Source organism: Streptomyces sp. HD, assembly GCF_028369295.1.
In the GTDB taxonomy this organism is placed as follows: Bacteria; Actinomycetota; Actinomycetes; order Streptomycetales; family Streptomycetaceae; genus Streptomyces.
This window is the reverse complement of record NZ_JAQMYP010000006.1, coordinates 228,389-282,935: the sequence shown is the minus strand read 5'-3', so window position 1 is coordinate 282,935 and position 54,547 is coordinate 228,389. Positions and strand designations below refer to the sequence as shown.

Sequence of the window (54,547 nt, the reverse complement as noted above, 5' to 3'; positions counted from 1 at the left end):
GTCCCGCATGCCCGAGGACACCATCGCGTCGGCGGCCTCGCGGACCTGCGCCTCGGTGATGCCGCAGCCGAAGCTGTTCCAGCTGTTCCAACCCATCGGTGGGGTCAGCGCCGGGCTGCCCGGTGCGGCCTCGGCGGTCGTGCCGGCGGAGGCGGTGACGCAGGCGGTGAGCGTCAGTGCGGTGGCCGCGAGGAGACGGAGCAGCCGTCTGTGCAGGGGAACCATGGAGGGGTTCCTTCCCGGCCCGCAAAGCGCAAGCTGCTTTGCGGGCCTGGTCGGCGGGGTCATGAGCTTGTGATCATGTGCGCGCGGGTCAGCGCTGCAGGGTGAGCAGGGCCGGCCGGTACGGCAGCAACAGGTAGTCGGTGCCGTCCGATGCGGGGTTCCTGCCCTGGTAGAGGAACTGCAGGTTGCAGGGGTCGATGGTCTTGGTCTGGTCGGGGTTGTTGCGGACCAGGTCACCGTGGCTGATGTCGTTGGTCCACGTCGCGTTGGCGTTGGCCTTGCCCGCGAAGGGGTTGCTCTCGGTGCCGGCCTGCTCTGTCCACGTACCGGTCAGGCTGGTGGCGGTGAAGGAGCGGAAGTAGCGCCCGTTCCTGCCCTTCGCCTCAACGATCATGAGGTACTGGTTCTGGCCCTGGACCTTGTAGACCTCGGGGGCCTCGAACAGCCTGTCCTCGGTGTCGCTCATGACCGTCGTGTACGAGGAGCCGAAGCTGCTGGGGAAGTTCCCGAGCGGCATGGTCGACCTGAAGATGCTGCCCTTGTCGTTGGCGAAGAACAGGTGGATGTTCTGGCCGTCGGCGATCAGGGTCGGGTCGATCGGGCCGCCGACGGGGAGGCTGCCGGTGAACAGCGGCTGCGGCGCGGACCAGCTGTTGGGGTTGGTCGGGTCGGTGGACGTGCGGTAGGTGAAGGCCCAGCCGGTGTCCCACCCGTTCGCGGCCATCACCCAGATGTTCTTGGTCGCCAAGTAGAACAGCATGGGCGCAATGGGGGCCCCGCTCACTGCGGTCTGGGGGGCCGTCGCCATGTCCGACCAGTTGGTGAAGGGACGGAACCCCGTCGCGCGCCACCCGGATGCGCTCGCGGTGGTCGCGTAGACCAGGTTCTGGCCGTTGTACTTCACGGCGGTGAAGTCCTTCAACGAGGCCGCCCCGTTCGCCGGCTCCGCCAGCGGCCCCGTCGAGGTCCACCGGTACGTCGACGGAAGAGGACACGAGTTGGACGTCCCGGTCAGACCGGTCCACTTCTGGTTGTTGCCCCCGTTGCAGTTCCACAGCTGCACCGCCGTGCCGTTGGCCGTGGCGCCGCCCGAGACGTCCAGGCACAGCCCGGACTCCACGGCGACGACCGTGCCGTCGGAGTTCACCCGCCACTGCTGGTTCGTACCGCCGTTGCAGGACCAGATCACCGGCCGGGTACCGGCCGTGGTGGCGTGGCCCGGGACGTCGAGGCACTTGTTGCCGTACACGGTCAGCTGGTTGTTGTCCGTCAGCGTCCACTGCTGGTTGGTCCCGCCCGTGCAGTCCCAGATCTGCACGTTCGTGCCGTCGGTCTGGCTGGCGCCGGGCACATCGAGACACCGGCCGGAGCCGACGCCGCGCAAGGCGCCACTGGTGGCCGCCTCGGCCGGGTTGGCGACGAGCGTCGCCGCCGAAGCGACCAGGGCCGCGAGTATCACGGTCAGATGCCTGCGGCTGAAACTACGTTTCTGCATGGGGTCTCGTTTCTTGAGTGAGCATTTCCGGTTGGCTCCGTCAGGGGCTGTCCGGACTGTTGATGCGCTCTGATCTCTACCTCGTCGTTCGTGATATCGAACGACGGTCGAAGTGTCGAGCAAGTGGAAGGGCGGAGAGGAACCACGATCCGCTTCCGGAGCGGATCTCAGTTGCGCACGATGCGCCACCGGTTGTCGGTGGTGCCGTCGTCCGAGTCCTGAACCGCGAACGCGCCTACAGCGGTGGAGTTGTTCGCGATGGCGAGCAACTTGCCGCTGTTCTCGTTGCGGATCTTGTAGGTCCCGTCTCCCTGGTCGAGCAGCGTCCATCTGTAGTCGGCGGTCCCGTTGTCCGACCACTGCAGGACGGTCGCGTTGTCTGCCGTCGACATGTTCAGGACGCCGAGCACCTTGTCGCTGTTGGCATTGCGGAAGCGGACCGCGTTTCCGTCGGTGATCATGTACCAGTCGTGGTCGGCGGTGCCGTTGTCCGACCACTGCAGTGCACGGCCACCGTCTGCCGTGGACATGTTCTGGATGCCCAGCAGGAGACCGCTGCCCACGTTGACCAGACGGACGGTGCCGGTGGTGTTCCAGTAGACGGTGTAGTTGTGGCCGTGCGCGTCGTGGAACGGGCCCAGGTTGACGGTGGAGCCGTTGGCGGTGGCGGTGAAGGCGAGCGAACTGCTGCTGGTCCGTTTGATCGAGGACGTGTTCAGCGTCGGGAGGGAACTGAGCGCGGAGTCGCCGTAGTTGCCGGACAGGACCACCGGGCCGTAGGTGATCGCGGCGACGTTCGCGTTGTCGTTGGCGGCTCGCATGACGATCCGCATGGGCAGGCGGACGGTGACGGTGTCGCCGGAGGTCCACGAGCGGCTCAGGGTGGCGTAACTGCCGGGGGTGGTGGCGATGTTCTGCGCCGTGCCGTTGACGCTGATGGTGGCCCCGGTGGTCCAGCCCGGGATGCGGATGCGCATCGCCCAGGTTCCGCTGACGTTGCCGGTGACCTGCAGGGTCGTGGTGTCGCCGGCGGGGTATGTCGTGGTCTGCGTGACCGTGATTCCGCGCTCCGACCAGTTGAGCACCGAGGGCACGAACAGGTTCACGATCAGCGTGTCGTCACTGTGGAAGTAGATGGAGTCCATCAGCCTGGTGTGCATCTCCAGGCCCGTGCCCTGGCAGCACCAGAAGGTGCCGTAATCGGTGCTCCAGGTGCCGCCGCCCCACGCCGGGCCCACACCTCGGCGGCCTCCCGGGTTGAGCGGGGTGAAGTAGGTGACGTGGCCGTGGTCGTCGGCCGGGTTCTGCTGGCCGATCATCTGGTTCAGCCATGCCCGCTCGTAGTAGTCGAACAGCGCGGCCCGGTTCGGGTCCAGCGCGAACAACTCCCGCGTGAGAGAGAGCATGTTGAAGGTGTTGCAGCTTTCGCAGGTGTCCTTGTTCAGGAAGCCGGCGATGGCGTTCGGGGCGCGGAAGTGCTCCGCCTGGCTGTTGCCGCCGATGGCGTAGGTGTGCGCGTTGACGGTGATGTTCCAGGCGTTGGTGGCGATGTCCCGGTAGCGGGTGGTGCCGGTGGCCTTGTACTCCCGGGCGGCCCCGATCCACTTGGGTACCTGGGTGTTGGCGTGAATTCCGCTGAGCTGGTCCTGGTTGGCCGCCAGGGGGTCGAACACCGCGGCGTGGTCGAACCGCCGGGCGACGGTGAGCCATCGCGCGTCGCCTGTCTGCTGGTAGAGATCGGTCAGCACGGTGTTCATGCCGCCGAACTCGGTCTGCAGCATGGTCTGCATCTGCTGGCTGCTCAGCCTGCCGGTGCGCCAGTCGACCCATCCCGCCAGGGCGAGCAGCACGTCCCGGGCCTGGGTGCTGCCGATGTGGCGCCATACGTCCAGCAGGCCGGCCAGGGTCTTGTGGATGGTGTAGTACGGCACGTTGCCGTTGGTCAGGGTCCGCTGTTCAAGAGCGGTGAAGTCGGACTCGGGATAGCCGGAGAGGTATCCGGCGCTGAAACCGGCGGCGCTGTTGTTGGCCTGGCATTTGGCCAACTCCGCGACCATGTGGGTGGCCTTGTCCCGGCAGGTGGTGTCCCCGGTAATGGCGTACAGCTGTGCCCATGCCGTGAGGAAGTGTCCTTGGACGTGGGTGCGGAAGGGGAAGTCCGGTGCGTCCCAGCCGCCGGTGGCGGCCGCGCCGTTGGTGGACAGCCGGTGGTTGGCGCGGAAGTTGTACAGCAGCCGGTCGACATCGACGAACCGCAGGTAGTTCTGCGTACGGTTCTGGTTGTCCAGCCACCGGCTTCCGGTGAGCCGGACCCGGCCGAGTTCGAAGGGGTGCGCCAAGACCCCGATGTCGGCCCTTGCGGGAGGAACGGCCGCCGCGTGGGCGGGAGATGCCCCGACGAAGGATCCGGTGGCAGAGGCGGCTGCGGTGGCCCCGGCTATTTGCAGCAGGCGCCGTCTGCTGACGGAGGAAGACATCTTGACCCTTTCGGTGAGGGGAGAGCGACTGCTTGGTCGTCGGTGCGTTCGCTCGCATGTCCCAGAGTCGGGTGCGGCATGTCGCGGGCTTGTCTGTTGCCGATGTGGCGCCACACGTAGCAGGCCGACGACATCACAGCGGGAGCCGCTGGTGGCGGTCACCGTCCCGGCCGCCATGCCGGCGAGAACCGATGCGCGTGAGACTCCACCGGCACTGCGGTTGGGCCTGTTCGCTCGTCGGAACTCCGTCCGGAGCCAGCGGCTGGGAGCCAGGCGGCAGCCCTGCTGGGCAACGATGCCCGGGATTCATAGGCTTCTCGGTCCGAGCAGCCCTCTCCACTGATACATGGGATGGATTAACGGACATGAACGTTGCCTCTGTCTAGTCTTGCGACACGAAAGACTTGTTACCTGCGAGTATGTGTTCGGCTCGCGTCCTGACGCCGAGTCAGACATTGGAGTGCGGGACGGAGTGTGAGGAGCGCGAGAGCTGGATAACGTCAGCTCGTACTGTCGACGGGGCGCCCGCCCCGCCTGCGCCGCTTCAGATGAAACGCGCGGATACCGACATGAGCCCGTGCCCGCACGACTCATGTGCCCGGGCACATGAGTCGAACCGAGGAATCTCCCTTGTCCTACAGTGTCCGTGAAGGCGTCCTGGAACGGCGCACCGCCCAAGAGATCCTCCGCATCGAGCCCTGGGGACCGGACGCCGTCCGGGTCCGGGCCTCATCGGGGACCGTCGGCCCCACCGCCCCGGGCGCGCTGGAGAGCCCCTCGCCCTCCCCACAGGCCGAATTGTCCGTATCGGACGACGGCAGTGCCCGCCTGCTCAACGGCCGCCTCGCTGTCGAGGCGTCGGCCGACGGTCGGCTGAGGTTCTGCCACGCCGTCTCGGGCCGTGAACTCCTCGCAGACAAGGACCCCTACACGCATCACGCCGGCCCGCGCGTCCACGCGGCGGGCGGCCGGACGGAGCAGCACTTCGAGGCCTACGACGGGGAACGGCTGCACGGCCTCGGGCAGCATCTGCACGGTCGCCTGGACCAGAAGGGCTGTGTGATCGACCTCGTCCAGGGCAACACGGTTGCCTCCATCCCTTTCCTGCATTCCTCGCGCGGCTACGGACTGCTGTGGAACAACCCCGCCACCGGCCGTGTCGAACTGGGCGCCGACACCACCCGGTGGACCGCCGACGCCGGCGGGCGCGTCGACTACTGGATCACCGCCGGCGACACCCCGGCCCAGATCCTCGACGCCTACACCCGGGCCACCGGACGCCCGCCCCTCCTCCCCGAGTGGGCCTCCGGTTTCTGGCAGTCGAAGCTGCGCTACCGCACCCAGGACGAACTCCTCGCGGTGGCACGGGAGTACAGGGAGCGCGGGCTGCCGCTGGCCGTCATCGTCTGCGACTTCTTCCACTGGCCGAAGATGGGTGACTGGCGTTTCGAGGAGAGCGAGTGGCCCGACCCCGCCGCCATGGTCGAGGAGTTGACCGGCCTCGGGGTGAAGCTCGCCGTCTCGGTGTGGCCGACCGTCGAACCTGGCAGTGACACCTACGACGAGCTGCGCACGTCCGGGCACCTGGTCCGGGACGCGAACGGCGGTCTGCTCACCTTCGCGTGGCCGTCCCGGGAGGCCGGTGAGGCGCTGACGCTCCCGATGGCGTACTACGACGCCACCCACCCCGGCGCACGCGCCGCGCTGTGGCAGCGGCTGAACGGCAACTACCGTGCGCTGGGTGTGGGCTGCTTCTGGCTGGACGCGTGCGAACCCGACCTGCCCTGGTCCGTCGCGGAGCGCGCCGTCTACGCGGCCGGACCGGCCGCCGAGGCCGCGAACCTCTACCCCGTGCTGCACACCCGCGCGGTGGCCGACGGGCTGCGTGCGGCGGGCGAGGACCGGCCGCTGTCGTTGGTCCGCTCCGCGTGGGCGGGCAGCCAGCGTCACGGGGCTCTGCTGTGGTCCGGGGACATCCCCACCACCTTCGACTCCCTCGCCCGCCAGATCAGGGCCGGGCTGAACGTCGCGATGAGCGGTATCCCCTGGTGGAACACCGACATCGGAGGCTTCGGCGGCGGCGACCCGGACGACCCCGCGTACCGCGAGCTGCTGATCAGGTGGTTCCAGTACGGCACCTTCAGCCCCGTCATGCGGCTGCACGGGGACCGAAAGCCCAACCACCCCACGTTCTCCGTGGACATCACCGGCGGCCCGAACGAAATCTGGTCCTACGGGGAGGAGGCGTACGGCATCCTCCGCGACCACCTGATGCTCCGCGAGCGGCTGCGCCCGTACCTGATGCGCCTGTCCGAGGAGGCCCACCGCACCGGCGCCCCGGTGATGCGCCCGCTGTTCTTCGACTTCCCCGAGGACGAGCACGCCTGGGACGTGGACGACCAGTTCCTGCTCGGCCCCGACGTGCTGGTGGCACCCGTGTACGAGGCGGGCGCGCGGGCCCGCCAGGTGTATCTGCCGGCCGGCGCGCGGTGGCTCGACGCGCTCACCGGACGCGTACTGGAGGGTGGTACGCGGCTGGAAGCGGAGGCCCCACTGGAACGGATCCCCGCGTTCATACGGGAAGGGGCCGACGTCACAGCCTGGCTCGGCTGACCTCCTTCGAGTACGGGCGAGCAGAGCTTGTCCTCTGCCGCGGTGGACACGTCGGTGTGGCGATATGTGAGAACGCAGTGAGCGCGCCGGGATGTTGAAGGGCGTTGATGCCGCGGATGGCTCCCGCGAAACAGCGCCTCATCTCAATGGCAGCCTGGCGATTCTCGCCGGAGAACTCTCGGCCCTCAGCCGCCTCATCACATCGACGAGGGCCAACTCGTAGGGGGTGTCCGCCGGGGGCGCCCGGTAGCCGGGTGATTCCATCAACCGCATGGCCCTGCCGGCCTGTTCGATGATCCCCCGAGCCCACCGGTGACATGTCCTGGGCATCGTGAATTCGTGCCTGTGTTTCGGGTTGTCGCAGAATCCGTAGGAAGCCAGCTACTTAAAGGCGTGAATTCCGGCACGGGACTCAAGGGTGGGCGTATCCCCGTGCCGCGCAGTGGCGTGCCACCTGCGGGCCGTCGGGCCGGCCGTCGTCCGGTGCCGCCCGGCTGTGGGTGGGGGGCGCGGGGTGGCCCTGGAGGCGGGACAGTTCGCTCGCGCAGCGCTGCAGAGCGACTTCCAGGACTTCGGGCATGGTCAGCGTGCCGCTGCCGTCCGGCGGGACGAGCCAGCGCAGTGCGCCCCAGCGGCAGTGCGGGGCGGGCGCGGTGATCCACGTGCCCGCGCCGAGCAGGCGCATGCCGGTGCCGATCCACATGGTCTGCGGTTCCGGGGGCAGTAAGAAGCCCACGTGGCGGCGTCGGGTGTCCAGCAGGCACGGGCCCGGTTCGATCAGCGGCAGCTCTTCCAGGAGGTCGGCGACGCGCAGCCCGAGCTGTTCCGGCACGATCAGCACGTCCCAGAACCGTCCGGCCGCGAGAAGAGCGACCCCGGTGATGCCGTTCTGCCACTCCTCCTTGCACGCGCCGGGGTCCTCCGACGCGGCGGCCAGCCACTCCATTGACTTCGTCCACTCCATGAGTGCCATGAAAAGCCTCCCGACGACCGGTGGAGCCTTGGTGCGATGACCGGTGGAGCCTTAGTGCATCGGGTGCCGGGTGACGCGGCCATACGTCCGGAGTCCAATTCCCCGTATGGGGCGAGCGCCCGCGCGCCAAACAGGCAGATAGCAGGACGTGCGCCCCCGTACGCTCTCTGTGCCCGTGCTTCGCGCGCCCCTCGGAGGCTGCCGGGTGCCGGGCGATCTGAGTGGCACCTGTGAAGGTTTGTCCCCGTTCTAGGGTGTTTGTTGTGGTGCGCTGGTTTCAGTCGTTTCATCGGTCGGTGACGGTGGCCCCCGTCGCCTCGCGCGGTGTTCCCGAGGAGGACCTCGCAGCACCGTCCCGGCTGACCGCCCTGCGCGCGGCGGTGGCCCGGATCGGCACCACGCTGGACGAGGACGCCACCTGCGCGGAGCTGGCCCGGGAGGCGGTCCGGCAGGTCGGCGGTACGGCGGCGGTGCTACGGATCGCGGTCGACGCCGGGACCGGGTACGAGGCCGTCCACGGCGACCCCGCGCTGCTGCCGGACGTCCGGTGGGCCATCGCCGCGGCACGGGAGACGAGCGCCCTGGGGGAGGCCGCCGACCCCATCCCGTACGTCGCGCCCGACGGTGGCCGACCCGCGCTCAGCGTTCCGCTGGCCACCTACGGGCAGTCCTACGGCGCGCTGGTCTGCGCCCGCGACCGGGCGGCGTTCACGCCGGCGGAGGCCGCCCTCATCACCGTCCTCGCCGAACGCGCCGCCTCCCACATCCGGCAGGCCCGCGAGCACGACCGGATCAGGGGCATCGTCGGCAACCTCCAGCGTGCCCTGCTCGCCGAACCCGGCCGACCGCACCCCAACCTGGACGTCGCCATCCGCTATCTGCCCGTCGGGCAGAGCGCCCTGGTCGGCGGCGACTGGTGCGAGACCGTACGCCTGCACTTCGGCCGGACGCTGCTCGTCGTCGGCGACGTCATGGGACACGGTCTGGAAGCCGCCGTGGACATGACCGCCTACCGCTCCGCACTGCGCTACATCGCCTCCGCCGACCTGCCGCCGCACCGGGTGCTGCGCCAGCTCGACGACATCGCCTCCGCGGAGCCGGAGCGCCGCCCGGCCACCTGCCTCATCGCGCGCGTCGACCCCAACCGCGGCCAGGTGACCCTGGCGAGCGCCGGCCATCTGCCCCCGGCCGTGATCGACGCGGAGGGCCGCACCTCACTGCTGCCGGTACCGGTCGGCCCGCCCCTGGGCACGGGCCTCGGCGGCTACGAGCCGGCCACCTACCGGCTGGATCCCGCCCAGACGCTGGTGCTGTTCACCGACGGGCTGGTCGAGCACCGCGGCGAGGACATCGACCACTCACTGGACCGGCTGGCCGGCGTCGGCTTCGCGGCCACCGCGGGCGTCGAGGACGTCATCGACACGATGCTGGCCCGCCTGGACGCCCGGCACGCCGAGGACGACGTCGCCGTACTCGCGGCCCAGTTGCACCAGCGCTCCCCGTAGATCCAGGACACACGGCGGTGAGCGGTCCCGGCCGTCACCAGTCCTCGTACTGGGCGCCGGAGACATACGGGTCGTGCCGTCGCCCCGACGGTCCGGGCCGCTGTGCGGTCGGTGCCGGGCCCGGCTCGCGCAGTGCGGCGCACCACGGGCAGTCGGGGATGTCGTCGGCGTCGTCGTGGACGCCGGAGAAGAACGGAATGTGCGGTAGCCCGTCGATGGAAGCGGCTCCTGTCTCGATCGTGGGCGAACATCAACGTCGAACGGTGGGTCGAACAGGCCATGGCGCCATCCGGGGGACACGCTCACCCGAGTGGGTGGTAGCGAGGGCGGTCCGCGTACCACCGGCGCACATCTCGGCGTTGCCCCGGCATGGACAGCAGTGAGACGGTGCGGCGCGTCCTCGGAGGCGATGCCGCACCCGTGACGTACGTGGTACCGGTCACCGGTGTTCGGGACCGGCCGTCGATCTATGCGGAGCTGGTGGCGGAGTGGCAGGCCAACGGCCGTGCCGTGCCGCGCCACCGCGACACCTGGTGGGATGCCGCGACCGACAGTCACGGTCAGGCCGTCACCTCCTGGGCCGTCGGCCGCTGGACGGGCCTGGCCAGGGCCCTTGAGGCCGCACCGGCGGGTGACGGGCACATCGACACGGCCGAGCACGTCCCGGCCGTCGTCGTCCCCCGGGGTCTTCCCGGGCCGATGCAACTGTGGGAGTGGAACGGCAACGGCGGGCGCGTCAGTGTCTTCGCCCCGCCTACGGCCGACTGACGCGCACCCGAGCGCCGACCGCACCGCCGGCCTCGCGCAACGCCAACTCCACGACGCGGGGGCTGTACAGCGCGCCGGTCCCGTCGGGCGGCAGCAGCCACTCCAGCCGTCGGCCGACGGAACGATGGGGCGGCGGTACGGCGACCCAGGAACCCCGGCCGACATGGCGTACGCCGGGACCGACCCAGTCGGCGGCCGGGTCGGGCGGGAGGAAGAAGCCGACTCTGCGTGCCCCGCAGTTCACCAGCACGGGCCCGGTCGCCCGCGACCGGGCATGTCTCAGCAGTTCCAGGGCGCGCAGGCCCAGGTGCTCGGGGACGCTGACCACGTCCCAGAGCCGGCCGCCCTCCAGCAGCACCGCGTCCGCCCCCAGGTCCCACTGCTCTTTGCACGTCCGAGGATCCGCGGCCGCCGCGGCGAGCCACTCGACGGCCTGCTTCCCCATGGTGCGCTGCATGTCCCTACCCCCAGCACTCTCGGCCCCGCCGTCCCGTTCGGGGCCCTTCATGCTGGTGGATATTTCTATGTGCCGGAAGGGGTGGCGCGGTCTGGCGAGGTCTGGCGCTTCCGACCGAGCTGTTCGAGAACCGCATGGCCGTTCCCCTCTGCCGTTTGCGTGTGTGGGGCAGGTGTGACGAGGGGGCGTTTTACGGTGTCCGGATGCGATATGTCCCTGGATGGGCCTTGCTGTCGTCGGTATGTGCGCCGGCCGTGCTGATCGGCGGCTGGATCATCGCGGCACTGCTCGAAGGGCCCGCCTACGATCCCGCCACAGAGACGATCAGTGTCCTGGCGGCCGACGGCGCCCCGGGATTCTGGGTCATGAACGTGGCGCTGGCCGGTCTGGGCGTCTGCCACATGATCACCGCACTGGGGCTGCGCCCGGCCGCGTTCGCCGGACGTGTGACCCTGGGCGCGGGCGGAGCCGCAGCACTCGTGGTGGCGCTGCTCCCACCGCCGAGCAGCGGGGGTTCACTGCGCCACGGTTCGGCGGTCGTGGTCGGTTTCTCCCTCCTGGCGGTGTGGCCGGTGCTGGCCGCCGACCGCCGTGGCACCGGACCCTGGGCACTCAGAACGGTGCCGTCCCTCACGGCGACCACCGTGATGCTCGCCAGCGCCACCTGGTTCGTGATCGAGCTGCACTACGGCGGCCCCGCCGGAGCCGCCGAACGCCTGGTGACGACCCTTCAGTCCTTCTGGCCCTTCGTGGTCGTCGCCTCCTGCCTCCGCCGCCCCGACCGGACCGGGTACCCCTCGCGTCGATGAACCCGCCTGCGCTTGAATGCAGCGACCACATCACCGGTACGAGGGAGTCACACGTGCCCCGCCCCACCCTGACCCGCACTCTGCACCGCACCGGCGCCCTCACCGCGGCCGCGCTCGCGACCGCCGTAGCCTTCGCGGGACCGGCCGCGGCACACACCGAGGTCGAGGCGGAGGGCGCCCGGGCGCTCGACCAGAACGTCGCGCTGACCTTCACCGCCGAGTCGGAGTCCGGCTCCGCCGGGATCAGCAAGCTGGAGGTGATCCTGCCCGAGGGCATCACCCCGGCCGACATCACCTACAAGGAAGGCCCCGCCGGCTGGAAGCTCGCCCCCACGTCCCGCGGCTACACCGTCTCCGGTCCGAAGCTCGCGGTCGGCAAGGACGCCGAGTACGTCGTCACCGTACGGCAGTTGCCCGACACCAAGTCGCTCGTCTTCAAGACCCTGCAGACCTACAGCGACGGCCAGGTGGACCGCTGGATCGAACTGGACGAGGAGAGCGGGGGCGACGACCACGGGCACGGCCACCCCGCACCGAGGCTGGACCTGAAGGCCGCCGCACCCGGCGCGAAGCCGGTGAGCCCCACGCCCACCGAGGAGCCCACGCCGGCGTCGCCCTCGCCTACGTCCTCGGCCGAGCCGACGACCGGTGCGCCGTCGAGCCCGTCGGCGCAGGCCGCCGCGGACGACACGGACGGCGACGACGGCATCCCCGTGGGCGTGCCGATCGGCATCGGGGCGGCCGTCGTCGTACTCGGCGTCGGCGCGTGGTGGTTGAGGAGCCGTCGCGGCGGGGCTGCCTGAGGCGGGGGCTGCCTGAGACGGGGCCGTCTGAGGCGAGGGCTGCTTGAGACGGGGCCGTCTGAGGCGAGGGCTGCTTGAGACGGCGGGTGGGGCATCCCCACGGGAACTTTCCGAGGGGCCTCTCCACGGGACCTCCCCACGGGAACTTCCCGCCCTCCCCGCCCGACTCCTGAAGCGGTACGTGCGTCAGGAGGCCGTCGATGAAACAACCCCAACTTGTGCCGCCCGCCCTCTGCGGGTTTCTGCTGTTGCTCGCCCTGATCTTCACGGTGTCGTACGCCGTCGGAGCCGCCTCCGGTCCCGTCGCGCCCGGCATGCACCGCTCCGGAACGAGCGGTGCCGGGGGCGGCATGGACATGGGGGACCCCGGGGACATGGACATGCGGCACGGGGGCGGCCGCTGATGGCCATCGAACCGGCACCCCCGATGACCACCACGGACCTCACCGTCGGCGGGATGACCTGCGCGGCCTGTGTGAGCCGGGTGGAGAAGAAGCTCGCGAAACTGGAGGGCGTGACCGCGACGGTCAACCTGGCCACCGGGCGCGCCAGGGTGAGCCACCCGCCGGACGTCCGACCCGAGGAACTCGTGGCCACGGTCGAACGGGCCGGGTTCACCGCCGCGTTGCCCGAGCCGCCGAAGAGGCGGCAGCGCCGGGACGGAGGGGACCGCCCGGACGGAGGGCAGCCGTCGGGCGAACCGGTGTCCGAGGACGCCCGTCAAGAGCGGGTCCGCCTGCTGGTCACCGCGCTGCTCGCGGTGCCGGTGCTCGTGCTGTCGATGGTGCCCGCCTGGCAGTTCCGCAACTGGCAGTGGCTGTGCTTCGTGCTGTCTGCGCCGGTCGCCGTGTGGAGTGCCTGGCCGTTCCATGTGCGGGCCCTGCGCGGACTGCGTCACTCGACGGCGACCATGGACACGCTGGTCTCCCTGGGCGTGGTGGCGTCCTTCGCCTGGTCGTCGTACGCCCTGTTCCTCGGCGGCGCGGGCGCGCCCGGGATGCGGATGCCGTTCACCCTGCTGGCCTCGGCCGGAGGCGACGCGCACCTGTATCTCGAAGCGGCCGTCGGCGTCCCGCTGTTCGTGCTGGCCGGGCGCTTCCTGGAGGCACGGGCCCGGCACGGCACCGGTGCGGCGCTGCGCTCACTCGCCCGGCTGGGCGCCAAGGAGGTCTCGGTACGCGAGGCCGACGGCACCGAACGTCCCATCCCCATCGAGGAGTTGATGCTCGGGCAGGACTTCCTCGTACGGCCCGGCGAGCGGGTGGCGACCGACGGTGAGGTGGTGGAGGGCAACTCCGCCGTGGACCTGTCGCTCGTCACCGGCGAGAGCGAACCCGTCGAGGTCGGGCCTGGAGCGGCGGTCGTCGGCGGCGCCGTCAATGCGGGCGGGCTGCTGCTCGTGCGAGCCACGGCGGTGGGTGCGGACACCCAACTCGCCAGGATCACCCGGCTGGTGACGGATGCTCAGGCCGGGAAGGCGCGTGCGCAACGGCTGGCCGACGCCGTGGCCGGCGTGTTCGTACCCGTGGTGCTCGCGCTGGCCGTCACCGTGCTCGGGTTCTGGCTCGGGGCCGGGGCGGACCCGCAAGCGGCGATCACCGCGTGTGTGGCGGTGCTGGTCGTGGCGTGCCCCTGTGCGCTGGGCCTGGCGACCCCGACCGCGCTGATGGCCGCCACCGGACGCGGCGCCCAGCTCGGCGTCCTCGTCCGGGGCCCGCAGGCCCTGGAGGGACTCCGGCACATCGACACCGTCGTCCTCGACAAGACCGGCACGCTCACCTCCGGGCACATGAACGTCGCCCGGGTCACGGCCGTGCCCGGCGGGCTCGGCAAGGACGCCGTGCTGCGGCTGGCCGGGGCGGTGGAGCAGGGCTCGGAACATCCGCTGGGCCGCGCGGTCGTCGTCTGCGCCCGCCGGACCCTGTCCGAGCAGGGGCCGCTGCCCGAGGTGTACGAATTCCGCGCCGAGGCGGGCCGGGGAGTGCGCGGCCGGGTCGAGGGGCGACTGGTCGAAGTCCTCGCGCCGGACGACGAGTTGCCCGCGACCCTGGCGGCCGCGCTTCCCGTCGCGGAGGCGGCCGCACACACTCCGGTTCTGGTCCGCGTCGACGGGACGACGGAGGCGCTGATCGAGATCGGGGACGTCGTACGCCCCGGCAGCTACCGCGCCGTCCACCGGTTGCGGCGCCTCGGCGTGCACCCGGTGCTGGCCACCGGCGACCGCGAGACACCGGCCCGCTCGGTCGCCTCCGCGCTCGGCATCGAGGAGGTGCACGCGCGCTGCACACCCGAGGAAAAGGCCGACCTCGTACGGGAGTTGAGGGAGCGGGGCCGCCGGGTCGCGGTCGTCGGCGACGGCGTCAACGACGCGGCCGCGCTGGCCGGAGCCGACCTCGGCATCGCCATGGGCACGGGCACCGACGTGGCCATCGGAGCCGCCGACGTGACCCTCGTACGCGGCGACATCGAGGCGCTCGGGGACGCGGTCCGGCTCGCCCGGCGCACCCTGGGCACGGTCCGCACCAACCTGCTGTGGGCCTTCGGCTACAACGCGGTGACCGTACCGCTCGCCATGGCCGGCCTGCTCAACCCGATGGTCGCCGCCGTCGCCATGTCGGCGAGCTCACTGCTGGTCGTGGCCAACAGCCTGCGACTGCGAGCCTGGCAGCCGGGCCCCACTCGAACCCGCGAACACGCCGCACTCGGGGACCGACGAAGCCGTGCCGACGGGCTGGGCAGTCGCGCCGGGAGCGATGGAGGCCCGACCGGTGGCGGGGAGAGCCGTGCCGGAGGCCTGGGAGGCCTGGGAGGCCTGGCCGGGGGCTCGGAGAGTCGTGCCGGGGGCGAGGGAAGCCGCACCGAAGGCCGGGGGCATCGCGGCGGAAGCCTGGACGGCCTCACCGGAAGCGGGGAGAGCCGTGCCGGAGGCCTGGGAGGCCTGACCGGGGGCCCGGAGAGCCGTGCCGGGGGCGAGGGAAGCCGCACCGAAGGCCGGGAGCATCGCGGCGGAGGCCTGGACGGCCCGACCGGAGGCTGGGAGCACCGCGCCGAGGGCCAGGAAGGCCCCACCGAAGGCCAGGAAAACCCCGCCGAGGGCCAGGCGAATCTCGCCGGAGGCCAGGGAAGCCGTACCGGGAGCCAGGGAGGCCGTACCCGATGATCACGCCCACGGCCGAGCGAACGGCCGTTGCCGGAGCCTGGCGTCCGACCCGTCGCCGTGTCGTCGACGGCCTGCTCGCCGGGCTCGCCCCGATCGCCGCGTGCGGCGTCGCCCTGGGCGGACTGACCACTTGGGTGAACTTCGGCAACGCGGGCAGTCCGCCGAGGATCGCGGTCACCGACGGCCGGGTCTTCCTGCCGTACGGGGACGTCCGGGACACCGCCGCGTTCTTCCGCATCACCAACACCGGGGGCGCCGACGACCGGCTGCTCAAGGTGACGTCGTCCGCCACCGAGGGCGGCACGGCACTGAGCCGCCACCGCATGATCAGCGACAGTGCGGCGTCCGCACAGACGGTGGACTCGGCCCGGGTCCCGGCCGGCGAGGGGCTCGCCATGTCCCCGTTCGGGCTGGACGTGACACTGCGGGCCGGGCGGGGATGGCAGGAGGGCACCTACGTACCGTTCACGCTGCACTTCGAGCACGCGGGGCGGATCGAGGTGCAGGCGGCAGTCGTCCGCCCGGGCGGGCCCGGGTGACAACAACCCCGCTCCCCTAGAAGTCGGCTGACGGGCGCGCCCGGTTCCCTCGCGTCGCTGTGTCCTGTATCACTCTTCTGGGCTTGAGTGCGGGGCAGGGGTGTTGTGCGTACCCACCCGTGACGCGTGGGCCCCGGATGCGAGGATGAGGGCCGTCATGACTGCTGGGTGGGGTGTGCGCACGATACGGGCCGCGGTGTTCGCGTCCGTCTGTGTGCTGCTCGCCGCCCTCGGCCACGTCCTGATGTCGGGCGACACCGTTCCGTGGTGGACGCTCGCGGCAGGCGCGCTCGCCACCGGCGGTGCGGGCTGGTGCCTGGCCGGCCGGGAGCGGGGACTCCCGCTGGTCGTGTCCGTCGTGGTCGTCGCCCAGGGCGGGCTGCACACGTTCTTCGAGTTCGCGCAGTCCGGCGCCGCGGGAGCGGCCGGGACCGACGCGGCGCCGACCGGTTCCGCCGCTGCCCGGCACGACATGGGCTCCATGGCCGACTCCATGGCCACCCACATGGCTTCCACCGGATCCATGGACATGGGCCACATGGGCTCGGCCCACACAGGCATGAGCCATATGCCGATGGGCCACGACATGACCGGCACTTCGTCGCTCGGCATGTTGGCCGCCCACACCCTCGCCGCGCTGATGTGTGGTCTGTGGCTGGGGCACGGCGAGCGTGCAGCGTTCCGCATCCTGCGGGCCGTGGCCGGTTGGCTGGCCGCCCCGCTGCGGCTCTCGCTCGTCCTGCCCACACCGCCGCACCGCCCGCGTCTGCGTCCGCGGCGCGGCCGTTCCGACCGGGCGCCGCGGCTGCTTCCGCTCGTCCACACGATCACTTCTCGGGGGCCTCCGGCGGGGATCGCTGTCGTTTGAGACAGCCGGTTCACCGAGGCCGTACGGACACGGACGCCGACGCGTCGAGCGCCGTACGGGCGTCGAGTCGTCGGCGCCCCCACGCCTCGGGCCCCCGGCCGTACCTGGCGTACGGCCGTGTTCCCCGCATCCCCGGACTCCTCCGGCAACGGCGTACCCGCACGTCTACGTACACGTGCCCCGGTGCGCGGCGGTGACCCCGCCGTGCCCGCCGTCGTGCCGGAGCCCGGACTACCCGAGAAGGACTCAGGTGATCACTCCTGCCCTGCACGACCGGAGGCCGCCGACCAGAACGGCCTCCTGCGACGAGTCGACGACCGCGTGGGCGCTGGCCGCGCGCGGCGGTGACCCGGACGCCGCGGACCGTTTCGTCCGCTCCCTGCACCGTGACGTCGTGCGATACGTGGCGCATCTCTCCGCCGATCCGCAGGCCGCCGACGACCTGGCACAGGACACGTTCCTGCGGGCGCTCGGCAGCCTGCACCGGTTCGAGGGCCGCTCCTCGGCCCGCGCGTGGCTGCTGTCCATCGCGCGCCGCGCGGTGATCGACAGTCACCGCTACGCCGCCACCCGGCCGCGCCTGTGCGACACCGACGACTGGACGCTCGTGGCGGAACGCGCCCAGCCGACCGGGCTGCCCGGTTTCGACGACGGCATCGCGCTGCTCGATCTGCTGGACGCACTGCCCGACGAGCGCCGTGAGGCGTTCGTCCTGACCCAGCTGGTGGGCCTGCCCTACGCGGAGGCGGCCGAGCGGAGCGACTGCCCCGTCGGGACGGTCCGTTCACGAGTCGCCCGTGCCCGGGCGACCCTCGTAGAGCTGCTCGCGGAGGCCGACGCCGAGGCCGGGGTCGGGGGCGTGACCGACGCCACCGCCGTGGCCGAACCGGTCGCCGTGGCCGCCTGACCGGGAGCCCGGTGCCCAACCCGGTGCCGAACCCGGTGTCGGTTCACCTCGCGGGAACTGACACCGGGTCCGCCCCGACTACTGGATCGGGTGGCGGAGATCCGCCCCGTGCAACCAGTGGATCCAGGGGAGTTTTCGATGCGTTCTCGTGTGGGGCGGGCTACGACGGCCGCGGTACTCGGCGGCCTGCTGGCGGCAGGCTGCGGCAGCGGGAACGGCGACACCACCGGCCCCGACGCCGCCAAGGGCGACTCCGCCGGCTACCCGGTGACCGTCACCGACTGCAAGGGCGCCAGGACCACCTTCGACTCGACGCCGCGGCACATCGTCACCAGCAACGCCGCCAGCCTGGAACTGCTGCTGCGGCTGGGCGCCGGGGACAAGGTGCTCGGCACCGGCTTCCCGCCCGGCAAGGGCACCCTGCCCGGCGAACTCGACGCGCGCGCCCAGCAGGTGAAGGTGCTCGGCGACACCCTCATCCCGAAGGAGAAGCTCCTCGGCTCCGGCGCCGACCTGTACATCGACACCTTCGCCTCGATGAACATGGGCGGCGGAATGGGCGACGCGCCGACCGAGGACGAGTTCAGGGCGGCCGGAATCAAGCACATCTACCTGAGGTCCACTGCCTGCGCCGCCATGAGCAAGAGCCCGGTCACCGACCTCTCCGCCGTCCAGGACGACATCACCTCGCTCGGCGCGGTCACGGGCACGAGCGACAGGGCGAGGGAACTCGTCGACGGGATGAAGAAGAAGGTCGACGCCGTCCGCAAGGCCGTTGGCGGCACTCCCGAGAAGGAGCGGCCCACCTACTTCTTCTTCGACTACGACGCCGGCACCAAGCAGCCCATGGCCGTCTGCAACCGCCAGGTCGCCAACGCGGTCATCACCCTCGCCGGGGCCCGCAACGTCTTCGCCGACTGCGACGGCGACTACCGGCAGGTCGGCTGGGAGGACGTGATCGCCGCGAACCCGGACTGGATCCAGCTCGGCGTCCGCAACCGGGGCAGCGAGGCCGCGAACAGGAAGGCGTTCGACGAGGCGCAGCAGTGGCTGGAGTCGAACCCCGCCACCAAGGGCCTGAAGGCGGTCAAGGAGGGCCACTTCCTGCGCATCGGCTCCGAGCGGACCACCATCGCCGGGGTCGGGAACGCCGACACGGTCGAGCGGATCGCCAAGACGCTCCACCCCGGCAAGGTCGGCCGACCGTGACCTCCTTGGTGGCGCGACGCGAGGAGGCGGCGGCCACGGAGACACGCACGCTGCCCGCCGGACCGCTGGCGTCGGTACTGGGTGTCGTCCTCCTCGCCGCGCTGACGGCCGCCGTGGCCTGGGGCTCGACTTCCGTCCCCCTCGGCGACGTGTGGAGCGTGGTGTGGCGGCGGCTGTCCGGCGAGGCCCCGCGTCCCGGCACCAACGACCTGATCGTGTGGCAACTGCGCGTGCCACGGGCCCTGTTGGCGGCACTCGTCGGTGCCGGGCTCGGACTCGTCGGTACGGCGGTACAGGCGCTGGTGCGCAACCCGCTCGCCGATCCTTACCTCCTGGGCATCTCCAACGGTGCCTCCCTGGGCGCGGTCGCCGCGATCGTGCTGGGCCTCGGGGCCGGTGGGGCGCTGGGACTCGGGCTGTCCGCCGCGGCCTTCGCCGGAGCCCTGGCCACCTTCGCCCTCGTGTGGTCCGTGGCCCGGCGCGGTGGCGGATTCGCGCCGTTGCGGCTGGTGCTGGCCGGGGTGGCGATCGGGCAGTTCCTCTCCGGGTTCACCAGCTATCTGGTGCTGCAGGCCGGGGACGAGCAGCAGACCCACAGCGTGCTGTTCTGGCTCATGGGCAGCCTGAGCGGCGCCAACTGGGACCTGCTGGCCGTACCGGCGATCGCCGTTTCGGCCGGGTGGCTGTGCCTCCAGGCGCGCGCCCGGGGGCTGAACGCCCTGTTGATGGGCGACGAGTCGGCGGCCGGGCTCGGCATCGACGTCACCCGGCTGCGCCGGGAACTGTTCACGGTGACCAGCGTGCTGACCGGAGTCCTGGTGGCCGTCTCGGGCGCGATCGCGTTCGTCGCGCTGATGGTGCCGCACGTCTGCCGTCTGGTCGTCGGCGGCGACCACCGGCGTCTGCTGCCGGTCTCCGCGCTGTTCGGAGCACTGCTGCTGGTCGTCGTCGACATCCTGTGCCGTACGGCGATGGACACCCAGGAGCTGCCGGTCGGTGTCGTCACCTCGCTGATCGGTGCTCCGGCGCTGCTGTATCTGCTGGACCGGCGGTTGGGGAGCGGGAGTTGAGGATGAGGATCAGGAGGACGTGGGGGAGTACACGGTGAGAGTCGACATCGAGGACCTGCACGTCGCCTACACCGGCCGTACGGTCGTCGCCGGTGCCCGGCTGATCGCGGCCGAGGGTGAGATCACCGGCCTCGTCGGCCCGAACGGCAGCGGCAAGTCCACACTCCTGCGCACCGTCTACCGCCATCTGAAGCCGGTCGCCGGGCGGGTCCTGCTGTCCGGCACCGATCTGCGCCGGCTGGCGCCCGCCGAGGCGGCCCGGCATGTCGCGGCTCTCCCGCAGGAGCGGGGCGGCGACTTCGAGCTGACCGTCCGCGAGGTCGTCGCCATGGGCCGTACGCCCTACAAGCGGGCCTTCGCCGGGGAGGACGCCACCGACCGGGACGTCGTCGCCCGGGCCCTCGCTGACGTCGGCATGGCACAGTACGCCGGGCGCCGCTTCACCGAACTGTCCGGCGGCGAACGCCAACGCGTCCTGCTGGCCCGCGCCTTCGCCCAGCAGCCCGACGTGCTGGTCCTGGACGAGCCCACCAACCACCTCGACATCCGCCACCAGGTCGAACTGCTAGCCATGCTCAGGACCCGGCGCCGCACGACCCTGGTGTCACTGCACGACCTCAACGCCGCCGCCTCCGTCTGCGACCGGCTGCACGTCCTGCACGACGGCCGCGTGGTCGCCTCCGGCCCGCCTCGCGAGGTGCTGCGACCCGCCCTGCTGGCCGAGGTGTTCGGCGTACGGGCGACCGTCGTCGACCACCCGCTGACCGGCGATCCACTGATCGCCTTCGATCACCGGGCCCCCGCGGACGGTCCGGGCGGGTCGGCGGCGGCGGCCGAAGCGCACACCCCCATGTCGGCCCCGAGCGGTGTGCTCGGGGCTGGTCCCGGGCGGTCACCCCGGTGAGCGTCCAAGATCGCGAAAGGTTGGGAACATGATCGACATCGAAGGCCTGGAGCCGGTGGCGACGTTCTGCGGCAACTGCGACTGCGGCTGTCCGCAACTGTTCGTCGACCCCACCGCCCCGGCCGAACGCCGAGTGGTCCTCACGGACGACTTCGGGCAGCGGGTGCAGATGAGCGCCGACCAGTTCCTGTCCCTGGTCGAGGACGCCAAGTCCGGCAAGTTGGATGCCATCAGCACGCCCTGACACAGGCCCGCAGGCCCGCAATCTCGCAGGCGGAGAGGCCGACAGCGCGTCGACCACCCCCCGACGCGCTGTCGTCCGCACCCCCGACGCGCTGTCGTCGGTCCCGCCCCCCGCACCCCGCGGCCGAACCCCCGCCGCCCCGAACCCGCCCTCCGAGGAGCCCCCCACCCATGACCGTCCAGGACCCGCTTCCGGCCGTGGACCCGCAGCCGCTGACCGACCCGGTCCCGCTGACGGGCTGCCCGTACAAGACCAACCCCTACCCCCTGTACGAGCGGATGCGCGAGGCCGGCCCGGTCCACCGTGTCCTGTTCCCCAGCGGTGTACAGGCGTGGCTCGTCACCGGATACGAGGCCGCGCACTCCGCGCTGAACGACGACCGCCTGGGCAAGAACCACGACCGGGGCAACGACCGTTGGCGTGCCCGAGCCTCGATCATGCCCGAGCCGCAGCACTCCCAGCTTCAGGCGCACCTCCTGCACCAGGACCCACCGACCCACACCCGCATGCGGCGCCTGGTCACGGACTCCTTCACCCCGCGCCGGGTCGAACAACTGGAGCCCCGTTTCCAGGAGTTGGCCGACGCGCTGGTCGACGCCCTGCCGGACACCGGGCCCGCCGACCTCGTCAGCGGCTTCGCCGCCCGATTCCCCTTCCTGGTCCTCGCCGAAGTCATCGGTCTGCCGGGGGAGTTGGCCGCGTGCTTCGACCGTGACTGGGGCAAGGTCGTCCAGCCGGTGGGGCCGGAGGATCCGGGGCGGCCGCTGTACGAGGCACGGCTGCACGGTCTGCAGAGCTATATCGCCGAAGTCGTCACCCACAAGCGGGAGCACGGGGACGACGACCTGCTGGGCCGCCTCGTCGGCGCCCGTGACCAGGGCGAACTGTCCCAGGCCGAGCTGGACTCGATGATCTTCCAGTTGCTGGTCGCGGGCCAGGAACCGGTCACCAACCAGATCACGACGGCCCTGATCGCCCTGTTCCGCCACCCCGACCAGCTCGCCCGCCTGCGCGACGACCCCGGCCTCATGCCCCGCGCCGTCGAGGAACTCCTGCGCCACGACAGCGCCTTCGAGCTCACCACCTGGCGCTTCTTCGACCGGGACAGCGACCTGTACGGCACCGAGATCCCGGCCGGTGACTCCGTGATCGTCTCCCTGTGCGCGGCCAACCGCGACCCGCGCCGCTTCCCCGCCCCCGACACCCTCGACCTGGACCGCAGCCCCAACCCCCATCTTGCCTTCGGCCACGGCATCCACTTCTGCCCAGGCGCCGCCCTCGCCCGCGCCGAACTCCGCATCGCCCTCGGCACCCTGCTCGCCCGCCTGCCCGGCCTGCATCTGGCCATCGAGGACGGCGACATCGAGTGGATCCCGGCCGTCCTGGGCCGCGGCACGAACCACCTGCCGGTCGGCTACGACCGACGGCTGTGAGGGGGCCTCCGAGGCCGCCGAGACCTCCGAGGTGAGGGGGCCTCCGGCTGACCGCCTCCGGCTGACCGCCTCCGGCTGACCGCCTCCGGCTGACCGCCTCCGGCTGACCGCCTCCGGCTGACCGCCTCCGGCTGACCGCCTCCGACTGACCGCCTCCGGCTGACCGTCTCCGACTGACCCTGGATCCGGACCCGGGCCGCCCCCGGCCCCGCCCCACCCGCCACCCGATCCCGGCCTCCGACCGATCTCGCCCGAACCGACCACAAGCGCCCGGCCCGCCGAGGCGCCACGCCGTCATGCCCGCACGCCCCTGGAGAAACCCATGCTGCTGACGACCGCACCGGACACCCTCACCACCCTCCCCACCACGACCGGCGCGGAGATCCTCGACCTGCTCCTGCCGTACCACCGCACGACCGACCAGGCCCCCGCCAAGGCCGAGGCGTTCCCCCGTCAACTGCGCCGGATCACCGACTTCGTCCGCGAAGGAGCCCCCATCGTCTTCACCCTGCCCGGCTTCCCCTGCAAGTCCCCCAACCCGGCCAAGACCCTGGGCCACCTCCCCGACATGGGCGAACGCCTCTCCCTCGGCTTCCTCGACGCGCTGTGCGCGCGGATCGAGCGGATCCATCCGCCCGGCGCCCGCGTCGTCATCTGCTCCGACGGCCATGTCTTCGGCGACCTGATCCGCGTCCCCGACGAGCACATCGACGCCTACGCCGACGAACTGCGCGCCCTCATAGAGCAGTCGGGGCTGCACCGCCTGTCCGTCTTCGACCTGCGTGACGTCCTCGGCGACCTCCCGCACGACACCAAACGCGCCCACGTCCTGGACCGCTACGCCCCCACCCCGGACGCCCTGCGAGACGAGGTCCGTGCCGACCCCGTCACCCTCGCGCTGTACCGGGGCGTGACTCGGTTCCTGGTCGAGGACGCCGTCGACTTCAGCGGCACCCGCTCCGCCCTCCAACGCGAGTGCCGCAGACGGGCGTACGGCGTGATCCAGCGCAGCCGGGCCTGGGGCGCGCTGATCGCCGAGCACCATCCGCGCGCCGTACGCCTGTCGATCCACCCGCAGCCGGCCGGCGCCGCCAAGTTCGGCATCCGGCTGCTCGACGCCCCGGACGTCTGGACGACCCCCTGGCACTCCGCCGCCCTGCGTGCGTCCGACGGGAGTTGGACCCTCATGCCGCGCGCCAGGGCACAGCGGCTCGGCCGGCTGGTCCGGCGGGACGGCCGGCCCAGCCACTTCGAGCGGTCGGACGCCGACGGTCAGTGCTTCCCGGCCACCGTGCGCAGATAGGCGCCGAGCCGGGCGACGGCGGACGGGTTGCGGGGGCTCTCGACCAGGTCGACGTAGTCGAGGACGAAGATCCGCTTGTGCTTGACGGCGGGGACGTTGCGCAGCGGCGCGTAGGACAGCAGGAACTTCTTCTTCTGCTCGGCGCTCATGTCGCCGTAGTCGCAGATCACGATGACGTCCGGGTTGCGCTCCACGACGGTCTCCCAGCCGACGGTGGTCCAGGAGTCCTGGACGTCGTGCATGACGTTGACTCCGCCGGCCTCGCTGATGATCTGCTCCGGGGCGGCATAGCGGCCGGAGGTGAAAGGCTGGTCCTGGCCGCTGTCGTACAGGAACACCTTCGGCCGGTCGGCGCCCTTGGGTGCCTGCGCCCGCACGTCGGCGATCCGATTCTTGAAGTCGGCGATCAGCGCGGCGGCCCGCTTCTCGACTCCGAACAGCTTTCCGAGGTTGGTGAGGTCGGTGTACAGGGCGTCCAGGGGCGGCATGATGCCGCGCGTGGTCTTCGTACGGCCGTTGCGGCAGGACTCGGTGAGGATGTACGAGGGGATGCCGAGCTTCTTCAGGGCGTCGGGGGTGAAGCCGTCGTCCTCGCGGAAGCCGTAGTTCCAGCCGGCGAAGACGAGGTCGGCGCGGGCGTCGAGGGCGTTCTCCCTGGTGAGCTGGTCCTTCGACAGCCACTTCACCTTCTCGTAGCCGTCCTTCCACGGCACACCGGTCAGATCGCCCTTGTCGTCGGGCATGGCGAACCCGGCCATGCGGTCCTCCAGACCCAGCGCGAACATCAGCTCGGTGATGCCGACGTCGTTGGTGACCACGCGCTCGGGGACCTTGTCGAAGGTGACCCGGCGGCCGCAGTTGGTGAGGGTGACCGCGGCGGACTCGGTGTCCGCCGACTTCTCCACCGTGGCTCCGCAGCCGGTCGCGGTGACGGTCGCGGCCAGGCAGAGGGCGGTGGCTATGAGCTTGCGCATGTGGGTCCTTGGGGGAGGAGGTCGAACAGGAGCTGGACCACGCCGGTCTCCGGATGCCGTACCGGATGGGCACGGACGCCGAACACCTCGGCGAGCAGGTCGGGGCGAAGGACCTCGTGCGGGGCGCCGGAGGCGACGACCCGGCCGCCGTCGACGACATGGAGGACGTCGCAGTGCGCGGCGGCCAGGTTGAGGTCGTGCAGGGCGGCCAGCACGGTCAGGCCGCCGGCCCGCACCAGGGACAGCACGTCCAACTGGTGGGCGATGTCGAGATGGTTGGTGGGCTCGTCCAGGACCAGCACCTTCGGCCGCTGGGCGAGCGCGCGGGCGATGAGCACGCGCTGCTTCTCGCCGCCGGACAGCGCGAGGAACCCGCGGTCCGCAAGATGGGAGACGCCGGTACGGTCCATGGCCGCGGCGCAGATCTCCTGGTCGGCGGCGGCCGTACGGTCCCGGTGCGGCAGCCGCCCCATGGCCACGACCTCGGCGACCGTGAAGTCGAACTCGGCCGACGACTCCTGCGGCAGCGCGGCCAGCATCCGGGCGGCGGCCCGGGGAGCCATGGCGTGCACGTCGTCCCCGTCCAGCCGCACCACGCCCCCGGACGGACGCAGCGCCCGGTACACACAGCGCAGCAGCGTGGACTTGCCGCTGCCGTTCGGGCCGACGAGCCCGACGAACGCCCCGCTGTCCACGGCGAGCCGGATGTCGTCGACCAGCCGCGCACCGGCCGCCTCGACCGTGACGCCCTCGATGTCGAGCCGCATGCTCACCGACCCCCGAACGCATAGCCGCCGCGGCGCATCAGCAGCAGGAACGCGGGCACCCCGACCACGGCCGTGATCACCCCGACGGGCAGTTCGGCGGGGGCGAGAAGGAGCCGGGAGAGCAGGTCCGCCCACACCAGCAGCACGGCCCCGGCGAGCGGCGCCACGGCCAGCACCCGCCGGTGATCGGCGCCCACCAGCATCCGTACGACATGCGGAACCATCAGCCCGACGAACCCGATGGCCCCGCTGACCGCGACCACCGTCCCGGTCACGGCGGCCGTGACGAGGAACAACTCCCGGCGCAGCCGAGCCGGTTGGACGCCGAGCGTGGCGGCCGTCTCGTCCCCCATGGCCAGCGCGTTCAGTGCCTCGGCCCGCCGCCGCAGCCACGCCCACCCGGCCGCCACGGTCACCCCGGCGATCGGCACCTGCGCCCAGGTCGCCCCGCCCAGACTCCCGAGCAGCCACATCATCGCCGACCGGGCGGCCTCGCCCCGGGCCGCGCCGAACACCATGACGGTGGTGACGGCCTCGAAGCCGTACGCCAGTGCCGTCCCGGTCAGGATGAGCCGCAGCGGGCTGAGGCCGTGCGGCGACCGGGCCACGGCGTACACCAGAGCCGTCGCCGCGAGCGCCGACCCGAAGGCCGACAGGGACAGCGCCCATACACCGAGCCCCGCGAACGCCCCCAGCAGGATCACGGCGTTGGCGCCCACCGCGGCGCCCGAGGAGATGCCCAGCACGAACGGATCGGCGAGCGCGTTGCGCACCATCGCCTGCACGGCCACCCCGACGGCCGCGAGCCCGGCCCCGACGACCGCGCCGAGCACGACACGCGGCAGCCGGATCTCCCAGACGATGGTGTACGCGGACACGTCCCGCGCGTCGATGGTCCCGCCGGTCAGCCCCGCCCCCAGCAGCCGGAAGACGTCGCCCCAGCCGATCCCGGCGGCGCCGAGTCCGACGCCGCAGAGCAGTGAGACGAGCAGGAACAGACCCAGCCCCAGGACGAGCGGCACCACGGGGAGACGTGACGCACCGGATCTCGGGGGTGCCGGTATCCGGGTCGGACTTCGGAGCACGGGCGGGCGGTCCTTCGCCTGGGGCCGCCTGCGAACATCGAGCAGGGAGGCAGCCGCTACGACCGTGCCGGCCGCGTGGTCCCCTCTCGCAGTCCACGGCGAGCAGTCAACGGGTCGTGCCGGCCACGGGCGATCGGGCTCGCGCGACGGACGACCAGGTCCCCGCGCACACCGTTGCGGGTCAGCGCCGGACTCTCACCGGACTTCCCCCGCGGGAGGCCCGGGGAGCGTAACAGACAGGCCACGGCCCGATTGTCAGTGCCCTGTGGAACACTCGCCGTCGTTGATCGGCCAAGGGCCGAACAGGCAGTACACAAGGGGGAATCACCGGCCATGGGCATGTACATCTCGTTCACCGCCGCGACGACCGAGGAGCTGGACCGGGCGGTCAAGGACCCGAGCTGGGCCGATGAATACGTCTACGACCTCTACGACAGCGACGACGACCCGATACCGAACCGTCCCGACGTCGGCCTGGACAAGGCATGGGCCGGCCTCCAGTTCCTGCTCGACGAGACCGACGTGGAACTCGAATTCATGATGGACGGGTTCGTGATCGTGGAGGAAGGCACCCTGTTCGGTTACTCCGTGAAGGATGTCGAGACCGTGGCACGGCAACTGCGGGCCACCCCGTGGGAGCGGCTGGCGGAACACTACGACCCGGAGCGGATGGTCAAGGACGACGTGTACCCCCGCACCTGGGACGTCCACGACGGCTCGCTGGAGTGGCTCCGGAGCACCTACGACGAACTGGTCGAGTTCTTCGGCGAGTCCGCCGACCGTGGGCTCGGGGCGTTCATGACCTTCAGCTTCTAGGCCGCGTCCGGCCTCCGGGGTGCGTCCGCAGGCGGAGGCGTTGTCGGTGGGCCGTGTTATCCAGGAGGGGAACCTGGGAGGTGACCCGATTGCTGATCGATACGACCGCTCCGCTCGCCCGTGCCGCCGTGGAGGCGATCCGGACGGGCGACGTGGCGGCGCTGGAGGACCTGCTCACCGCTCATCCGGGGCTGGCCACGGCACGGCTGGGCAACATGCGGACCACACGGACCCTGCTGCACGTCGTCACCAACTGGCCCGGCCATCTGCCGCACGGCCCCCGGACGGTGAGCGCGCTCGTCGCCGCGGGCGCGGAGGTGGACGCGCGGTTCACCGGCGCGCACCACGAGACACCGCTGCACTGGGCGGCCAGCAGCGACGACGTACCCGTCCTGGACGCGCTGCTCGACCTCGGCGCGGACATCGAGGCCGACGGCGCGGTCATCGGCAACGGCACGCCGCTGGCGGACGCGGTGGCCTTCGGGCAGTGGAACAGCGCGCGGCGACTGGTGGAGCGCGGCGCCCGCACCACCCTGTGGCAGGCCGCCGCCCTCGGCGAGGCCGACCGGGTCGCCGCCTGCTTCACGGCCGAGTCCGGCCCACCCACCGAGCAGGAGGTCACCGCCGCAGTGTGGTGCGCCTGCCATGGCGGGCAGCGCGAGACGGCCGCCCACCTGCTGCGGCGAGGCGGTGACATCAACTGGGTCGGCCACGACCGGCTGACCGCCCTCGACGCCGCCCGGCGCTCCGGTCACGACACGCTGGTCACCTGGCTGCGCGACCAGGGGGCGAAGTCCGCCGAGGAGTTGGTCTGATGCCGGGCGGACACGGGCAGGGCGGAGGATGCGAGCCGTCGGCGTACGACCGCCGCACTCGTCGCTCACACCCCTCGTTCACCTGCGAGGGGTGCTGGGGTAGGGTCGCGGGCGTTGTCGGCTACTGACTGGTAGTGCACCGGTGCGGGGAGTGTCTGAGGACGGGGGGCAAATGGAGTCCGAGGCGGGCGGGAACGGATCCGTGGGCGTCGACGGCACCAGGCTGGAGGAGCTGTCCCCCCAGCCACTGCTGACCCGCGACTACGAGACACGTCCCTCCCTCGTGTACGAGCGGCTGAGGCAGCGGCACGGCCCTGTCGCACCGGTCGACCTGCTGGGCGTCCCCGCCTGGCTGGTGCTCGGCTACCGGGAGGCACTGCAGGTACTCCAGGACGACGACGGCTGGCCGAAGGGACTGGAGAACTGGCGGGCCCGCTCGGACGGTGAGGTGCCCGCGGACTGGCCGCTCGGGCCGTCCCTGGAGGTCAACCACGTACTGATCCAGGGCGGTCCCGGACACGGGCAGCTGCGTACGGCGTGGGACGCCGCGCTCAAACCGTTCCAGGACCCCGCGCACCCCCAGGCGAAGCGGCTCAAGGCGGCCGTCACCGCCTACGCCGACGAACTGATCACCTTGGTCGGACAGGGCGGCGGCACGGGCGTGGCGGACCTGTCCGCGCAGTTCTCCCGCCCGCTGCCGCTGATGGTGGCCAGCCATCTCCTCGGCTTCCCCGGTTCCCAGGGCGACGACGCGCTGATGGACATGTGGCGGGTCCTCGACGCGGGCCCGGACGCCGAACCCGCCCTGGAGCGACTGCTTGCGACGCTCGCCGAACTGGCGGCCGTGAAGCTGAAGGAGCCGGGCGACGACTTCCCCTCCCAGCTGCTGGCCGCGCATCCCGGACTCTCCCTCGACGAGCTGGCCCGTGAGCTGTTCATGCTGCTCGGCATGACCTCCGACCACGTCGGCATCCTCATGTCCAACACCGTGGTCGAGGTCATCTCCGGGGACGGCGGCGTTCGCGCCAGCCTCTCCGCCGGGATGATCAGGGAGACCATGAACCGGGTGGTCATGCGCAAACCGCCGCTGGTGAACTTCGTACCGCGCTTCGCCGCCGAGGACACCGCACTCGGCAACTACACGATCCGGGCCGGTGACCCGGTGTGGGTGTCCTCCGCTGCCGCACACGCCGACCCGCTCTTCGCCGGCCATGTGGCACCGAACAGCGCGATCAGCACCCGGGCGCACCTGTCCTGGGGGGCGGGCCGCCGCCAGTGCCCGGCGCGGGAGCTGGCGTCCACGGTCGCGGCGGTCGGTGTGGGCCGGCTGTTCGAGCGGTTCTCCCATCTGGACCTCGCCCTCCCCGCCGACCAATTGCCGTGGCGCTCCTCGCCGTTCATGCGCGGCCTGCGCTCACTACCCGTACGGTACGAACTGCCCTCGGTGCCCGAGCGGCCGGCGGTACCGAAGGCGACACCTGAGTCGGCACCGGGAACGGCCGATCCGGTGCTGCCGGACCGGTCCGCCCGGCAGCGCTCGTCACTGTGGCGCTATCTGACAGGCCTCATTCGCAACGGACGCTGACCTGGTCGTCCCGGCCCGGCTCGGCCCGGCTCCGTGATCGACTGGATGCCCGTCCGGCAGCGGCGTACGGTCGTATGGTGGCGGGAACCAGCCACCGAACCCCCGCCCACGGCGCAATGCCATGAGCAATCCCGAGCCGACACCCGAAGCGCGGACCACCCCGCAGGACACGGAGCGGGGCGACGGCCGCGGCAACGGCATGGCGCTGCTGGTCATCGCGTCCTGTCAGTTGATGGTGGTGCTCGACATCACCATCGTGAACATCGCCCTGCCGGACATCCAGCGCTCGCTCGACTTCTCCACGACGAGCCTGTCCTGGGTGATCAACGCCTACACGCTCACCTTCGGCGGACTGCTGCTGCTCGGCGGCAGGATGGGCGACATCCTCGGCAGACGGCGTGTGTTCGTCTTCGGCGTCCTGCTCTTCGTCCTCGCCTCACTGCTCGGCGGCCTCTCCCAGAACGAGTGGCAACTCCTCGCCGCGCGCGCCCTCCAGGGCGTCGGCGGCGCCATCGCCTCCCCGACCTCCCTCGCCCTGATCAGTACGACCTTCCGTGAAGGACCTGAACGCAACCGGGCGTTCGGCGTCTTCGCCGCGGTCTCGGCGGGCGGCGGTGCGATCGGGCTGCTGATGGGCGGGATCCTGGTCGAGTGGCTCAACTGGCGCTGGGTGCTGTTCGTCAACGTGCCCATCGGACTGCTCATCGTGCTCGCCACCCCGCGCTGGATCCGGGAGTCCGAGCGCCACCCCGGGCACTTCGACCTGACCGGGGCGCTGACCTCCACCATCGGCATGGTGCTGCTGGTGTACGGGTTCATCCGGGCCGCGCAGGACGGCTGGCGGGACCCGCTCACGCTGGCCGCGTTCGGGGCGGCCGTGGTCTTCCTGCTGCTGTTCATCCTGGTCGAGCAGCGCTCCCGGCAGCCGATCACACCCCTGCACATGTTCGCGGACCGCAACCGCGCGGGCACCTACGGCATGATGCTGAGCCTCGCCGCCGCGATCTTCGGCATGTTCTTCTTCCTCACCCTCTTCGTGCAGAACGTGCTGGACTTCAGCCCGCTCCAGGCCGGTCTCGCCTTCCTGCCGGTGAGCGCCGTCATCGCGATCGGCGCGGGGCTCGCCTCCCAACTCCTGCCGAAGTACGGGCCCAAGCCGTTCATGGTGACGGGCGCGATCCTGGCCGCGGCGGGCCTCTCCTGGCTGACCCTGACCGACGTCGACTCCACCTACGCGGGCAGCATCCTCGGCCCGATCCTGGTCTTCAGCCTCGGCATGGGCATGGAGTTCGTGTCCCTGACCCTGATGGCGCTGTCCAACGTGGCCACCCATGAGACCGGCGCCGCCTCCGGACTCCTCAACGCCACCCAGCAGGTGGGCGGGTCCCTCGGGCTGTCCATCCTGGTCACCGTGTTCGGTACGGCCAGCAACAACGAGGCCGACACACAGATCCCCGCCTTCCTCTCCCAGGCGACCCCGCCGGAACGGCTGCGTTTCGAACGGACCGGGCAGCTGCCGACGCAGTACGCCGACGAGATCCTCACCGCAGGAGTCTCCGCCGCCTTCATCATGGCCGCGATCTTCACCGCGATCGCCGCGGTGATCGCCCTCCTCGTCATCCAGGTCCGCCCCTCCGACCTGGAACGGCTCCAGGGCGGAGGCATGCCGACGCCCTGAGGAGTCGCGCTCGACGGGGTGAAGGCACCGGAGAACCCCTACCTGAACGGCGCGCAGCCGAACATCGCGAGCAGCGAGGGCCGCCGAATCCCCGAACGGCCGGTCATATGATCGGCGCGTGGACGCAGCCGACCGTGATGCCCAGCGCCTGCCCATCGCCCTGTGGAGTGCCGCGGGGCGGCTCAGGAAGATGGCGTACGAACTGTTCCTGGAACACCAACCGGCAGTCACCTGGCGCGAGTTCGCGAAGTACGGCGCGACGCCGGGGATGCAGGTCCTGGGGGTGGCGATCGATCTCGGGGACGGCCGCGCCATGGACTGCGGACTGACCGTCGCCATGTCGCCGGAGACCTTCTCCGTCGAGGCGGACATCGGCGTCGACGCTCCGGAGGACGTGGAGAACAACGGATACCGCTACCTGCTGGAGATCCCGATGGCGCTCGTCGGCTCGCTCGACGAGTGCCTCCGGCTGATCGAGAGCCAGGTGGACCGACTGACCGAGACGGCACCGCACTTGCTGCGCGAGCTGCGGTCGGACGCCGCGCAGGGCTGACCGGCCGGGTCAGCCGCCGATCCGTGCCGCGATGACCGGTGCCAGCCGGTCGGCGATGACGCGGTGCCCCTGGTCGTTGGGGTGGACGGAGTCCGTCAGGTCGCCGGAGCCCAGCCACCCCGTGGTGTCGACGAAGGAGAGCCGGCTCTCGCCGCCGTCGACAGCCGTCTTGACGGCGGCCTCGGTCTGCGGGACGTACCGGCCGCGGAAGGTCTCCAACGCGAAGATCCAGGCCCGCGGAAAGGCGGCCCGGACCTTGCGCAGCAGACTGGAGTACGCCGACTGGAACTGCGGGGAGCTGACTCCGTGCCCCACGTCGTTGGTGCCCAGGTTGATGACGACGGCGTCCGCCTGATAGCGGGAGAAGTCCCAGTCCGGCGTGGACGAGTTGGGGTTGAGCCGGGCGAACTGCTGCTCCAGGCCCACGCATCCGTCGGCGGTGGCGACCAGACAGGCGCCGCCCTGGGCGATCTGGGTGTGCTCGGCACCGAGCCGCTCGCCGATCAGCCAGCCGTACGCGGTACGGGCGTTCTGCGAGGTCGTGGTACCCACGGTGATGGAGTCACCGACGAACTCCTGTGGTGCTCGTGTGATGCCAGGGGCGCATGTGACAGATGTGACGCTCAATTCGATGTGTGATTCGTGGGGAAAATGCATGCGACAGGTGCAGCCGGTGTGACGACGTTCACCCCGATGTGGCGGAAAGTGATGAATTCCTTACGCAAGGAACGCGTAAGTGACGGTAGTTCAAGCAACGTGACACGGAGGTTTAAAGTGCAACCGTTCACCCTCAAGTACGCTTTTCCCAAGGGGATTTCTCACGCGGTGACGCCGTATCACTTCGACCCGGCCCGCCAGCTGAACGTGCTGCCCAACGGCCGCCCCGCCGTCAGCGACCCGGACCTTCTGCTCGCCGTCGGCACCACGACGTCCACCGCCGGGTCCGCGACGCACTTCGACGACTGACGACCGGCCGCGAATGAGCGTACTGATCCTCACGTCCGAAGAGGACGTGACCGCCGACATGGTGGTGGCCGCACTGCACGGGACGGGGACGCCCGTGCTGCGGCTGGACCCTGCCGACCTACCGGGCAAGGCCGTGATGTCCGCCGACTACGCGCACGGCGACTTCGACGGCCATCTGTCGGTCAACGGGCATGTGCTCAGCATGGGCGGGCTGCGCTCGGTGTGGGTGCGCCGGCCGGGCGAACCGGCCGCGCACGCCACCGACCGCTCACCCTGGCTGACCGCCGAGACCCGGCAGGCGCTGTACGGGATGCTCCACTCCGCCGCCGCACGGTGGATGAACCATCCGCGCAACGCCGACCAGGCCCGGCTGAAACCCTGGCAGTTGAGGGTCGCCCACCTCAGCGGCTTCGCCGTACCGCCGACCGTGTTCACCACGGCACCGCGGCTGGCCCGGGAGTTCGTCGAGGAGTACCGGGAGGTCGTGGTGAAGTCCGCCTCGGGGCCGCCGTCCGACGGCCCCGCGCTGACCCTGCCCACCACCCTGATCGGCCCCGACGCCGACTTCTCGACGGTCGCGGCCGGGCCCGCGCTGCTCCAGCGGTATGTGCACAAGCGGGCGGACATCCGGCTGACCTGCGTCGGCACCCGTCTGTTCGCCGCGCGCAAGGCCGCCGAACCCGGCCAGGTCGACGGCCGCTACGGCGACACCGGGCACCCCTGGGAGCCGGTCCCGGTGCCCGACCGCATCGGCAAGTCGGTGCACGAGTACGTCACTCTTGCCGGACTGGCGTACGCCGCCTTCGACTTCGCCGAGGACGAGGACGGCATCTGGTGGTTCCTGGAGTGCAACCAGGGCGGCCAGTTCGGCTTCGTCGAGCTGGAGACCGGGCAGCCGATCGCGGCGGAGGTCGCCCTGTGGCTGGCACAGCGCAGGGCGGACCAGCGCCGTCCGCATAATCGCCGGTGAACCCGGCCTCCGTACCGCCTACGCGGCCAGCTCCTTGCGGATGCGGTCCAGCATGAACGCCGACGACTCCTTCGCCCGCTCCTCCCGGGCGAAGACACAGGCCGTGGCCACGCCGTCGAAGTTCAGCTCGCGCAGCGTGCCGAAGAAGGCGTCTCAGTCGACCTCGCCCTGCCCGATGTCCAGGTGATGGTGGATCCGGGCCGGGGTGCCGGGCGGGTTGAGGATGTAGCGCAGGCCGGAGGAACCCTTGTGGTTGAAGGAGTCCGCGATGTGCACGTGCCGGAGCTTGTCACCGGCGTAGCGCATCATCGCCGCGATGTCGGCGCCCACCTCCGAGGCGCCGGACAGGTGGAAGGAGTGCGGGGCGCAGTAGGGGTAGTTCACCCACGGCTTGTTGATCGCACGGACCAGGTCGACGGCGGGGGTGTTCTCCTCGCAGAAGTCGTCCGGGTGCGCCTCCAGGTTCACAGCGATGCTTCGCGCTCGAACACCGGGAGCAGTTCCTCCAGCGAGCGCCAGAACGCTGCCTCGCTCTCGGCTGCGCGCTCGGGGCGGCCGTTGAACCCGCTGTTCATGAGCGGACATCCGAGGTCGGAGGTGATCTCGATCATCCGCTTCCAGTAGCGGACGGCCGCTGGCGAGCACCGCGTAGGCACGGGCGTCACCGGACGGCAGTACCAGGGAGAAGACGCCGATCAGCAACAGCGCGACGGTGGTGCCCAGCTGACTGACCATCAGCATCGGTCGGCGGTTGACCCGGCCGAGCAGCCAGATGCCGACGAAGGTGGCCAGCACCGAGATCACACCGTTGGCGATGTTGGCGGTCAGCGCGCTGTCCGAGGTGAAACCGGCGTCGGTGAGGATCTGGGTGCCGTAGTACATGATCGTGTTCACGCCGGTGATCTGCTGCACGATCGCGATGCCGAAGCCCACGAACATCAGCTTGCGGATCCACGGCGTGGCCTTCATGTCCCGCCAGCCGCCGAGCTTCTGCCGCTCCTCCTTGACGGCGAGCGCGGACACCTCGGCGAGCTCGGCCTCGGCCCGCTGCCGGGACCTGACCTGCTTCAGCACGTGCAGGGCCTCGGTGAAGCGGGCCTTGGAGGCGAGCCAGCGCGGGCTCTCCGGCATGACCAGCATGCCGAACCACAGCACCACGGCCGGGACCGTGGCGATCACCAGCATCCAGCGCCATACCCCGCCGGACTCCCCGCCCACCCGGGCGATGATCGCGTTGGAGGTGAACGCCAGCAACTGGCCACTGACGATCATGACTTCATTACGTCCATGGGCTGCCTCCTCACCGGCGGTCGAGCGTCTTGAGAACAGGGCGTCGGGTGCCGGTGAGACCGTAGCCGGCCAGGTGCTCGCGGGTGCGTACGGCGATGTGGAGGGGAACCTCGGGGGCGCAGGGGTAGAGGTCCTGCTCCACGATCACGAACAACTCGGCGTCTAGCCGGGCGAGTTCGGCGATCACATCGGCGGGCTCGGGCACGCCCGCGGGCGGCGACACGCACACCCCGCGCTTGACGGCCTCACCGAAGGACAGGTCCTCCGCGCCGACCTGGGCAAGGAGCGGGGTTCTCAGGTGGGGGGAGGTTCACGGGTTCCGCCCGCTGGATTCGGCTGGAGCGCGTTACTAGCGCGCTCTAGTGGCAGGTACTCTGCGGCCGGCCGAGGGGGATGTCAATGGGATTGTCAGGACGTATCGACAAGGGTGAGGTGGGGTGGCTGGGCGTCGCTGCCGGAGGGTCGGAGAGCCCGGGGGTATGGGGAGCGGGGGCGGGTGTCAGGGGAAACGAAAGCCACCCCGCCTCGGGAGGCGGGGTGGCTTGGGGTGGAGTTCGGTGGTGACGCCGGTGGTGGCGCCGGCCGGCGGGTCAGGCGGGGCGTATCACGCTGTGGATCGCGGACTCCCCGGCGTAGTGGATCGACTCCTCGCGTATGACCGCTCCCGGGCCGGGGGCGTGGATCATCATGCCGTTGCCGGAGTAGATGCCGACGTGCCCGACGTGGAAGAGGACCAGGTCACCCGGCTCGATGTAGGTGAGCGCGATTCCGCGCCCGGCGGTCGCCTGCTCCTGCGGGGTGCGGGGGAGCGTGATCCCGGCGGCCTTCCAGGCGGCCTGGGTGAGGCCGGCGCCGTCGTACGAGCCCGGGCCCGCCGTGCCCCAGATGCAGGGCTTGCCGAGCTGGGCACGGGCGAAGTCCAGGGCGCGTACGGCTCGGGTGTCCTGCGGGGTGGTGGAGGTGAAGGCAGTGCTCGGGGCGGTGGAGGTGAAGGCGGTGCTCGGGGCGACGGGCCGACTCGTGTCGAGCACGCTCGTGTCGAGGGCGTGGCTTGTGTCGAGCGGCCGGCTCACATCGACGGCTTGGCTCGTGTACAGCGGCTGGCTCGTGTCGAGGGCGTGGCTCGTGTCGAGCGGTCGGCTCGTGTCGAGGGCCATGCTCGTGACGGCGGATGCCGGGGTGTCGGCGGGCCCGGTCGCGGTACCGGTCCAGCCTGCTGTGGCCGCCCAGGCCGCCGTGTAGGCCGGGACCGGGGTCAGGTCGGCCGGTCCCATGTCCTGCAGCGCCTCCCACCGTGTCTCGGCCGAGGGCTGGGTCGGGGTGGGCGGGTTCATGGGGGCGTCGAGCGCGGTGAGCGTCGTGCTCTGCTGCCCGGTGTACGCGGCGAGCAGGTCGCGGGCCCGGCCGAGCTTGCGCTGGTTCTGCTCCTTGGTCGTCCGCAGGGAGGATCGCTGCTGCGGATCGCCTGTTGAACCGGCTGTCGACCCGGCCGCCGTGGGTTCGGCGGTCAGGGTGGGCAGGGCGAGGGCGGTCTGCGCGCTCGGGTCGCTCGGGGCGCTCAGGGTGGTCTGTGTGCTCTGCGTGCTCTGTGTACTCCTGGAGCCCCAGCTGATCTGCTGCTGTGCCTCCGGGGTGGCGACGGGACCGGCGGCCAGTTCCGCGACGGGTGTCGTTGCCGTTGTCGTGGCCGGAGCGGCCGGCAGCTCGGCGATCGGCGGGGCGGGAAGCTCCAGTGCGGCCCGGCCGGGCGCTTCCGGGCCCCGGTCACTGAGGCTCTCCAGCCCGCGCTCCGCCGGGCGTGCGGGCCGTGTCCCGGTGGAGCGGTCCGGCATTCTGGCGCCCGGCAGTGTGGCCGGGACGGTCGGGCCCAGCTTCGAGCGGGCCGCGTCGAACCACTGCCGGGTGACGTTGTCGAGGGCGGGATCGCTGCGCCTGCCGTCATCCGCGCGGCCCGCGGCGCCGTACCCGCGTCCGGTCCCCGTCGGCCGGTCGGCGCGCTTGCGGGGTCCCGTGGCCGACGCGCGGGTGGCGTTGAAGGTCCCGGTGTCGGACTCGGCCTGGTCGTAGAGGGAACTGACCCGTCGGCTGACCTCCTCGCGGCTCGGCGCGTCGTCCCCCGCGGAGGGGGCCGCGTTGGCCGTCTGGGCGAGCAGGGCAACTGAGGTGAGGGCCGCCGATGCGAGTGCGGAATTGCGCATGCCGGGGAGGCTCAATGCCCCCGGACGCGCGGTGCGTTCCGGCGCCATGGGCGACGTACTCCTTCCGTACTCCGCCTACCGGGTTAGCGGTGGGGGTCCCCCAGGCCGTCCAGGCCCTGGGGGAGGGTTCGGGCGGTCGGTCCGGAAGGTTTGCCCTACGGCCCTTGCCCCGAAAGGCGGTTGGGCCGATTCACCCCAAGTTCGGTTGGGTCCCCTGCTCCAGTGGCCCGTACAGGCGCACCGGACTCGGCGGAGGCCGCGCGTCCCGGCGGGGATCGCCGGAGGTCGTCGTGCGGCCTGAGGCGTAACTTAGCCAACTTGTGTGACTCGCGTGAAGGTTGACGTGTGAAATGTCCGATACGTTTTTGTGACCTTCGACGCTCGGGGCGGGATGAGGGCCGGACTCACTGCGCGGTGCGTCGGCTCCGCCACGCCTCGTAGTGATCCAGGACCGTCCGCTCGATCGGGCGGTAGGTGATGCCGAGTTCGCTCACGCTCCGGCTGTTGTCGACCGGGAAGCGGATGCCGAGGTGCGCCCGGATGTAGTCCTGGGTCAGTCCGAAGGCCGGTCCCAGGACGCGTACCGGCCAGTGCGGGAGCGCGGTGCGCGGCAGACGGAGGTCGCGGGGACGGCGGCTCCGGATGATGCGGGACATCTCGTGGAAGGACGTCATCGTCGGAGCGGCGAGGATGTAACGGCCCTTCGCGTCCGGGTTCTCCGCCGCCGCGATGTGCGCGTCGGCCACCTCGCGTACGTCGACCGTGGTGAAGCTGAAGTCCGGGGCGCCGTAGAAGAAGTAGCCCTTGAACAGCTCCTCCAGCAGGAACAGGCTGCCGGACTCCGAGGCGGGGGTCAGGGAGGGGCCCAGGATCAGGCCGGGGTTGACCGACACCATCCGCCAGCGGCCCTGGGCTGCCTCCGCGTCCCAGGCCTCCCGCTCCGCGACCGTCTTGGCGTAGTGGTACGGGTTGTTCTCCACCGTGCTGGTGGTGTTGAAGTACCGCTCCGACAGCACGCCGTCGTCCATGGCCAGGACGTCCGCGTAGTCGCCGAAGATCGCTCCCACGGTGGAGGTGAGGACGAGCCTTTCCACCGTGGGCGTCCGCTCGATCGCCGCCAGCACGTTGCGGGTGCCGAGCAGGGCCGGGTCGACCATCTCCCGACGGCCGTCCTTGATCTTCTCCGGCATACGGAACGGCGACGCCACATGGAACACCGTCCGGCACCCGCTCATCGCCTCGTCGAAAGAGCCCTCGGCCAGCAAGTCCGCCTCGAACAGCGACAGTTGCCCGGGATGCGCCTCCTGCATCGCCCGCAGGGGCCGCAGTTTGGCCGTGGCCGCCGTGCTCCGCACGGTGGCGTGGACCGGGTAGCCGCGCTCCAGCAGCCGTTTCACCAGATGACTGCCCACGAACCCGCTGCCGCCGGTCACCAACGCGGCCGTCGACCGGTCTGCGCTCACCCTCAACTCCTTCGCCCGCGTGGAAGCCGGTCGATCACGGTAGCGGCGTTCCCCGGGCGGGGCCATGTGCGCGGGAGATCATGTGTGCGTGGGGCCACGTGCGCGCGGGGTTGTGTGTGCAGGAGCCCAATCCCTCAGCCTTCGTACACGATCCGCCCGTCGAACACCGTCATCACCACCTCGGCGTCCGTGATCGCGTGCGGATCCAGGTCGAGTAGCGGACGGTCCAGGACGCACAGGTCGGCGACCTTGCCGACCTCGACGGACCCCTTCCACTCCTCGGCGAAGTCCTGCCGGGCCGGGTTGACCGTGTACGCGCGCAGCGCCTCGGCCAGGTCCACGCACTGCTCCGGGCCGCTCTGCCGGCCGCTGGCCTTGGCCTAACGGAGCATCATCGCGGCCACGCCCTGCCGCCAGTCGGGTGCGGTGATCGGTGCGTCGGAGCTGGCGCAGACCGCGACTCCGGCCTCGACGGCGGAGCGCACCGGCCACTGGTAGGCGGAACGTTCGGCGCCGATGACCTCGTCCATCAGGTCGGAGATCGTCCACTTGATGGCCGGGTTCATGTTGACGCCGTAGCCGTGCGCGGCGAGCTCGGCGAGGCTGTCGGCGCCGATGAAGTCGCCGTGGATGACGTAGTGCCGGGCGTCCGGGTGGGGCGCTGCCGCGTTCGCGGCGACGAGCAGGGCGGTGGCCGGGCGGCGGCGTCGTCAGTGATCCCGCATGGGCACACTCCGTTGGATCTGGAGTGCATATACATGAACGTGCTTCACGCGTCTAAATGATCGGCCAAGCTGCGAATCGTCCCAGTCGCATGTCAAGACATGGCGGTGAGATTTCGCCGGCCTCACAACGGGCGACCGGCAAGGGTGGGTTCTCGTCACCCATGGAAAACCGGCCACGGCATGTTGTGTGCGACTCAGGGAGGTCGCACAGTCGTGCGACCAGTCGAACGATGCATGGCAAGCGCTTCCATCGCGGCTCGCGGCTCCTGCGGTACGCCACGGGGACACCCCTGTGCAGAATCCGTGAACCAGCCGCCCGGGGCGCGCAGACGGGATGTGCGGATGCCGAGAGGGGGCCTTCACCAAACCCCCTCCCTGGGTGGCCTGAAGGCGCCTTGCTCGGTCAACTTCGAACACATCAAGGTGGGTTGAGCACTTGAGCATCAGGAGTCACAAGCGCGCTGCTTGAACCGTGTGGCCGATCGCCCACGGTGATGACGGGGGAACTGGTGCGGTGCACGTGGACGGTGTCGCCCTTGTGGGTGGCGTTTTCGTGCTCCGGTCGGGAATGCCTCCCTCTGCCATCTCTTGGTGCCTTTGTCCGGTACCCGAGACAGGGAGTAGGAGGGGGAATGCCGATGAGCGCGGTCAGCGCCGCAAGGCCGACGTATCCCGGTGTCTACGTAGAAGAGCTTCCCAGCAGCACCCGCACGATCTCGACCCTGACCACGTCCGTGACCGCCTTTGTGGGGCACACCCGACGGGGTCCGCTCAACGAGCCGGTACGCGTCACCAGCTTCGCGGAGTTCGAGCGCCGCTTCGGCGGCCTCAGCGCGCAGAGCGCCGTCGGCTACGCGGTCCACCAGTTCTTCGGCAACGGCGGCACCGTCGCGGTGATCGTCCGGGTCGCCAAGGCCGGCAGCGGCAAGGCCGCCTGCGTCACCCTCAAGTCGACCGAGGGCCACAGCGAGGGCCCGGTCCTCGAAGTGCACGCCAAGGAGCCCGGCGTCTGGGGCAACGGCCTGCGCGTCGCCGTCGACCACGACACCCCGTGCCCCGACGAGACCTTCAACCTCAGGGTCTACGACGCCAAGGGCGACGCCCGCGAGAGCTTCACCGGCCTGTCCATGGACCCCGCGAACGGCCGCTACGCGCAGACCGTGATCAACACGGGCTCCCGGCTCATCCGCGTCGAGGCCGTCGGCGAGGGCCGCCCCGACCCGTCCGGCACCGTCTCCAAGCCGTTCGGCGACGAACTCCCCAACCTCGAAGTGGACCTGACCGTCAAGATCGGCGAGGTGGAGCGCGAGTTCACGCTCTACGACCCCGACTGCGACGGCGAAGCCCCGTGCAGCGTGGCCGAGTTGGCGCTGCTTCTGGAGCGCAAGCTGCGCGCCCTGCCCGACGCGCCCGGCAAGCACGCCTTCGCCGGCGCCGAGGTCACCGCCTTCGGCCGCCGTGTCCAGGTGGTCGCCGGCTCCACCGACCCCGAGGACGTCGTCCGCTTCCTCGGCGAGTGCGCCAACGACCTCGGCCTGGAGGCCTCCGTCAACCCGCCGGTCTTCCCGCTGGAGGGCGGCGAGGACGGCGAGGCACCCGGCCCGCGCGACCTCATCGGATCCGAGGCCGACAAGTCCGGCATCCAGGCACTGCGCGGCATCGCCGACGTCAACCTGCTGGCGCTGCCCGAACTCGCGGCGTACGAGAAGACCGAGGACGCCCTCACCGTCATCTCGGCCGCCCAGCGGCTGTGCGCCGAGCGGCGGATCTTCCTGCTGGTCGACGCGCCGAGCACCTGGGCCAGCGTCGACACCGCACGCGCCGGGCTCGCTGCCTTCGACGCCGTGCGGGGCAACCACGCGGGCCTGTACTTCCCGCACCTCCAGCTCACCGACCCGCTCACGGGTCGGCTGCGTTCCTTCCCGCCGTCCGGCGCGGTCGCCGGCGTCATCGCCCGCACCGACTCCGAGCGCGGCGTGTGGAAGGCCCCGGCCGGCACCGAGGCGCGGCTCGCGGGCGTGCACTCGCTCACCGTCAACCTCACCGACCGTGAGGCCGGTCTGCTCAACCCGCTCGGCGTCAACTGCCTGCGCACCTTCCCGGTCACCGGCCCGGTCGTCTGGGGCGCCCGCACGCTGGAGGGCTCCGACGCCCTCGACAGCGAGTGGAAGTACGTCCCCGTACGACGGCTCGCGCTGCACGTCGAGGAGAGCCTCCAGCGCGGCCTGCAGTGGGTCGTGTTCGAGCCCAACGACGAGAACCTGTGGCAGCAGATCCGGCTCGCCGCCTCCTCGTATCTGCACACCCTCTTCCGTCAGGGCGCCTTCAAGGGCGGCACCCCGCGCGAGGCGTACTTCGTCAAGTGCGACGGCGACACGACGACCGCCGAGGACATCGAGAACGGCATCGTCAACGTCCTGGTCGGCATCGCACCGGTCCGGCCGGCGGAGTTCGTGATCGTCAAAATCCAGCAGACGTCCGGGCAGTTCGCGCTCTAGGCGCGGGGAATCGTGGAGAACTGAAGGAATCCGATGGCTGAGTTCACGGTCAACGCGCATCGCTTCGACCCCTACAAGAACTTCAAGTTCCTGGTCCTGTGGGACGGTCGGACGGTCGCGGGCATCAGCAAGATCAGTCCGCTGAAGCGGACGACGGAAGTCGTCAAGCACCGGCACGGAGGCGACCCCTCGTCGCCCCGCAAGTCGCCGGGCCGCTCCGAGTTCGAGGGCATCACCCTGGAACGCGGCGTCACCCACGACCCCGAGTTCGACCGCTGGGCCAACAAGGTCTGGCAGGTCGGCGCGGGCCTCGGCTCCGAGGTGTCCCTCGCCGACTTCCGCAAGGACATAGTGATCCAGGTCCTCAACGAGGCCGGCCAGGTCGCCGTCTCCCACAAGCTCTACCGGACCTGGCCCAGCGAGTACCAGGTCCTCGGTGAACTGGACGCCAACGCCAACGCGGTGGCCATCCAGTCGCTGAAGCTGGAGTGCGAGGGCTGGGAGCGGGACTACGAGGTTCCCGAGCCGGAGGAGCCGTCGTTCCTCAACCCGGCGTGATCTAGGACCGGTTGAGGGAAGCGGGGGGAGACGATGGCGATCACCGGGGCGGCCGAACTGCTGGCCACCTGGGAGGCGGGCCTCGCCGAAGCACCGTCCGGGCGCGCTCTGCTGCTGCACCGCACGGCGCGCCCGGACGTCGACGGCGCGGCCCTGCCGGTGCTGCCGGTGGGGGAGCGCGAGTCCGACCTGTTCGCGCTGCGCCGCGCCCTGTTCGGAGAGCGGATGCAGGTGCGGCTGGGCTGCCAGGCGTGCGGGGAGGACATGGAGTTCGACCTGGACGCCGGGGAGTTCGCACGGTCGCTGGGCGGGCGGGGCGGTTCGGTGGATCCGATGGACGGGGGCGACTCGTCCGCCGGGACTGTCGGGCAGGCCGGGCCCGCCGGGTCTGGCCGGTCTGTCGGATCGGCCGGGTCTGGCCGGTCCGTCGGGTCGGCCGGGTCCGTCGTACGGGTCCAACAAGGCGGCTGGGACGTCGAGTTCCGGCTGCCCGGTGTCGCCGACCTGACTGCGGCGGCACGGGCGGCAGACCCGCGTATGGCCCTGCTCGCCCGCTGCCTGGTCTCGGCGACGCGCGACGGTGCCGCCGTCGGCGCCGGTGACCTGCCCGTGCCGGTCCAGCGCCGGATCGCCGAGGCCGTCGAGGCTGCCGACCCGGGGGCCGACGTGACACTCAACATCGCCTGCCCCGAGTGCGGTGCGGCCACCCGGGCCGAGCTCGACATCGCCTCCTACCTGTGGACCGAACTGGACGCCTGGGCACGGGACCTGCTGCTCGACGTCCATCTGCTCGCCACCTCGTACGGCTGGAGCGAGCCGGAGATCCTGGCGCTCAGCCCGCTGCGGCGCCGCTACTACCTGGAGCTGTGTGCGGATGTCTGACACCGACGGGGCACCGGTGCCCGACTTCCTCGACCGGCTGATCGCCCGGCACGCCCCGGCCGCCGCCGGTCCTCGCCCGGACGTGGTGCGGGTACGTCCACGGCTGCCCGGCCCGTTCGAACGGGTGGAGGCGGTACGGGCCACGGCGGCCGAACCGGACGACGGCACCGACCTGCTGTGGCCTTCCACCACGCCCTCCGACACCCGGCAGACGGCGGAGCCGCGTCCCGTGCAGCCCGCCGCCCGGCTGCACACGGAACGTGAACGGACGGTCGTACGCACCGAACACACCCCGGCCGACCCGGCACGGCCCGCCCCGAGGGCCCTGCCCGAAGCACCGCTGCTGCGCCCCGTCGCGCCGGTCACCACGGGCCCGCGCCCGGCGCCCGACGCCGCACAGCGTGCGGTGGGCCGGGGCCGTCCGGAGCGGGGCTCCCCCCAGAGCGCGGCGTCCGTGCCCATCCCCCCGGGTGCGGACGCCGCTACCCCCGCCGCCGTGTCATCCCCCCTGCGGCCCAGCGCCGCGGACACGGCGGCGGCCCGGGACGCCGTGCGACAGGCCGCGGCCCGGCGGCCCGGGAAAGCGCCCGAGCAGGTGGTCCAGGTGCAGATCGGGCGGCTGGAGGTGACGGCGGGACCGGCGCCGTCCGGTGGCGGCAGGCAGCGCACGTCCACGACGGGCCGTTCCGGGGCGACCTTGAGCCTGGCGGAGTACCTGGCGCGAGGGCGGGAGTGACATGACGGACCGAGGAACCGAGGAACCGACTTCATGAGCAACGCACTCGCCATCGCCCATGTCACCCAGGCCCTCGCCCTGCTGCTGGAATCCAACATGGGCCCGGAGTTCGGCGAGGCCGTCAAGGTCGAACCGCGCAAGCCGCCGGCGGAACCGCCGGACCAGCCCACCATCAACGTGTTCCTGTACCAGGTCACGCCCAACACGGCGATGCGCAACAACGACCTGCCGACCCGAGCCTCGGACGGCACGCTGGTCAAACGCCCGGCCGCCGCACTGGACCTGCACTACCTGATCAGCGCGTACGGCGACGAGACGGAGCTGGTCGGGCAGCGGCTGATCGGCGCCGTCGTGCGCACCCTGCACGAGATCCCGATCCTGCCGAAGGACGTCATCGAACAGGCCGGTGAGAAGCCGTATCTGACGGGCAGCGACCTCGCGGAGGCGGCACAGCGCGTGAGGTTCTCGCCGACGGTGATGGACATCGACGAGACGTCGAAGCTGTGGGGGATGCTCTACCAGACGCCGTACTCGCTGTCGGTGGTCTACCAGGCGTCCCTGATCTTCATCGAGGGTCGCCAGACACCGGTACCGGCGAAGCCCGTGGAACGGCCGGAGGTACGGGTACTGCCGTTCGGGGCGCCTGGAGCGCCGGTTCCGCCGGGGGCGGGAACCGGGCCGGAGGCAGTGACCGACGGGGCATCAGTGAACGGCTCGGGCAGGGCGGTTGACGCGTCATCGGCCGTACGGGAACCCCAGCCGCCCACGAAGGCCGTCGCCAGGACGCAGGCGAAGGCGCCCGCCAAGTCGGCGTCCACTCCGGCCAAGTCCGCGGCCAAGACCCCCGGCAAGTCGCCCACCAAGGCTCCGGCGCGCGGCCGTAAGACGGCACAGACGGGCAAACCGGCGAAGCCGGGCGGGCCCGAGCGTGGCGCGCAGGCGGACGGTGGGGCCGAAGGCAACGAGAGCTGAGGCGGCATGGGGACCACGGGGGCAGGTGAAGACATGGGGACGAACCAGCCGGGCACGGCGGGCACAGGCGCGGGTACGGGCACGAGCACGGCGGGTGCTTCGGCGACGCCGGGCGGACGCGACGTGGGCGTGACGCTGACCGAGGAGATACGGCGTGTCCTGTCCCGCATCGACGCCCACGCGGCCGGTGCCGGTCAGTCCGACGCCCTGCAGTCCGACGCCCCACAGTCAGGCGCCTCGCGGCCCGGCGCGCCGAGTGCCGCCGGTTCGGCGAGTTCCGCGAGCCCGGCCCCACTGGCCTCTCCCGGCACCGCCCCCCTCGACGCCCTCGTCGGCTGCTTCGGCCTCACCGCCTTCGAACGCGACGTCATCCTCCTCACCGCCGCCGACGAGCTGGACCCCACGACAGCGGCCCGCTGCGCCGCCGCCAGCGGTGACCCGCAGCGGGCGTACCCGACCTTCTCCCTCGCCCTGGCCGCCCTCGCCGAACCGCACTGGAGCGCGCTCACGCCCGTGGCACCGCTGCGCCGCTGGCGGATCGTGGAGCTGGACGACGAATCCCGGCTGACGACCTCCCGACTGCGCCTGGACGAGCGGATTCTGCACTTCCTGCTGGGCTCGCCCTACCTGGACGCCCGGCTGCACGGCCGCCTGCGCCGCACGCCGGTGCCGGAGCAGTTGCCGCCGTCGTACGACGTGGCCGCGAGCCGGGCCGCCGAGGGCTGGACGACGGGGGCGAGCCCGGACGCGCCGCTGCTCGTCGAGGTGACCGGCGGTGATCTGCGCAGCCGGGCCGACATCGCCGCCGCGGCCGCCGCGCGGTCCGGGCTGGGGCTGTACGCCATGGGCGCCGAGGACGTACCGACCGACCCCGCCGAACGCGACCGGCTCGCCCGGCTGTGGCAGCGCGAGGCGATCCTGCTGCCCGCCGCGCTGCTGGTCGAGGTCGGTGATCTGGACCGCGACCAGCGGGCGGCGACGGACGCGTTCCTGGCCGGGGCGGCCGTACCGGTCGTGGTGTCGAGCGAGGACCCGCTGCGCACCGAGCGCGCGCACGGCGCACGGGTGGTGGTGCCGCGTCTGGACGACGAGGAGCAGGTCGACCTGTGGGCGCAGGCGTTCCACCCGGTCGCCGACCTGGACGACGGCGAGCTGCGCTCCCTGGTCGCGCAGTTCCAGCTCCCACCGCACGTCGTACGCTCCGCCGCCACGACCGTACGCCGCCGGCTGCCGTACGAGGACGAGCTGGACGCCGCTCAACTCGCCTGGCGGGCCGGTCTTGAGGAGGCCCGCGTCGGCATGGACGAGCTGGGCCGCCGGATCGAGCCGGAGGCCGGCTGGGACGATCTGGTGCTGCACGAGCGGCAGTTGAACGTGCTGCGCGAGATTGTCGCGCACGTACGGCAGCGGGCCACCGTCCACCAGGAGTGGGGCTTCGCCGGCACTCTGCGCCGCGGCCTCGGAGTCACCGCGATGTTCGCGGGCGGCTCAGGCACCGGCAAGACGCTGGCTGCCGAGGTCATGGCGAGGGAGCTCGGCCTCGACCTGTTCGTCATCGACCTCTCGCAGGTCGTCAGCAAGTACATCGGCGAGACCGAGAAGAACCTGCGCCGTGTCTTCGACGCCGCCGAACGCGGCGGCGCGCTGCTGCTGTTCGACGAGGCCGACGCCCTGTTCGGCAAGCGCAGCGAGGTCAAGGACAGCCACGACCGGTACGCCAACCTGGAGGTCAGCTACCTGCTGATGCGGATGGAGGCCTACCGCGGCCTCGCCATCCTCACCACCAACATGAAGAAGGCACTCGACACCGCCTTCATGCGCCGCATCCGCTTCGTCGTCGACTTCCCCTTCCCGGCCGAGCACGAGCGCGCCGAGATCTGGCGCCGGGTGCTGCCGTCCCGGGCCCCGCTCAAGGGCATCGACCCCGGCCTCCTCGCCCAACTCACCGTCGCGGGCGGCTCGATTCGCAACATCGCGCTGTCCGGAGCCTTCCTCGCGGCCGAGGAGGGCGACCGCCTCCAGATGCGGCACATGCTCGCGGCGGCCCGCACGGAGTATCTGAAGCTGGAGCGTTCCCTGACGCCGACGGAGGTCCGTGGATGGGTGTGACGCGGATGGGTGTGAACACGAACGCTCACGACGAGGCTCCCCGCGAGATCCGTGTGGAGATCGGAGAACTGGCCCTTCAGGGCTTCCGGGTCGACCCCGAACGGGTCTCCGCCGCGTTCGAACAGGAGCTGTCGCGTCTGGTCCGCGCGCACGGCGTTCCGCTGGCCGCCGACGGTGCCCTCACCGTCGACGCCCTCACGGGCCTCCCGCCCCTGCCGACCGGGCTGTCCGCCCGCCGCCTCGGCCAGGAGCTGGCCCGCGTCGTGCACGAAGGGCTCAGCGGTCACGGGGAGGTGACGCGATGAGCAACTCCCAAGCGCAGGACGCCCGTTCGGAAAAGACGGCCGAACAGCGCCGCCGCAAGCGCAGGGAACGCGCCGCCCAGTCCCGCACCCCGGAACCCAAGGACATCGTCAGCGGCGCCGGCCAGCCCCTCGACCCCGGCGTGCGCCGGGAGCTGGAGGAACAGCTCGGCCACGACCTCAGCCGCGTACGCCTGCACACCGACCGCGACGCCGGACAGCTGACCGACCTCCTCGGCGCGGACGCGGTCGCGGTCGGCCAGGACATCTTCTTCCGCGCGGGCGCCTTCAAACCGGGCACCGACGAGGGCCGCCGCCTCCTCGCCCACGAGCTCCTGCACACCGTCCAGAACCCGCACGGCCTCGGCACCCTGCGCGCCGGGCGTGAGCTGGGCGCGGTCAGCCTGCCGCAACAGGCGATCGAGCGGGAGGCGGAGTCGACGGCCCAGGATCTCGTAGCGCAGCCGGAGTCCCGGCCGGAGACGGCGGCCGTCGACCAGGACCAGGCCACCCCCGGCTGGCTGCGCTACGCCACCGTCGACGCCGATCGCAACCGCACCGAGGCCATGGACCCGGCGACCCTCGTCGACCGCGTGGCCAACTCCCTCGTACGTTCCCTGCGCGGCGACCCCGAGGACCTGTCCCACCGCACCCGCAAGCAACTCGCCCGACTTCCCGAGGAACTGCTCGACGGCGTCCTCGTACGGCTGGAGAACCGGCTGCTCGCCCCCGAGCACGACCGGGTGCTCGACCTGGTCGACGAGGTCGAGGCGTACGACGACCATGCCGAGGCCCTGGAACGCAACGCGCACGACGCGCCCCAGGTCGAGCCGGACGTCGCGGAACAGGTCCGCACCGAGCGCGAGAACGGGCGCCGGGACGCGGAGGAGCGGAAGGCGGAGGAAGGGCGCCCCGCACTTGCGCCCGGGCCGGAGAAGGAGCGGGCCCACGAGGCCGACGAGGAGGGCGCGGCCGGCAGTACTCCGCAGAACGGTGGTACGCCGGAGCACGGGACGACTCCGCAGGGAGGCGGGGCGCCGCGCGGGACGCAGTCGGGGGCGGGATCGGGTTCGGGGGCGGGGTCGTCCGGTTCGGGATCTGCCGCGGCCTCTCAGTCCGCTGGGGGAGGGGCCGGGCAGGCGGCGTCGGCGCCCGCTCAGAAGGACCAAAAGGAACAGTCCCCGGCTTCCCCGGCCTCCTCGGCCTCCGGCGGGAAGCCGCAGGGCGGGCAGCCGGGCGGCGAGAAGAAGTCCCAGGACTCGGGGGGAGGCAAGGAGAAGGCCGGCAAGGAGGCCACCGAGCAGGAGCAGGCGCCCGCCGCGAGCAAGGAGGAGTCCGCGGCGAAGAACCGGCCGGGCGCGGCCGAGGCCATGGTGGCGGGCCAACAGCTGAAGCAGCAGGACAAGCGGGGCCAGGAGAAGCCCAAGGGCGCACCGGCCGCCTCCGGCAAGGACACCCAACTGCCGGGCAGGTTCAGCACGTTGGAGGGGAAGCGCAACCAGGACGTCGAGGGGCTGGACGAGCAGTCCGAGGAGGATCCCTTCGGCGCAGGCAGCGATTCGGAGGTCGAGGTCGGCGGCGAGGAGCCGAGCGCCTGGGACATCAAGCTCCAGCCCGAGGACTTCCTGCCGAAGCAGGATCTCGATGTTTCCGGCGTTCCGACGGCCGACGACCTGGATCCGTCCTCGGCCACCGCCCCAGCCGTTCCGTCCTTCCCCGCCCCACCGCCGACCAGGGCCGACGAGGTGCAGGCCCAGCGGGACGCGGAGGACGCCGAGGACGAGGCGGCGGAAGCCGAACCCGAGGACGAGGACCTGGCCGAGGAGACGGATTCGTCGGCGGCGCCGGAGACCGAGGGCGGGCCGCAGAGCGACGGTGGGTTCGGCGGCCTCGCCCTGGAGCAGGCCGCGGCGCCGCTCACGCCGGGCACGGCGTCCCGGGATCCGAAGACGGGCGACGACCCGAAGGTCGGGGCGGTCGCGGCGCAGACGACGGTTCAGGAGGCGCCGGGCAAGACGGACGGGAAGTCCGAGGGCGGCGGCGCGGCCAAGGAGCCGGCGGCCAAGGAGGAGAAGGGCACGGCGGCGGGCGGCGACAAGGCCGCGGCGGCGCCGGAGAAGGAGTCGCAGCAGGCGGCGGGAGGCAGGTCCGCACAGGCCGAGGCCGGGGGAGCGGAAGCCGGGGGCGCCCAAGCCGGAGGCAAGGAGGGCGCGAAGGAGTCGGGGGGCGGTGCCGGTTCGGAGGCCGCCGGCTCGCAGGGCGCGGCTGCAGCGCAGGACCCGGCAGGGGCCGCGGGAGGCACGGGCGGGCCGGGTGGTTCGGGTGCGTCCGGCGGGACTGCTGCCGCAGGAGCCACGGGTGCCACGGGCGGCGCGTCGGAGAGGGCCGCGTCGGACGGCGGGACGCAGGGGAGTGCGCCCGAAGCCAGTGGTCGTACGGAGGCTCCGGCGGCACGTACGGAGGCTCCGGCTGCGGCCGTGGCGCCCAAGTCCGCGCCCGTCGCCCAGGAGTCCGCCGCCGCGCCCGCGCCGAAGGCCGCTCCCCAGGCCAAGGGTGCGCCGGAGACCGCGCCTGCGCCGAAGGCGGCGCCTTCGTCCGGCCGATCCTCGGGCGGTGGCGGTGGCGGTGGTGGTGGTGGTGGCGGTGGGGCGGCCGCCCCGGCCCGTGGAAAGGGCAAGAAGGACTCCGGCCCGGCCCCGAACCTCTCGGGGGTCTCCCCGGAGGCGGGCCTGTCGACCGCCTCGAAACTCAAGCCGCACAAGGCACTTCAGGCCATGGGCGGAGTGGGCGGCGCCGTGGACCGTACGGTCGGCGACGAACACAAGACGCTCGCCTCCAAGCCGCCCTCCATGCAGCGTCCGGCGGGTGCGCCCCAGACCCTGGAGGGCAAGCCGAAGACGGACGCCCCGGCCGAGTACTCGCAGGATGCGGCCGCGGAGGCGCAGCCGCCGGACCAGGAGAACGCCGAGGTCACCGGCGGGAAAGAGCCCGAAGGCCAGATCGAGGCGGAGAAGGCCGAGGAGCCGGGCGGCTGGGACACCTTCAAGATGGCCCTGGGCTTCATCGGCGGCAAGATCGTGAACGGGGTCGCGAGCCTCTTCGGCGCCGACGAACCCGTCGTGGATCCCCAGGAGTTGGCCGCGAAGTTCGCCGGCCTGCCGACCAAGGACGAGGCGCTCAAGAAGGCACAGGCCGGCAACGCGCCGGGCGTCGAGATGCAGGGCGGCGCCGAGCAGGCGTCCGGCGAGCAGGGCGGCAACGTCGACGCCAAGGGTCAGGAGACCATCGGGACGGCTCAGGACGACGCCGGTCGCGGGATGGGCGAGGACCAGGTCTACCCCAACGCTCCCAAGGAGCAGATGTCCGCGAAGGTGCCGGGCCAGGGGGGCGGCGGCGAGGGAGTCGCCGTCAAGGGCGGGGGCGCGACCGGTGCCGTACCGCCGGAGGCGGCGTCCGAGGTGGCGGAGCACGAGCGCGGGCCGCAGTTCCAGGCCGCGTTCAGCGAGGGCCAGAAGGGCGTCTCCGAGGGGCGTCAGGCCAAGGACCGCGACTTCCGTGACTCGCAGGCGAAGCACAAGCAGCAGGTCGACGCCGAGATCAAGACCAATACCGAAACCCAGGCGGGCGAGCGCGACAAGGCGATGGCCGATGTCACCGCGCAGCGCGAGGACTGGCGCACGGAGCAGGACAAGGAGCTCAAGGGCCTCGGCGACAAGAAGACGGACCGGCAGGAGAAGGTCCGCCAGGACGTCAAGGACGAGGAGAAGAAGACAGACGACAAGGTCGACACCGAGAAGGAGGGCAGCGACAAGAAGATCAAGGACAAGGCCGACAACGCGGAGAAGGAGGCGGACCAGAAGAAGAACACCGCTGCCGAGGACTCGGGCAACTGGCTGTCGAAGGCCTTCGACTGGATCAAGCAGAAGGTCATCGAGATCAAGAACGCGATCGTCAAGGTCATCCGTGACGCTCGCGACGCGGTCATCACCTTCATTCGCGACTTCAAGAAGAACGTCGAGGACTGGATCAACGCAGCTCGTAAGGCCATCGTCGACGCGATCAAGAACCTGATCAAGGATCTGATCGAGTTCGCGAAGGCGATGGTGCGGGCCGTCATCGACCTGGCCAAGCGCATCCGGAACCTGATCACATCGCTGATCAATGCGGCCATCGCACTCGTCAACAGGTTGGCCACCGCGCTGAAGCAGGCGATCAGCGACCTGCTGGACGCCATCGGCAAGCTGCTGAGCAGCATCCTGGACATCCTGAAGAAAGCCCTTCTGGATGTCATCAAGGCCATCGTGGACGCGGTGAAGGCGGTCCTGGACTTCGCCGCCGGACTGCTGAACGCCTTGGGCGACTTCATGCTCATCGCCGTCGACTTCCTCTCCGACCCGGGCGGTTGGCTGAGCGGCGCGAAGAACTCCGCGGTGGACGGTGCGAAGAACCACCTGTTCCGGGAGGTCAAGGCTGCCGTCAAGGAATGGTTCCAATCCAAGATCGAGGAGATCATCGGCGTCCCGAAGGCCATCCTCGACAAACTGATCAAGGGCGGCATCACCCTCGAACAGATCGTCAAGGAGACCTGGGACGCCATCGTCCCCCAACTCCCCTTCATCATCGGCGAGATCGTCATCACCAAGGTCATCGCCAAACTCATCCCCGGCGCCGGCTGGGTCATGGCCGTCATCGACGCCATCCGCACAGCCATCGGCGCCCTCGGCGAAATCCTCCGCGCGATGGGCGCGGTCCTCGACTGGCTGAAGGCGGTCCGCAGCGGCGGCGCGGGCATCTTGTTCGCGAAGGCGGTCGCCGCGGGCATCGTCGCCCTGCTCGAACTCGCCTACGAGGCCCTGCTGAGTGGCATCGGCAAGTACGTGGCGAAGATCGGCCGACGCTTCAAGTCCATCGCCGCGAAGCTGGGCGGCAAGGGCAAGGGGGAGAAGCCGGGCGGAGGGAAGAGCGCGGGGGGCGACGGCTCGGACGACAAGGCCGGCGACAAGAAGCCCGAGACCGACCCGATGAAGAAGCCGGGCCCGGACGCGAAGACGCAGACTGCTATGGCCCCGAAGCCGGGGCAGGGCAAGGACGGCGCCGTCCCCGGGAAGCCCAGGACTCCGGGCGACATCAAGAAGCCCACGCCTCCGGCCCCGACCAAGGACAAGAACGGCCGGCCGAAGGACAAGGACGAGAAGCCGGACACCAGGCCGACGGCACCGCCGAAGCCGAAACCGAAGGCGGAACCGCCGGCCAAGCCGAAGTCCGACCCGGACACGAAGCCGAAGCCCTCTGATGACAAGGCATCGGACAAGCCGAGAGACGACAAAGACGCGGGTACGCCCAAGCCGAAGGACGACAAGGACTACACGGGCAAGCCCAAGGATCCCAACGCCAACAAACCGAAGGGCGAAGGTAAGGACGCTCCGGGCAAGTCCGGTCCGAAGGGGGACAAGGACGGCCCAGACACCACCAGGCCTGGAAAGGACGGGCGGGACAAGGACGGCTCTGGCAGTCCGAAGCCGGACAAGACCAAGCCCAAGCCGGACAAGACCAAGCCCAAGCCGGACCGGCGGGGCCCTGGCAAGACCAAGCCCAAGCCTGAGAAGAGCGGTCCCGGCCGGCCCAAGTCCAAAACGGACAAGGGCAAGCAGAAGAAGGACGAGAATTCCAAGGAGTCGAAGGACGAGCGGCTCCGGAAGATCGTGGCGCGCATCCGTCCCAAATTGAAACGGCTGCTGGACAAGGGTCTGCCCGCACCAGTACTGAACGCGACGCTCGCAGCGATGCGCGTTTGGAATCGGCTCACGAGTCTTGCTGCCAAGGGTGAAGAAGACTTCAGTGTTGTCGCGACACTCAATCCCACCGCCATTGCGGCGGAGGGGGAGTTCGAAGTCTTTCCCCTCGGTGCCGAGGACAAGGTGACGCTCCAGTTGCGTGATCGGATCAAGGCTGAAGTGTCTGGAAGCCTTACGCTGGAAGCGATAGTTGAAAAGGTCAAGGTCATCGGAGACAGCGTGCTGGGTGGTGCACAAAGTCATAGTGGTGGCGGAGGCCAGGGGGGTAATCGAGTCGCGCACTCAACGGATTCGAGTGGCCGGCAGGGGGATGGTGGATCTGGAAAGGGAAAGCTTGAGTGGAACCCGGAGGTCGGGCAGTTCAGGAAGAAGGATGCCTGGCTAGAAAGGGCGCCGAACAGCGTCGTTTTGATATATGACAACCCGCGCAACATCCAAGGGAAGGCGGAGAAGACCGCAATCGGTCAGTTTCGGCGCAGGCTGCGGGAAGACGACATGACGGTCGTCGCAAGGCAGGGGAAGCAGACTGCGTACATGGACCGCGGTGGCAGGCAATATGTCAAGAGTGAGTCCGGAAGCTTCGTTCCTCGCGAAGTTGAGCGAAATCTTGCCGAGCGGGACAAACGTCCCAAGCGCGACGGGCTCTCGGCCGAAATGCCTGACCTGGCGGCCACGCCTGGACAGGTGAAGGAGCACGTCCTCGGCCCCCAGTCGGAGTCTGGTGGGGGTCGGCGGGGCAGAAGAAACAGGAGGGACCCGGCGAAGCGGGTGACTCCCTTCTTCTCGACCTCGAAGCTGCCGGTCGGGGAGTTGAGGAACCCGAAGGGTGATCCGCTCGGTGGCCAGTATGGATCGGTCAAAATCGACCTCCTCCATGTGTCGCCAAGTCAGATATTCGACCTCACGAATGCCGCAGACCAGGAGCGTTGGGGGCTCGCGGAACTAGGCAAGGGTGAGCGGCAGGCGCTGCAGGATGTCGTGCGAACTCAGGAGATTTTGATTCACGGGAGCATACCGAAGGAAGCCATCTTGGAGGTGAGAGGACCGC

At 70.9% G+C, this 54,547-nt stretch carries 40 protein-coding genes and 6 pseudogenes (1 of these 46 only partly in view); 31 read left to right on the top strand and 15 right to left on the bottom strand.

The features are described 5' to 3' along the window. From POF73_RS08945 to POF73_RS08935, 3 genes and pseudogenes are all read right to left on the bottom strand, one after another. Positions 1-225: pseudogene (locus POF73_RS08945) on the bottom strand (alpha-galactosidase); the annotation flags it as partial. Positions 226-313: 88 nt separating this feature from the next. Then, positions 314-1,720: a non-reducing end alpha-L-arabinofuranosidase family hydrolase gene (locus POF73_RS08940; protein WP_272113993.1), complete on the bottom strand. Its 1,407-nt coding sequence runs from the start codon at positions 1,718-1,720 to the stop codon at positions 314-316. Between the two features lie 167 nt (positions 1,721-1,887). Then, positions 1,888-4,197, bottom strand: coding sequence for a beta-L-arabinofuranosidase domain-containing protein (locus POF73_RS08935; RefSeq protein ID WP_272113992.1), 2,310 nt, complete (start codon positions 4,195-4,197; stop codon positions 1,888-1,890). Positions 4,198-4,803: 606 nt separating this feature from the next. Between POF73_RS08935 and POF73_RS08930 the strand changes: the two genes are divergently transcribed. Next, a complete protein-coding gene (locus POF73_RS08930) occupies positions 4,804-6,810 on the top strand; it encodes a glycoside hydrolase family 31 protein (RefSeq protein WP_443049465.1) in 2,007 nt (668 codons plus the stop codon). A gap of 412 nt (positions 6,811-7,222) precedes the next feature. Here POF73_RS08930 and POF73_RS08925 read toward each other — a convergent pair whose 3' ends face one another. Beyond that, the gene (locus tag POF73_RS08925) at positions 7,223-7,783 is read right to left on the bottom strand and encodes a hypothetical protein (protein WP_272113990.1); all 561 of its coding nucleotides are present in this window, start codon (positions 7,781-7,783) and stop codon (positions 7,223-7,225) included. A 296-nt stretch (positions 7,784-8,079) separates the two neighbouring features. On the opposite strand from POF73_RS08925, the gene POF73_RS08920 reads away from it, so the two are divergent. Together POF73_RS08920 and POF73_RS08915 are read left to right on the top strand one after the other, a co-directional pair. After that, complete coding sequence (locus POF73_RS08920) at positions 8,080-9,288, top strand: PP2C family protein-serine/threonine phosphatase (protein WP_272113989.1); 1,209 nt, start codon at positions 8,080-8,082, stop codon at positions 9,286-9,288. Between the two features lie 369 nt (positions 9,289-9,657). Beyond that, entirely contained in the window at positions 9,658-10,056 is a 399-nt protein-coding gene (locus POF73_RS08915; protein WP_272113988.1) for a hypothetical protein, read from the top strand. Here the strand turns inward: POF73_RS08915 and POF73_RS08910 are convergent. After that, positions 10,043-10,513 carry a hypothetical protein gene (locus POF73_RS08910; RefSeq protein ID WP_272113987.1) on the bottom strand — a complete coding sequence of 157 codons (471 nt, stop codon included), beginning with the start codon at positions 10,511-10,513 and terminating at the stop codon, positions 10,043-10,045. The genes POF73_RS08915 and POF73_RS08910 overlap by 14 nt on opposite strands. A 203-nt stretch (positions 10,514-10,716) precedes the next feature. Here POF73_RS08910 and POF73_RS08905 point away from each other — a divergent pair, with 203 nt between their 5' ends. The 13 genes and pseudogenes from POF73_RS08905 to POF73_RS08845 all read left to right on the top strand — a co-directional run bounded on the left by POF73_RS08905 (position 10,717) and on the right by POF73_RS08845 (position 23,762). Then, positions 10,717-11,322, top strand: coding sequence for a DUF998 domain-containing protein (locus POF73_RS08905; protein ID WP_272113986.1), 606 nt, complete (start codon positions 10,717-10,719; stop codon positions 11,320-11,322). 53 nt (positions 11,323-11,375) lie between these two features. Then, entirely contained in the window at positions 11,376-12,125 is a 750-nt protein-coding gene (locus POF73_RS08900) for a DUF1775 domain-containing protein (protein WP_272113985.1), read from the top strand. Positions 12,126-12,325: 200 nt separating this feature from the next. Beyond that, on the top strand, positions 12,326-12,529 hold the full coding sequence (locus POF73_RS08895; RefSeq protein WP_272113984.1) for a hypothetical protein: 204 nt from the start codon (positions 12,326-12,328) through the stop codon (positions 12,527-12,529). After that, a pseudogene (locus POF73_RS08890) lies at positions 12,529-14,814 on the top strand (heavy metal translocating P-type ATPase); the annotation flags it as partial. The gene POF73_RS08895 and the pseudogene POF73_RS08890, both read left to right, overlap by 1 nt. 467 nt (positions 14,815-15,281) lie before the next feature. Then, positions 15,282-15,824, top strand: coding sequence for a copper chaperone PCu(A)C (locus POF73_RS08885; RefSeq protein ID WP_272113983.1), 543 nt, complete (start codon positions 15,282-15,284; stop codon positions 15,822-15,824). 157 nt (positions 15,825-15,981) lie between these two features. After that, positions 15,982-16,692, top strand: a complete 711-nt coding sequence (locus POF73_RS08880) for a hypothetical protein (RefSeq protein WP_272113982.1) — start codon at positions 15,982-15,984, stop codon at positions 16,690-16,692. A 250-nt stretch (positions 16,693-16,942) separates the two neighbouring features. After that, complete coding sequence (locus tag POF73_RS08875; protein ID WP_272113981.1) at positions 16,943-17,599, top strand: sigma-70 family RNA polymerase sigma factor; 657 nt, start codon at positions 16,943-16,945, stop codon at positions 17,597-17,599. Between the two features lie 138 nt (positions 17,600-17,737). Continuing rightward, positions 17,738-18,808 (top strand): ABC transporter substrate-binding protein, encoded by a 1,071-nt coding sequence (locus tag POF73_RS08870; protein ID WP_272113980.1) that lies wholly within the window; start codon positions 17,738-17,740, stop codon positions 18,806-18,808. After that, on the top strand, positions 18,805-19,878 hold the full coding sequence (locus tag POF73_RS08865; protein WP_272113979.1) for a FecCD family ABC transporter permease: 1,074 nt from the start codon (positions 18,805-18,807) through the stop codon (positions 19,876-19,878). Before POF73_RS08870 ends, POF73_RS08865 begins: the two co-directional genes overlap by 4 nt. Before the next feature lie 34 nt (positions 19,879-19,912). Further along, the gene (locus tag POF73_RS08860) at positions 19,913-20,782 is read left to right on the top strand and encodes an ABC transporter ATP-binding protein (RefSeq protein WP_272113978.1); all 870 of its coding nucleotides are present in this window, start codon (positions 19,913-19,915) and stop codon (positions 20,780-20,782) included. 28 nt (positions 20,783-20,810) lie between these two features. After that, positions 20,811-21,026 carry a hypothetical protein gene (locus POF73_RS08855; protein ID WP_272113977.1) on the top strand — a complete coding sequence of 72 codons (216 nt, stop codon included), beginning with the start codon at positions 20,811-20,813 and terminating at the stop codon, positions 21,024-21,026. A 170-nt stretch (positions 21,027-21,196) separates the two neighbouring features. Next, entirely contained in the window at positions 21,197-22,459 is a 1,263-nt protein-coding gene (locus POF73_RS08850) for a cytochrome P450 family protein (protein ID WP_272113976.1), read from the top strand. A 322-nt stretch (positions 22,460-22,781) separates the two neighbouring features. Then, on the top strand, positions 22,782-23,762 hold the full coding sequence (locus tag POF73_RS08845; protein ID WP_272113975.1) for an isocyanide synthase family protein: 981 nt from the start codon (positions 22,782-22,784) through the stop codon (positions 23,760-23,762). Here POF73_RS08845 and POF73_RS08840 read toward each other — a convergent pair. Genes POF73_RS08840 through POF73_RS08830 form a run of 3 tightly spaced genes read right to left on the bottom strand, consistent with a single transcriptional unit; the run spans position 23,732 to position 26,528 of the window. Beyond that, a complete protein-coding gene (locus POF73_RS08840; protein WP_272113974.1) occupies positions 23,732-24,736 on the bottom strand; it encodes an ABC transporter substrate-binding protein in 1,005 nt (334 codons plus the stop codon). The genes POF73_RS08845 and POF73_RS08840 overlap by 31 nt on opposite strands. Continuing rightward, a complete protein-coding gene (locus tag POF73_RS08835) occupies positions 24,721-25,503 on the bottom strand; it encodes an ABC transporter ATP-binding protein (RefSeq protein ID WP_272113973.1) in 783 nt (260 codons plus the stop codon). The genes POF73_RS08840 and POF73_RS08835 overlap by 16 nt, the downstream gene beginning before the upstream one ends. A gap of 2 nt (positions 25,504-25,505) precedes the next feature. Next, the gene (locus tag POF73_RS08830; protein WP_272113972.1) at positions 25,506-26,528 is read right to left on the bottom strand and encodes an iron ABC transporter permease; all 1,023 of its coding nucleotides are present in this window, start codon (positions 26,526-26,528) and stop codon (positions 25,506-25,508) included. 393 nt (positions 26,529-26,921) lie between these two features. On the opposite strand from POF73_RS08830, the gene POF73_RS08825 reads away from it, so the two are divergent. From POF73_RS08825 to POF73_RS08805, 5 genes are all read left to right on the top strand, one after another. Then, positions 26,922-27,404: a YfbM family protein gene (locus POF73_RS08825; RefSeq protein ID WP_272113971.1), complete on the top strand. Its 483-nt coding sequence runs from the start codon at positions 26,922-26,924 to the stop codon at positions 27,402-27,404. A gap of 80 nt (positions 27,405-27,484) precedes the next feature. Next, complete coding sequence (locus POF73_RS08820) at positions 27,485-28,219, top strand: ankyrin repeat domain-containing protein (RefSeq protein ID WP_272113970.1); 735 nt, start codon at positions 27,485-27,487, stop codon at positions 28,217-28,219. 172 nt (positions 28,220-28,391) lie between these two features. Next, positions 28,392-29,804: a cytochrome P450 gene (locus POF73_RS08815; RefSeq protein ID WP_272113969.1), complete on the top strand. Its 1,413-nt coding sequence runs from the start codon at positions 28,392-28,394 to the stop codon at positions 29,802-29,804. Positions 29,805-30,003: 199 nt separating this feature from the next. Then, positions 30,004-31,482, top strand: a complete 1,479-nt coding sequence (locus POF73_RS08810) for an MFS transporter (RefSeq protein ID WP_272114005.1) — start codon at positions 30,004-30,006, stop codon at positions 31,480-31,482. A 118-nt stretch (positions 31,483-31,600) separates the two neighbouring features. Continuing rightward, complete coding sequence (locus tag POF73_RS08805) at positions 31,601-32,035, top strand: hypothetical protein (RefSeq protein ID WP_272113968.1); 435 nt, start codon at positions 31,601-31,603, stop codon at positions 32,033-32,035. Between the two features lie 9 nt (positions 32,036-32,044). Here POF73_RS08805 and POF73_RS08800 read toward each other — a convergent pair whose 3' ends face one another. Next, complete coding sequence (locus tag POF73_RS08800; RefSeq protein ID WP_272113967.1) at positions 32,045-32,692, bottom strand: SGNH/GDSL hydrolase family protein; 648 nt, start codon at positions 32,690-32,692, stop codon at positions 32,045-32,047. Positions 32,693-32,809: 117 nt separating this feature from the next. Between POF73_RS08800 and tgmA the strand changes: the two genes are divergently transcribed. Beyond that, positions 32,810-33,001 carry a putative ATP-grasp-modified RiPP gene (gene tgmA, locus POF73_RS08795; RefSeq protein ID WP_272113966.1) on the top strand — a complete coding sequence of 64 codons (192 nt, stop codon included), beginning with the start codon at positions 32,810-32,812 and terminating at the stop codon, positions 32,999-33,001. A 13-nt stretch (positions 33,002-33,014) separates the two neighbouring features. Beyond that, on the top strand, positions 33,015-33,971 hold the full coding sequence (locus POF73_RS08790) for an MvdC/MvdD family ATP grasp protein (RefSeq protein ID WP_272113965.1): 957 nt from the start codon (positions 33,015-33,017) through the stop codon (positions 33,969-33,971). Positions 33,972-33,989: 18 nt separating this feature from the next. Here POF73_RS08790 and POF73_RS08785 read toward each other — a convergent pair. The 6 genes and pseudogenes from POF73_RS08785 to POF73_RS08760 all read right to left on the bottom strand — a co-directional run. Then, a pseudogene (locus tag POF73_RS08785) lies at positions 33,990-34,606 on the bottom strand (sugar phosphate isomerase/epimerase family protein); the annotation flags it as partial. Between the two features lies 1 nt (position 34,607). Continuing rightward, positions 34,608-35,255: pseudogene (locus POF73_RS08780) on the bottom strand (MFS transporter); the annotation flags it as partial. A gap of 16 nt (positions 35,256-35,271) precedes the next feature. Next, positions 35,272-35,547: pseudogene (locus POF73_RS08775) on the bottom strand (2-keto-myo-inositol dehydratase); the annotation flags it as partial. A 304-nt stretch (positions 35,548-35,851) separates the two neighbouring features. After that, positions 35,852-37,459 carry a C40 family peptidase gene (locus POF73_RS08770; protein ID WP_272113964.1) on the bottom strand — a complete coding sequence of 536 codons (1,608 nt, stop codon included), beginning with the start codon at positions 37,457-37,459 and terminating at the stop codon, positions 35,852-35,854. A gap of 404 nt (positions 37,460-37,863) precedes the next feature. Beyond that, positions 37,864-38,922, bottom strand: coding sequence for an NAD-dependent epimerase/dehydratase family protein (locus POF73_RS08765; RefSeq protein ID WP_272113963.1), 1,059 nt, complete (start codon positions 38,920-38,922; stop codon positions 37,864-37,866). Positions 38,923-39,056: 134 nt separating this feature from the next. After that, positions 39,057-39,602: pseudogene (locus POF73_RS08760) on the bottom strand (amidohydrolase family protein); the annotation flags it as partial. A gap of 677 nt (positions 39,603-40,279) precedes the next feature. On the opposite strand from POF73_RS08760, the gene POF73_RS08755 reads away from it, so the two are divergent. The 8 genes in view from POF73_RS08755 to POF73_RS08720 are tightly spaced (at most 33 nt apart) and all read left to right on the top strand, a layout consistent with a single transcriptional unit that may run on beyond the window. Further along, the gene (locus POF73_RS08755; protein WP_272113962.1) at positions 40,280-42,145 is read left to right on the top strand and encodes a phage tail sheath subtilisin-like domain-containing protein; all 1,866 of its coding nucleotides are present in this window, start codon (positions 40,280-40,282) and stop codon (positions 42,143-42,145) included. A gap of 33 nt (positions 42,146-42,178) precedes the next feature. Further along, a complete protein-coding gene (locus tag POF73_RS08750) occupies positions 42,179-42,703 on the top strand; it encodes a phage tail protein (RefSeq protein ID WP_004003113.1) in 525 nt (174 codons plus the stop codon). Positions 42,704-42,736: 33 nt separating this feature from the next. Continuing rightward, entirely contained in the window at positions 42,737-43,585 is an 849-nt protein-coding gene (locus POF73_RS08745) for a hypothetical protein (protein ID WP_272113961.1), read from the top strand. Next, a complete protein-coding gene (locus tag POF73_RS08740; RefSeq protein WP_272113960.1) occupies positions 43,578-44,321 on the top strand; it encodes a hypothetical protein in 744 nt (247 codons plus the stop codon). Before POF73_RS08745 ends, POF73_RS08740 begins: the two co-directional genes overlap by 8 nt. 33 nt (positions 44,322-44,354) lie before the next feature. Then, entirely contained in the window at positions 44,355-45,293 is a 939-nt protein-coding gene (locus tag POF73_RS08735) for a DUF4255 domain-containing protein (RefSeq protein WP_272113959.1), read from the top strand. Positions 45,294-45,326: 33 nt separating this feature from the next. After that, on the top strand, positions 45,327-47,402 hold the full coding sequence (locus tag POF73_RS08730) for an ATP-binding protein (protein ID WP_272113958.1): 2,076 nt from the start codon (positions 45,327-45,329) through the stop codon (positions 47,400-47,402). A gap of 5 nt (positions 47,403-47,407) precedes the next feature. Further along, a complete protein-coding gene (locus POF73_RS08725; protein WP_272114004.1) occupies positions 47,408-47,707 on the top strand; it encodes a hypothetical protein in 300 nt (99 codons plus the stop codon). Next, on the top strand, positions 47,704-54,547 hold the 5' portion of the coding sequence (locus POF73_RS08720) for an eCIS core domain-containing protein (protein ID WP_272113957.1). The gene runs 8 nt beyond the window's last position; the window shows 6,844 of its 6,852 coding nt (coding positions 1-6,844); it begins with the start codon at positions 47,704-47,706; the stop codon falls past the right edge of the window. The genes POF73_RS08725 and POF73_RS08720 overlap by 4 nt, the downstream gene beginning before the upstream one ends.

What these genes read in the sequence shown, in the direction of transcription:
- POF73_RS08940 (WP_272113993.1), bottom strand. Translation starts at nt 1,720, where the DNA reads ATGCAGAAACGTAGTTTCAGCCGCAGGCATCTGACCGTGATACTCGCG.
- POF73_RS08935 (WP_272113992.1), bottom strand. Translation starts at nt 4,197, where the DNA reads ATGTCTTCCTCCGTCAGCAGACGGCGCCTGCTGCAAATAGCCGGGGCC.
- POF73_RS08930 (WP_443049465.1), top strand. Translation starts at nt 4,804, where the DNA reads ATGAGTCGAACCGAGGAATCTCCCTTGTCCTACAGTGTCCGTGAAGGC.
- POF73_RS08925 (WP_272113990.1), bottom strand. Translation starts at nt 7,783, where the DNA reads ATGGCACTCATGGAGTGGACGAAGTCAATGGAGTGGCTGGCCGCCGCG.
- POF73_RS08915 (WP_272113988.1), top strand. Translation starts at nt 9,658, where the DNA reads ATGGACAGCAGTGAGACGGTGCGGCGCGTCCTCGGAGGCGATGCCGCA.
- POF73_RS08910 (WP_272113987.1), bottom strand. Translation starts at nt 10,513, where the DNA reads ATGCAGCGCACCATGGGGAAGCAGGCCGTCGAGTGGCTCGCCGCGGCG.
- POF73_RS08905 (WP_272113986.1), top strand. Translation starts at nt 10,717, where the DNA reads ATGCGATATGTCCCTGGATGGGCCTTGCTGTCGTCGGTATGTGCGCCG.
- POF73_RS08895 (WP_272113984.1), top strand. Translation starts at nt 12,326, where the DNA reads ATGAAACAACCCCAACTTGTGCCGCCCGCCCTCTGCGGGTTTCTGCTG.
- POF73_RS08885 (WP_272113983.1), top strand. Translation starts at nt 15,282, where the DNA reads ATGATCACGCCCACGGCCGAGCGAACGGCCGTTGCCGGAGCCTGGCGT.
- POF73_RS08880 (WP_272113982.1), top strand. Translation starts at nt 15,982, where the DNA reads ATGACTGCTGGGTGGGGTGTGCGCACGATACGGGCCGCGGTGTTCGCG.
- POF73_RS08870 (WP_272113980.1), top strand. Translation starts at nt 17,738, where the DNA reads ATGCGTTCTCGTGTGGGGCGGGCTACGACGGCCGCGGTACTCGGCGGC.
- POF73_RS08855 (WP_272113977.1), top strand. Translation starts at nt 20,811, where the DNA reads ATGATCGACATCGAAGGCCTGGAGCCGGTGGCGACGTTCTGCGGCAAC.
- POF73_RS08850 (WP_272113976.1), top strand. Translation starts at nt 21,197, where the DNA reads ATGACCGTCCAGGACCCGCTTCCGGCCGTGGACCCGCAGCCGCTGACC.
- POF73_RS08845 (WP_272113975.1), top strand. Translation starts at nt 22,782, where the DNA reads ATGCTGCTGACGACCGCACCGGACACCCTCACCACCCTCCCCACCACG.
- POF73_RS08840 (WP_272113974.1), bottom strand. Translation starts at nt 24,736, where the DNA reads ATGCGCAAGCTCATAGCCACCGCCCTCTGCCTGGCCGCGACCGTCACC.
- POF73_RS08835 (WP_272113973.1), bottom strand. Translation starts at nt 25,503, where the DNA reads ATGCGGCTCGACATCGAGGGCGTCACGGTCGAGGCGGCCGGTGCGCGG.
- POF73_RS08825 (WP_272113971.1), top strand. Translation starts at nt 26,922, where the DNA reads ATGGGCATGTACATCTCGTTCACCGCCGCGACGACCGAGGAGCTGGAC.
- POF73_RS08815 (WP_272113969.1), top strand. Translation starts at nt 28,392, where the DNA reads ATGGAGTCCGAGGCGGGCGGGAACGGATCCGTGGGCGTCGACGGCACC.
- POF73_RS08810 (WP_272114005.1), top strand. Translation starts at nt 30,004, where the DNA reads ATGGCGCTGCTGGTCATCGCGTCCTGTCAGTTGATGGTGGTGCTCGAC.
- POF73_RS08800 (WP_272113967.1), bottom strand. Translation starts at nt 32,692, where the DNA reads ATGCATTTTCCCCACGAATCACACATCGAATTGAGCGTCACATCTGTC.
- POF73_RS08790 (WP_272113965.1), top strand. Translation starts at nt 33,015, where the DNA reads ATGAGCGTACTGATCCTCACGTCCGAAGAGGACGTGACCGCCGACATG.
- POF73_RS08770 (WP_272113964.1), bottom strand. Translation starts at nt 37,459, where the DNA reads ATGCGCAATTCCGCACTCGCATCGGCGGCCCTCACCTCAGTTGCCCTG.
- POF73_RS08755 (WP_272113962.1), top strand. Translation starts at nt 40,280, where the DNA reads ATGCCGATGAGCGCGGTCAGCGCCGCAAGGCCGACGTATCCCGGTGTC.
- POF73_RS08750 (WP_004003113.1), top strand. Translation starts at nt 42,179, where the DNA reads ATGGCTGAGTTCACGGTCAACGCGCATCGCTTCGACCCCTACAAGAAC.
- POF73_RS08745 (WP_272113961.1), top strand. Translation starts at nt 42,737, where the DNA reads ATGGCGATCACCGGGGCGGCCGAACTGCTGGCCACCTGGGAGGCGGGC.
- POF73_RS08740 (WP_272113960.1), top strand. Translation starts at nt 43,578, where the DNA reads ATGTCTGACACCGACGGGGCACCGGTGCCCGACTTCCTCGACCGGCTG.
- POF73_RS08735 (WP_272113959.1), top strand. Translation starts at nt 44,355, where the DNA reads ATGAGCAACGCACTCGCCATCGCCCATGTCACCCAGGCCCTCGCCCTG.
- POF73_RS08730 (WP_272113958.1), top strand. Translation starts at nt 45,327, where the DNA reads ATGGGGACGAACCAGCCGGGCACGGCGGGCACAGGCGCGGGTACGGGC.
- POF73_RS08725 (WP_272114004.1), top strand. Translation starts at nt 47,408, where the DNA reads ATGGGTGTGAACACGAACGCTCACGACGAGGCTCCCCGCGAGATCCGT.